This is a genomic window from Companilactobacillus halodurans (assembly GCF_009600985.1).
GTDB classification, from domain to species: domain Bacteria; phylum Bacillota; class Bacilli; order Lactobacillales; family Lactobacillaceae; genus Companilactobacillus; species Companilactobacillus halodurans.
Genome location: NZ_VDFP01000019.1, coordinates 1 through 50,257 on the forward strand (window position 1 = coordinate 1; position 50,257 = coordinate 50,257).

The following is a 50,257-nucleotide window of genomic DNA, read 5'->3' on the forward strand; positions in this document are numbered from 1 at the left end:
TAATAATCATATCGAAGTTACAAGACCAAGTCAATAACTTTTTTAAAATTATTTGAAGCGATAAAGCCAAGAGATAAACTCGCAAAGCCTTGTCGCCATTGCTCTGTCGCAACAACAAGATATATATTACCAATTAGATAAGAGGGACGCAACCCTTTTTTACAAAAAAGTTGAATTTTTTTGCTTTTTATCTGAAATTCGTGCCATAGCCTCGTCTACCCAGGCCTTTTTATGCTTGGCAATCGTCTTATATCCAATCTTATCGCGGTAATTAGTCCAAAAATGCTTATGCAAAATAGGACGACCAATCTTCTCTTCATGCAATGCTCTAATAGAAAGACTTATCTTTCCCGTATATTCATCAATACCCATAACGACTACTTTTACCTTATCGCCAACTTGATACTTATCCTTTAAGTCCGATACGAATCCATGCTTTAGTTCAGATATATGAATCAAGCCTTGATGAGTATCGTCAATCTTTACGAAAACGCCATATGACTGCACGCCAGAAATAGTTCCAGTTATTTTATCTCCAATTCGCATTTACTTTCCTCCCTATGTAAGATGTATTTATGTAACAATGTATCTATAGATTATATAACAGAAAATGGTGACTAAAAATATGAATGACAAAATTTATGACATTTCAATTATAGGCGGAGGCCCTGCTGGTATGTTTGCAGCTTACTTTGCCCGCTTGCGTAACTTAAAAGTAGCATTAATAGAAAGTTTGCCTAAATTAGGCGGTCAACCAGAAACTCTCTATGCGCAAAAACACATCTATGATATAGCAGCCCTTCCAAAAGTATCAGGTACCGATTTGACTAAGCAATTGACTGAACAATTAGAAATCAGAAACTGTGATCAATATCTCAGTACTTCCATTACATCTATAGTAAGAAAAGATGATTTATGGGAGCTTTCTACCAATAAAGGTGAAACTATTACTACTAAAGCCGTTATTATTGCTATCGGTAATGGAGCCTTTGAACCACGTAAGTTAACATTTGATTATGATTCTAGTCTCGATGACGAAAAAATCAACTATTTTGTCAACAACATCGATGATTTCAAAGATGTTGACGTGGCCGTTGCCGGAGGTGGCGATTCAGCCGTTGATTGGGCTATCGATATCAGCAAGATTGCCAAGAGCACATCCCTGATTCATCGTCGCAATAAATATCGTGCCATGGAATCAAGCGTCGACAAGCTCAATAAAAGCGATATTCAGCAATTAAATCCTTACATCATTAAAGGAGTAAATTATAATCCTGACAATAAGGACAAAATAGATATCACGCTTAAAAAAATCAAGACGAATGATTTAGATGTTGTAACAGTTGATAAATTATTAGTTAACTATGGCTTTGTTTCCGACTCGAAAATATTGCGTGATTGGAATGTTGAGCTAAATGGTCCTTTCATCAAGGTCACTCAAGAAATGGAAACTAATTTGCCAAACGTCTTTGCCATTGGCGATATCGTGACTTACCCTGGTAAATTACAATTGATTGCTACAGCATTTGCTGAAGGACCTATTGCCGTTACCAAGGCTTTACGTAATTTATATCCTGACAAAGATTATTTTGAACACAGTACTTCTATCTTTGAAAAATAATCCTATTTACGTTAATTTTAAAGTTGTTTTAAGGTATGCTAGTATAATAAAGTTTAAAAAATGAATTCTGGAGTTGATTGATTGAGTTACGTAATGAGTCTAATCGACTTTATTCTTCATATTGACAGTCACTTAGTTAATATAGTGAATAATTTCGGTATTTGGACATATTTAATACTTTTTCTAATCATCTTTATTGAAACCGGAGTGGTTATCCTACCATTTCTTCCAGGAGATTCTTTGATTTTTGCCGCCATGGCTCTTGCTGCTAATTCTAAATATGGATTATTAGCTTGGCTGATGTTTTTAATATTCTTGGCCGCAGCCGTCTTAGGAGATTCCTTGAACTATGAAATTGGTGAACACTTTGGCGAGTATGCGACGAGGAATAAATATCTCAGTAAACTCATTAATAAAGAACATTTAGATGAAGCACACACATTCTTTGAGAAACATGGTGGTAAAACCATCGCTATTGGAAGATTTATTCCATTAATTAGAACTTTCGTACCATTCGTTGCCGGTAGTGGAACAATGCATTATGGTTCCTTCCTTAAATTTAACTTTTTAGGAGCTTTCTTATGGGTAACCCTTTGTTCAGTTGCTGGTTTCCTTTTTGGAAATATCCCAGCCGTTCAAGATCACTTCTCAATGATAATTATCGGAATCGTCTTAGTATCATTGATTCCCGTACTTATTACAGCAATTAAAAATAGTAAGAAAAAAAGAGCTTAAGACATTTGTCTTAGGCTCTTTTTAGTCTAGCTTTCCAAAAATTCAATCCTTCAAATACGATAAAGAAAAGAATGAAACATTGAGTAAAGAATTCTTCCGGTAAAATATTAATCACCGGATCCTTACTGGGGTCAAATAACCAATCGCTATTCCTGAAGAGTAATTCGTGGAAAACAACGAAGAACTCATCAAAATTTAACAACATCAAAATAGCAATGATTATTCCACCAATGCCAATCCACAAGAAAGTTCGATTAAAACGTGCTCTAAACTTGTGGAATTTAGCTACCAATAGCCCTGAAACGATAAAAACTGAGAAATTCAAAAGGAACAATTTCTTACAATCTTGAAAATGTAGTCTTCCGGCTGATGATGAAGCGAAATCACTCAATTGAAAATGCCAATTAAATGGATTAATCAAATAATCCATCATCTGAGCGTAATTCTTCATGATAGTTGAATACTTCATCCCCACTGCTTGTTCCAAGTAGTACGGTTTAATATCAATAGCAAATAATAGGTAGCTGGCAAAAATAGTTACCGTGATGGCTGTCGTCAACAAAAAGAATGCTAAAACAATCGTGTATAAAACATCCTTTTGTGAATTAGACATCCCACTTGTCCAGACTTTCTACCTCATGCGTTGGTTTAACTGACACTTTTTTAATATCATCATGAGTACTTACGCCTGTGTACACCAAAAGCGTATCAACGCCAGCACTGATTCCACATTTGATATCAGTATTATAGTTGTCTCCTACCATTAAAGCGGAACTTTTATCGAACTTCTTTGCTTCAACGGCAAAGTCAATCATTTCAGGTTCAGGTTTACCGATATAGTGAGCTCTTTGTTGAGTAGATGTTTCTACTAATGAAATAACTGAACCAGCTCCAGGAACCAATCCACGTTCATTAGGTAAATTAGTATCGGCGTTCGTTCCGATAAATAAAGCTCCTCGTTTGATTGCCAAGGTAGCTAATTCAAATTTATGATACGTAACATCATAATCTAACCCTACGATAACAACATCAGGGTCATACTCATTAAGCTTAATGCCAGTTCCAAAAATAGCGCTCTTTAAACCATATTCACCGATGACATAAGCTGAGTGGTTGGAAATGTCTTCGCCAAACATATCCTTAATATAAGCAGCCGTAGCAAGCGATGGCGTAACGACCTGATCAGCTTTAGCAGTAATTTGATGATTGTTCGTCAAATTATCAGCTACTTGTTGCGGAGTCTTGGTCGTGTTGTTTGTTAAAAAGTAATAATCGATTTCCTTTTGATTCAAATTGTCGACAAAAACTCTTGCTTCAGGAATCTTTGCTTTTCCACGATACATAGTTCCGTCTAAGTCAATTAGATATGTTTGATACTTCATTTATTCTTTTCACCTATTTTTCTGATTTTGAATGTTTTCTTAGTCGATGCATTAGGCTTCTTTTTATTAGTCACCTTAGTCGCATGACGTCTCGAAACTTTATTCTTACGTTTTTGATTATTATGACTTTTATTAGTCTTAATACTATTAGTATGCGTATTGTTTGTATTGCGAGTCTTGAAACGATGATGACTAGCCTTACGATGACGCGTTGTCTTATGTGGTTTCAACGGTGCTTTCTTAACCTTCTCCAAGACAAAATAAGCGCAGCCAAAATTACAGTACTCAATTAAATAATCTTCTAAGTGAGAAATACGATTATCTAAGGTACTTTCATTTCGTTGATCTTCATAAAATCCTTTAAACCTTAACTGGTCATAGCCCCAGTCGCCAACAATGTAGTCATATTTATTCAAAACTGGATTGTAACGTTCTTCAATTCGTTCTTCATTAAAACCATTGTCATGATTTTCAACAATTTTATATTGTGTTTTATCAATTGTAATTAAACCATCAGCCAATGTAATAACATCAGCTAATTTTTTAACTTTGTTATCCTCGATTTCTTGCAAGTAATCACCTCAAATCGGATATTTTTTATTTAAGTAATCTCCAAAAACATTTCTCAAGAATTTAGGATACATAATTTCATTTTCACCAGCAATCTCAATCGAAGGAAAATATGGCACGAACATATAATGGTCCAATAAGGCCAAGGTGTATTTTTGATTCATATTCAATTCTTGACCATTAACGTAAACATTACGTTTGTGATCAACAGTAATCCCACGATAAACTAGTTCGCCAAATATCTTACCACGAAATCCCATCCCTTTTTGCATATGATTACGTAAATAGAGACGATTTTTTTCCATTTCCATAACTAGACGCCAAACGTTATTTCCCGTCATGGTTGTTTTCATTACATGAATTGCATGAGGCAAAACATCGTGCATATTTCTTTTTGTGATGATTCCCTTTGGCAAATCATCTAAAAATAGACCTGAACTCAAGATAGCCACGTCAGTTTGAGCAAAGTCTTGAACGGCAGTCAATGCTTCTTGGATGATAGAATTATCAGCTTGATAGTCGTTTGTTAGAGTCTTTGGTAAATTAGCAACCGGCTTTTCATCTAACAATTTCTCACCCTTATCATATTGATCCTTAATCCACTTATCATCTTCCGGCAAAGTTTTCAAAGACTCAGTCTTAGTTGTAAAAGCAGATTTAGCAATAACTTGATGTTTATCATCTAGCTTTAGATTGATTGTGCCAATATGTTGACCGTACTTCCCAGCAGCAGCTAATAAGACGCCATTATCAAGTTCTCCTTTGACAAATAAATGGTGTGAATGAGCTCCAATGACAACATCTATTTGTGGATATTTCTTAGCAATCAATCGGTCCATCGAAACTCCAAGGTGCGATAATAATATTATTACGTCGCAATCTTTAACTGCTTCTAAAGATTTAGGCAACATTTCTTGAACCAATTTGATGTCCCATTTTAATAATGGATACGTCAAAATATAAGGTGTCGTTAGACCCATCAATCCAATTTTAGTTTTATTCTTCGTGGTAATAATTTTATAAGGCTTAGCAAAATCAGCTAATTTGGAAGCTTTAGTTTCATAAAGATTATTGAGTATCACTGGAAAATTTGCTTTGTCATAAAGATGTTCTAGTTGTTCATGACTATTGCCTAAGCCTTCATTGTTACCAATCGTTGCTGCATCGTAGTGCAGTGGATTCATCCATTCAATATTGGCTTGACCATTAGTTGCTTCTGTTAATGGATGTGCTCGATCCATTTCATCCCCAATATCGAACAAATAAAAATCATCAGCGAAACTTTCATTGCGTGATTGCTCAATGAAGCGACTAACTCTGGGAAAGTTTTCGAAATGGGAATGTAAATCATTCGTATGAACTATTTGAATTTTTTCCATAATATCCTACTTTCTTTGTAACTTTGCCAAATCCTTTTTCTTCTTATCATACATCTCTAAAATTTCTTCACCGCGCAATGGTGAACCCCAAGGTAAATCTTCTGATAAATAATCACGTTCAGGAGCATCGACTCCAACATTGATATTTTCAGCTATGGGAACTGAATAATGGTGAATGTGGCCATGCAGATTAATAATTTTTTCAACTTTTCCAAGTAGCATTGGATAATGCGTACAGTAAAACTGGTGATGGTCAAATTTCAGAAGCGAACCGACATCTTCAAATTCAAAGCGTTGCTTGCCATCATCCATTGTTTGATTGTGCTTATTGATAAATTTAAAAAGCGAACGATAATCATGATTGCCCTTAATCAAGGTCATGTGACCATTCAGTTGTCGCAACATGTCATATGTTTCTTCATTAGTTGGCGTTTGTTGTGGTCGCATGGAAATATCGCCTAAGTGATAAACACGGTCGTTTTCATCGACTCGAGCATTCCAAGCATCAATCATAGCTTGATTCATTTCATCAACATTGCCAAAATGACGTGGGGCAAAATTATTAGGCTGTAACAATTGATAATGATAAAAATGCGTGTCTGCTATAAAATAATTCATTATTCTTTATCCTGATCTTTTGAAGTTATTCGGTTTGCTTTGAGGATTTCATTGAATGCATCCAAAACCTTGCCCTCAGGTTTCTTATATTCAACCCATTCTGTTAAATTCATTGGTGGAACGGTATAATTCTCATTAACGTAATCTTCGTAGATGCCGACAGCTGAAGAATGTGGAATGTTTAATTTTAAAATACGTACTTCTTTAATCATTCCTAATTCAGCAGCTTTTTCAGCTCTGCCGTTCATTACGATATTGGCAATCTCGTAATACTTAGTCCCATCATTACGAGTAATTTGCTCAATCATATCTAGTGTTTGTTTCTCATTATCCATATAAATACCTCACGTTTCACTACTTACTCTAGTATATAATATCTAAAAAGTTAGGGAGTTAATTATGATTTCTAAAAGTTTTACTTTTTTCAAGATTTCACTAGCTTTATTTATCTTTATTTTTGCCAGTGGTTTTACCGTCATTGGTCATCGTGGCGATCCTATCAATGCACCTGAAGAAACCTTCGAAAGTTTCAATAAAGCTTTTAAAGAAGGTGCTGACTATGTCGAATTAGATTTGCATGTTTCCAAAGATAACGTTCTAGTTGTTTCTCATGACCGTAATTTGGAGCGTGTGACAGGTACATCAGAAATTGTCTCCCAAAATAATTTCTCACAGATTGCGACCTTAAAGCAAAAGAATGGCGAATCAATGCACAGTTTGAATCAAGTGTTCGAACATTACAAGAACAATCCCAATGCCAAGTTCCTTATTGAAACTAAAAAGACTAAAAAGGGCAATCCTCAGAATATGGAATCCTTGCTCAAACAAGCTATCGACCAGTACAACATGAAAGACCGAATCATGTTTCATTCATTCTCGACTAAGAGTTTGCAAAATGAAGCTGAATTGATGCCCGACATCCCTAGAATCTTCATTGCCGGAACCATTAAACGAGTTAACTTCGATGTCTTACAATATGTCACTGGCGTTAATCTTTCGTCAAGTATCATAACACCACAAATTATCGATACTTTGCATTACATGGGTAAAAGCGTCTATGTTTGGGATGAAATGAATGAGAGTCCTAAAAAGTGGAATACTTTAATCAACATGCCGATTGATGGCGTTGTTACTAATTACCCTGCTACCGGAAACGACTATCGTGATTTAAAGGAACAATCTAAGAATGAAAAATTAAATCAAAATGTCTTTTACATGAGTACTAAGGAAGAACCCATTTATGAAAATCCTTACCGGCTGATTAAAACTAAAAAGGTTGTTAAACCGTTAGACGGCTATCACATTACTAATATCATCAAATTCAACGGTAAAAAATACGTTCAACTAGGTGAAAATGAATTTGCTAATGCTAGTGGTTTCAATTCCGAATACGTTCTTTCAGAATTACGCCCATATTTTGGTGCCAAGGCCATCTTTAGAAATCAACAAGCTAATAATTTCCTTTATAGTGACCCTACGGACCCATCTTCAATCATTAATCGTCTTGAGCCTAATAAAGCTGAACAGATTTTAACGATTCAAAAAATCGGTTCACAGACTTGGTTAAGATTAAAAGATGGCTGGATCAACGCCGAAAATGTTTTGATTCAACTAAATCCTAATAATTATTTAGGTAACAATTCAAAAGAAAGCTACTATAATCTACCTCGTGGGCAAAGAATCAAAAATATTGATTTAATGGAAGATATCGCGATTGCTCAACCTGATAACAATCAACAATCGCTTAAGAATACTGATTTAATCAAGAATTTTAATAATATTTTCGTTGATTATTCTTTCAGCAATGATAACGATTCCATAAATCATATCTAACTCGATTAGCCTTTAAAGCTAACCTTTGGTAAAATGAAAAAAACTTCATGTGGAGGTCAGAAATACATGTCTATAGATTGGGAAAAGGAAGTTTCGCATCGTTCGGACGAATTGATCAACGATCTTTCCGAATTAGTAAGTATCGATAGTTCTAGAGATATAGAACATAAAACTAGCGATTTTCCATTAGGTCCCGGACCAGCAAAAGCCTTACAAGCATTTCTACATTTTGCAGACCGTGATGGCTTTGCAACTAAAAATGTTGATAATTTAGCCGGACGAATTGAATTTGGTGAAAGTGATGACGCAATTGCTATCCTTTCTCACGTCGATGTTGTCCCTGAAGGTCCAGGTTGGGAAACCAATCCCTTCGAACCCGTAATTAAAGATGGTAATTTTTATGCTCGCGGTGCCAGTGACGATAAAGGTTTTGGCTTAGCAGCATACTATGCTATGAAAATTATCAAGGAATTAAATTTACCAGTATCTAAAAGCGTTCAATTGATTCTTGGAACTGACGAAGAGAGCGAATGGGTCGGAATCAATCATTATATGGAAAAGGAAACTTTACCAGAAACTGGTTTTTCACCTGATGCAGAATTTCCTGCTATTAATGGCGAAAAAGGAATTGTCTCCTTTAGAGTCAATTTCCCTAAACCTGAAATTGGTTTGGTAAAGCAATTTGAAGCTGGAATTAGACCAAATATGGTCCCTCAAAATGCTTCAACAAAACTTGACTTAAATGTAGCTAGTTTTGATGATATCAAAGCTAAACTAAATGAATTCTTAGAAAACAACAAAATGATCAAGGGCAATGTTGAATCAGATGATGAAAACAATATTGCTGAAATAACTATCATTGGAAAAGGCGCCCATGCAATGGAACCATTTAATGGGGTTAACGCAGCAACTTATTTAGCTAAGTTTTTAACTACCTTAGAGCTTAATGATAGTGAGAAGACTTATTTTGGCTTCATTGCCGATGATTTGCACTTAGACTTTGCTGGTCAACGTTTGAATATTGCTAACAAAGATGATGTCATGGGTGAATTAACACTTTCGCCCAATATTTATGAATATGACGAAACTAAAGCCAATATTCTATTAAATATTCGTTACCCCAAGGGTGACACTGGCGATACTTTGACTGAAAAAATCAATCAAGCTTTACCAACAAACGCCTCAGCAGAAATCGAGGGACACAATCAGTTACCTCATTTTGTAGCAGCTGATGATCCTTTGGTCCAAGCTTTAGTCGGCGCTTATCACGATCACACTGGCGATGATACTAAACCATTCACTGTTGGTGGCGGAACTTACGGTCGTATTTTAAAACACGGAATTGCTTATGGTGCGATGTTCCCTGGTGATGAAAACGTTATGCATCAACCTAATGAATATATTAATATCGATAAATTATTGAAGTCGACTGCCATTTACGCAGACGCCATTTACCGCTTGATTAAGTAACATTTATTTTAGTTCTGTAGAGACTCTTTTCTACAGAACTTTTTTTGTTTTTACACTTCTAATTCGATTTTATTATATAATTACGTTATGTAACTTTTTAAGGGAGCTTATTTGAAAGTGAAAAATTTATGGAATAGCATCGTCAACAGCTTTAAAAGTATCAAGAGCTGGTCTGATTTTGCTAATAGAGCTAATCTAACGATCGAAGTCATTCGTCGTATTATCGTCTATACCTTTGCTGGATTGATGATTTTACTAAGTTTGGCTATTGGTCTGGGAACCGGATACGTATCTGCTTTAACAAATCAAGTCTCCGTCCCCACTAAAAATGAAATGAAGACTGAACTACAAGACGTTAATAATTCAGCAACGTTGTATTTTGCTGATGGTAGTAAAATCGAAAATCTCCAAAAAGAAGTTCAAGGTAAAAAAATACCACTGTCGCAGATGTCGCCTTATTTGAAAAAAGCGATTGTTTCAACTGAAGATAGTGACTTCTACCGCCATAAGGGTGTCGTACCTAAATCAATTTTTAGAGCCATTATCTCTGATTTAACTGGTATCGGTGCTCAAACTGGTGGTTCAACTTTGACGCAGCAAACTGTCAAAATGCAGATGTTATCTTCCGAAACTACTTGGAAACGTAAAGCCGTAGAAATTTTCTTAGCTATGCGAGTTGATAAGTATTTCTCTAAAAAAGAGATTTTGCAAGATTACCTTAATGCCGCAACCTTTGGTCTCAATAATAAAGGTCAAAACATCCAAGGTGTTCAAGCCGCTGCAAAAGGATTATTCGGTAAGGATGCAAGTCAGTTAAACATAGCTGAATCAGCCTTTATCGCTGGTCTTCCTCAAAGTCCTTCGATTTATACACCTTATAGCACCACAGGTACTGGTGGAAAAATGAAGAGTAATCTCAATCTAGGTATGAAGCGTAAAAATATTGTTTTGTACCGGATGTATCGTGATAATCAAATTACTGAAGCCCAGTACAATCAGGCTAAGAAGTTTAATTTGAAAAAAGACTTTATCAAGCCAGCTAAAGCTAGTTCACAAGAAATCAAATATGGTTATCTTTATAACTTATTAACTGATGAAGCTAAAACTGAACTAATTAAAAAATTAGTTAAGAGCGATGGCCTCAAGTATAAAGAAGTTAAAAAAGATAAAACACTATATGATCGCTATTCAGAACAAGCAAATACTGAATTGCACAATAAAAATTACAAGATTCACAGTACTATCAATAAAAAGCTTTATATCGCTATGAACAAGCAAGCCCAAGACTTTAAGGGTAATCTTGGAACAACTCATACCGATACTGCTCAAGATCCTAATACAGGAAAAACGATTAAGGTTTCTGAACCTGTTCAAAATGGGTCTGTCCTCCTCGATAACAAGACTGGTCAAGTCCTAGGCTTTGTCGGTGGAGTCAACTTCAAGAAATCTCAATTGAATCACATCTTTACTAACAGATCTCCAGGGTCTTCAATTAAACCATTGATTACCTTTGCGCCAGCTATAGAAAATGGTTTAATTGGTTCACAATCAATGTTAGCCGATTTCAAGACTAGCTTTAAAAAGTATTCACCAACCGACTATGGTCAAACGATTCAAAATCGATTTGTCTCAGCTCGTGAAACTCTAGAAGAGTCTTACAATATTCCATCAGTTAACTTGTATAACTACATCAGACAGCAAGGTGTCAGTTCTAAGAAGTACATGTCCAAGATGGGTATTAACTTGAGTAACAAAGAATACAACCAGCTCGGAATTACATTGGGTGGTACATCTGAAGGTGTGACAGTTCTTCAACAAGCTAGTGCCTTCTCAACTTTTGCTAATAAAGGTGTCCATGTTGATCCTTATGTCTTATCTAGCGTCGTCGATCCTTCCGGAAAGACAGTCTATAAGCACAAGGGTTCAAAGACTCGTGTCTTTAGCAAACAAACTTCTTACATTATTAAAAACATGTTGCACGGAGTTGTCACTAAAGGTACTGCTTCTGCCCTTTCTTACGAAACTAACTTCAGTAACAAGAATCTCTTTGGTAAAACTGGTACATCAAATGACTATCGTGATAACTGGTTCATTGGTAGTACCGATGGTATGACGTTAGCTTCTTGGATTGGATACGATAATCTTTATGGCAATAACTACAACCTGGCAAGCAATTCGACTGATATTAATCAAGAATTGTGGGCTAAGATGGCCAATGCCTTATATCAAGAAGATAAGTCAGTCTTTAATATCAATAAGAAATTTAAGAAACCTAGCGGCGTTAAATCGTATACCGTTGATAAAGAAACCGGAACTTCACCCGGAACGATCGGCTACAATGGTATAACTACTAAAGTTAACCAACACACTACTAAGTCGCTTTATTACAAAGGCAGTCCTAAAGAAATGTCTTATGATAATTTTGCTATTGGTGGCAAGTCTAAAAATTATAAACTCTTCTGGGATAATTACTTCGGACGTGACAATGGTTACGCAACCGTAAAAACTCTTGGAAGCAGCAAAAAGAGCACTTCTGAATTAGCCTCTGAAAATGGCAGCGGTCGTACTTCTGGTTTCAGTAACAGTACTAACAGCAATGCTTCTTCTGAAGTCGTAACTGATAGTATTTCGACTTATTCCTCAAGTAACAATAATTCCACTACTTCAAACGGGAATACTGAAACAGGAACTGGGTCAGGAACAAGCGGCTCTAGTGGTTCAGGTTCTAGCTCCAGCTCTAATTCAACATCTGGATCAAATTCTAGTTCCAGTTCCAATGCAAGCTCGAATTCAAGTACTGGAAATGAAAGTTCAACCAATCAAGGTTTAGAAAATAATTCTAGTTCCAATTCGTCTCAAGCAGGCTCTGGTTCAAGCGTTGAAGAAACTCCAAGTCCAACTGCTGAATAGTTATTATTACTAATAAAACCCAATCGACTTTTTAAGTTGATTGGGTTTTTATAAACAACATAACTTTACTTATATATGATAGAATAAAAATGTTACTTTGATTTAAGGAGAAACACGTATGTATTTCAGTCCAAGTTTTCTACAAAATTCTTTGTACATCGTTGCAGCTATTTTAATCATTCTTATGTTAGGTGTAATAATTTACAAGGTCTCACATAAAATCAAGCTTTGGGATAAAACGATGACTTTAGCTTCAATTGTCTTACTCAATACGCTTTATTCCATCCTAGGCGGTTTTTTCAATCTTCCCTATGAATTAAGCTCCATTATTACAGGAGGCTTGTCATTAGTCGCTTTAGGCTATATCGTTGTTATAATTTGGGATTTTTACAAACAACGTAAATCTGTAAATAATAAATAAATTTCTTTTTGGGGGAAAAGCAAATGGTACCAGCTAATTTTGAATTGGCAAGAAATGCTATCACATCAATGGTAGCTGTCTTATTAATCGTGGTTTATATTATCTACATGATATCTAAATTCTCACATCGTGATCAGGAGAAAATCTGGACTCTTGATACAGTTCTTTTAACTTTGATTGCCATCTATTGCATTTACACGACTTTGATGAATTTCGTGAAATTACCAGCTAATTTAAGTTATATCAATACTGTGATTTCAGTCATCTTTATGATTGTGGTGGTACTCTTTATTATCAGTTCCATCATTAAACGATTTACTCAAAAAAAGAACTAACTAAAAAGCTATCAACTCTTCAATTTAATCGAAAAGTTGATAGCTTTTTTATTATCTATAATTATCTTGTTGATTCACGTTTAACAATGCTGTATGGCAATTTAATCGTATTATCATCAATTTGTTCTTGATTCATCATCTTAGTCAAAAGACGCATTGCAACCGCACCAATATCATATAATGGTTCTTCAATTGAACTCATCTTAGGACGTGTAACTTCACAGACAACTGTGTCATTGCTTGTTACTAATTCAAAGTCATCAGGAACCTTTATTCCTGATTTGACAGCTGAATTCAAAATTCCAGATGCAAGCAAGTCTTCAGTTACATAAGCAGCTGTAGCTCCACTTCCCTGAATAGCATCCCAAATTGCTTCTCCAGCTCTGACTGAGTATTCTGCTTCAAAGACCAAGTTGGAACTGAAATTGAGATGTGCTTTCTTTAAGGCCTTTTTATAGCCATCTAAGCGATATTTACCGTCGATTGGATTTTCAAGACTTCCGCCAACAAAGGCAATCTTCTTGTGTCCATTTTGTGTCAATTGGTTAACTACGCTGCAAACAGCATCGGCAAAGTCGATGTTTACACTTGCACTTTCATTGTTCTTATCAACTGAACCAGCCAAAACGATTGGTGTCTTTGAGTTTGCCAAGATGCGCTTTAACTTCTTGGACAATTGTTTACCCATGTAAATGAGTCCGTCAACTTGCTTTGATAACAAATTATTCAAGATTTGTTCTTCATCACCAACAGATTCTTGCAAACTAGTCAAAATGATATTGTACTTGTACATTGAAGCAACATCATCGATACCTTTAGCTAGCGAAGAATAGTAAAGATCAGTGATATCAGGTAAAATAACTCCGATCGTTGTACTCTTTTTACTTGCTAAGCCTCGTGCAACCGCATTAGGACGGTAATTTAAACGATCAATAACTTCGAGAACACGTTTTCTTGTTTTCTCTTTAACATTAGCGTTACCATTTACTACACGAGAAATAGTGGCCATGGAGACATTTGCTGCCTCAGCTACATCATAAATTGTTACTACTTTTTTCTCCATTAATATTCACTCTCTCAAACTTATTTTCATTAATTATCTCTAATTTATCAAAGTTTTTTACATTTTGCAAGCGGTTTCTACTTTATTGTGCTATGTTTTCATATTTTTTCAAAAAGAAAATTGTTTTCAATGATATACTACATATAAATATGACCAAAAAGGAGAATTTTCATGAAGAAACAATTATCAATGCTACAAGATTATTTAGCTAAAAACAAGCTTGATGCAGCTTATGTTTCAAATCCAACCGATATCAACTACTTCACCGGCTTTTACAGTGACCCTGTTGAACGAATCCTCGCACTTCTCGTTTTCCCAGATAAAGACCCATTCCTCTTTGCCCCTCAACTTGAAGTTGAAGCTGCTAAGGATGCTGGCTGGGACAAAGATGTCTTTGGCTACTTGGATCACGAAAATCCTTTCGATTTAATGGCCGGACACATTAAAGATGCTGTTGGTACTCCTAAAAATTGGGCCATCGAAAAAGATGACATGTCAGTTCAAAAATTAGAAGCTTTAAAGCAACAATTTCCTGAAGCAGAATTTCCTAATAACCTTTCTCGTTATATGGAAAATGCCAAATTAATTAAAACTGATGAAGAAATCAATGAATTAAAGGCTACTGGTTCAGAGGCTGATTATGCTTTCTCAGTTGCTTTTAATGCCATCAAAGAAGGTCGAACAGAACAAGAAGTCGTTGCTGAAATCGAATATGCGATGATGAAAAAAGGCGTTATGCACATGAGCTTTGACACGATCGTCCAAGCTGGCGCTAATGCTGCTAACCCACACGGTGGACCTGAGAAGACTCCATTGGAAAAAATGAATTGGTCTTATTCGATTTAGGTACAGTTCACAATGGCTATATCTCTGACGCCTCTAGAACTGTTGCTTTTGGTCAGCCAGATGAGAAATCACTCGATATTTATAAAGTTGACCTCGAAGCTCAATATGCAGCTATGGATGCAGCAAAGCCTGGAATCACTGCAGCACAACTTGATAAAGTTGCACGTGACATCATTGATAAAGCTGGTTATGGCAAATACTTCATTCACCGTCTAGGACATGGTATGGGTACTTCAGAGCACGAATTCCCTTCAATCATGGAAGGGAATGATATGGTTCTAAAACCCGGCATGTGCTTCTCGATTGAACCTGGTATCTATATTCCAAACGTTGCTGGAGTTAGAATTGAAGATTGCGTCTACATTACTGAAGATGGCTGCGAACCATTCACGCATACTTCAAAAGAACTTAAATATATCGACTAATAATTAGTCAAAAAAATCTGTTAATTCAAAATGAATTAACAGATTTTTTGCTTTATTCTTTATTGTTTTCTTCTTTTTCTTTATTGCTATTAACATCTTTTTTAGTGTTGTCAATTTCATCTTCATTAAAGATAATGTTGGAATCATCTTCATCATCTTTAATTTTATCAACTGTCGATGCCATTTGTTCTTTCAAGGCATCCGTCTTTTGATTGAACGAATCAACTAAATCGTTGTTAGAATGCAAACCAACGCCGCCATTGTTAAAATCGCTACGAATAGTTTTGACATTTTCTAACATTCTTTGACCCGCTTCACTAGTTAAATACTTCGAAGCAAAATATCCTGATGCACTGCCTAGTGCTAAACCTATTAAAAAGTGACTATTTTTCATACTTTTTATTCTTCTTTCTTGGCCAGACCTTTGTTGCTGTCTTCATAACTGTAGCCATATTTCCTAAGGTTAAAAGATTTTGAAGGCTAAAACCCTTATTCTGCTTCTCAGCAGTAGCATGAGCGGCTTTATTACCAAGATTTTCTACGGTATCGAACAATGGATTTAACTTACTAGATTTGTGATTTACATCGTCCATTAGCGTGTTCGTCTTATCGACCAACTTAGTACTTTGATCCATGATCTGTTCAGTATTCTTGGACAAGACCTCAACCATCTTTGTTGTTTCTTTCATTGTTTGTTGCAATTCTTGAAGCAATTTAGCAGTCTGAACTAAAGTTCTGGCTAAGTACACAACCAATACTACAAATGCGACTGCTGCAATTAAACCTGCAATTTGTCCACCAGTCATATTATTACCCTCCTGTATTCTAATAGCATATTTATACTAGCATTATATTAATCCATCGGCAATTAATACCAATTGATCCAATCACGCCACTGTTGTTCGAGCTTTTTAATCGCTTGTCCGCGGAGACTTATCTGATTTTTTTGGTCAATTGAAATCTCTGCCATTGTCTTCTTTAACTCTGGTAAATAAAACAATGGATCATAACCAAATCCATCATCCCCTTGAGGAAGCGTTCCAATCAATCCTTTGAATTCCCCACGAACAACTAAGTCCTTTTCATTGTTAGGATTAGCAAAAACTAAAGTGGAAACGAATTGAGCTGTTCTTTTTTCCATCGGTACGCCACCTAGTTCACTCAATAACTTGGCATTATTAGCTGCATCATTGTGATCGCCAGCATAGCGAGCTGACAAAATCCCTGGACGTCCATAAAGAGCATCGACTTCAAGTCCTGAGTCATCTGCAATAGTTGGTAAATTAAACCGTTGCATGACGGCATGAGCTTTTATAGTGGCGTTTTCCTCGAAAGTAGTCCCTGTTTCTCTAATTTCTGGAAAATCTGGAAAATCCAACAATGTCTTCAAAGTAAATTCTTGGTCATTGAAAACTCGTTTGAATTCTCTAGCCTTACCAGGATTTTTAGTTGCGATTATTATTTCTTTCATTGTTTCCTCCGATGTTTACCAAACTGATTTCAGCAATTTCTGTCATCAACCAACGTTTAGCTAATTTCGAGAAATCATCTAAGTCAGCGGTTGCATGTAACTTAATTGTACGATGTTTATCATCTGATAGTAAATTATTTGCGGTTAAATAATTTTGAGCGACCTTAACCGTATTAACAGCTGGATCAACCAACTTCGTGTCAGGTAAATAAGCATTAATCTGCTTTTTCAACATAGGAAAATGGGTACATCCTAAAATTAAAGTATCGTATTGACTATCCTTAAATGGTTTCAAAGTTTCAGCAACATTTTGCTTAGCTTCAGGTGTATCAGTTTTGTCAGCTTCCACAAGTGAAACAAATTTTTGTGCAGCAATTCCTAATACTTTAAATTTAGGACTGATTGAAGCAATCGTTTGACTATAACTTTTAGAATTGATTGTCGACTCAGTCCCAATGATTCCAATATGATTCGTTTTAGTAGTTTCACTAGCTTCTTTAGCACCGGGTTTTATAACCCCAATCATTGGAATAGTAAATTCTTTTTTCATTGCATCCAATGCTTGAGCAGTGGCTGTATTGCAACCAAAGATAATTAATTTAACATTTTGGTTAATTAAGTACTGTACCATTTCACGTGTATAAGATATGATTTGTTCATGGGTCTTGATTCCATAAGGCATCCGTGCCTCATCGCCGATAAAGATTACATCTTCATTTGGCATCTGATGGATTACTTCATTAACGACTGTCAAACCACCTAAGCCTGAATCTAGTACTCCAATTGGTCTATTATCACTCATAAATGTATCCCTGCCTTTATTTAAATAAGCGAATTATTTGTATTTACATGAAAAGATTTATGTTCTATCTTTTACATTGACTTAAAAAGCAATTATTCTAATGATATAATAAATTGTCTGAAAAAGCAATTATTCTAATGATATAATAAATTGTCTGAAAAAAGGAGTTAAAGCAATGGCCGCAAAATCAAAAGATCTTAACAAAAAAACGTTAACGGATTCTTCACAAGAAAATAAAGATGGTAATAATGTAGATGCGTTAACTGAAAATTACTTTGCCGTTTCGGTACTCCGCGATTTTATTCTTCCTGACCTTCTCGATAAAGATACCGTTGAATTACTATACTGGGCAGGCAAGAATCTTAGCCGACAATTAATTCTTGATATGGAAAGTCTACCTGAATTATTTTCCAAAGCTGGCTTTGGAACGTTAACAGTTACCAAACAAACACCAAGTAGTTACACATATAGTTTAAATGGTCCAGAAGTCGTTCAACGATTTGATACTAATAATGATGATCCAGAATTTTCATTAGAGACTGGAATAATTACTGAAACTGTTGAAAAAACGATTGCAGCATATTGTTTAGGAACTTATACTGTCAACAGTAAAGCCAAAAGCGTTTCAATTAAAATACAAATTGATCGAAACTAAAGTATACACCAAAAATCGATTGATGTGGATGGATCCATCTGTAAATGTAATTGATAACGATTAATTTAATTAAATTACTGAATAATATGTTTTAATTTTTTAAACATGATAATAGACCTAGTAATTACACATTACTGGGTCTATTTTTTTATTCTTCGGAATCTTCTTCTATCCTAACTTGAACTAAGGTCAAATGTGGCAAAGCAATTGGAATAATAACATTGTCATCTTTTTGACGTAAAACAACCTCTTTTTTGACCGATTGATTATCATGACGCAAAATAACAACAGCCTTTTTGCCAGCAACTTCAGATGCTGCATGCCAGGTGATTTGATTGTAATCATCTAAAGTAAAGTTAGCTATCCAAAGCGTTTGACTATCTTCTCCCCCAATTGCTAATTTGGTATTAGGCATCTTAGAAAGATAATCGACTGAAACGATCGAGTCCAGCATCTTTTGGTAAAGGACCTGCTTAAAACCAATATATTGCGACTCCCAACCATACTTTTCATCTTCATTCATGGGCATAACGATAATGTGATCATCAATCATGGTCATTACTTTACCAAGTTTTTTATCTTCTTGATTGTAAGCGTAAGTCCAGACGTCAACTTGAGCTTCATTGTCATAATCAAGCTGCAAATAATCGCCTGTATGTTGCAACATTGAGATTCTTGGATTCTTAATGCCCTCAATCGTTTGATTGTCAGCACTCTCAAAAGTTTGATAGCCGCTTCTGACTTGATGCCACTTGGCAGATTTAATATGCAACAATTTGCCCAAGTCTCGGTCCAATAATACTTGCACGGCTTTACCATCTAGCAAAACAATGTTGTTTTCAATTAAGTCGGTGACCTGCTCTGTTTTCATATTCCGAAACAATTGTCCACTAATGGCTATAATTTCATCCTCTAAGCGTAATCCGGACTGATAAGGAACAATTGATGTCGCAAAGCCAAACGTGCTTAACAAGGCCGCCCAATTAGTTTCATGAGGCAACAGTTCTTTAATATCTTTTCCTATCTTTGTATGCAGTGTATAACTTGAATCTTGGTCAACTAAAATTTTGATGCCTTGGCTTTGACCCATCTTTAAGGTTCTGGAAGTTATTTCATTTAAAAATGGTTTGCTTTCAGCCAACATCTCTGCGTAATGATATTCATCGTTGATACCATTGCCGCTCATATCAAACAGGTTCATTAGAATTCCTTTAGCTCCTACTAAAGCTGATGTCTCTATTTGAAATTGAGTAAATTTCAATGATTTGACGAATGGCGAATACATGTAATTTTCCAATTCTGGGAAAAGTTGTGCTTCGTCACCTAAATATGCAGCTGTAGTACGCGTATATTTTTCAAAAGTCCGTGAATATTTTAAAGGTGCAATTTCGTTATAGGCTGGCAAATGTGGTCGAGCAATTCTGGGATGTCCGGCACCACTTAAATTATCAAATAATTTATTCCAATCACGAGCTTCCAAAGCATGCCAATCTGGTAAAGATGTCATCAATGCTAAATTAGTTTGGGGCGAAATGACATGAACTCGACCTTCAATTTGATGGACAGTTTCAATCATTTCCTGACGAGCAACATCTAAATAGACTCGTCTTTCTTTGGTTGGTTCCCCAGTTTGCAAAATTTTTTTTACAAATTGTGCTCGAGATATTTTTTCATCTAATTTATCTTGATATATTTTCATATGGTGGTCGCAAAAACATCCCAATTCCAATGGACTGTGATTGAAATGACGAAAATCATCTTCTAACCAAAGTTCTTTAGGATGAATTGAAGCGTATTGGGCGTAACGATCTGTTAGGTAGTCTCGCCATTTTTCATCAGCTGGACAACCAATTGATTGCGCAACTCGCCCATTTTGGTCCACCATTGGCTCAAAACCTGCTGCAATCTTTTGTCCGCGGTCACTATGCATCAACGTTGAAAAAGGGTTCAAACTGAATGTTATTTCAGATTTTTTCAATTTCTTAGCGATTTTTTCAATTGCATCTAACCAAGTTTGAGTCTGCTCCGCATCCAAATGACCAGCATTTATTTCTTCTGAATTCATGAAAAACGTTACATTATCTATCAAAGCATTCTGACAAAAATCGAGTAGTTTGTCATCCTTAGCCTTAGTGTTAGTCCGATAATCAATTGAATAACGTAAAGAATACTGAAACATACAATTCACCTCAATCATTATTTTTAATAATAAAACGGTTTCATTTTATCACAAAAAAATAATAAAAAAAGTTCCATAATTACTAGATTCACTTCTAATAACTATGGAACTTATTTATTAATCAGAATAACTGTCCAAAACTTTTGCTAATTGAGCTTTGTTACGGAAACCAGTTAATTTATCAACTACTTCGCCATCTTTTTTAACGAGTAGCGTTGGAATTGCCATAATTCCAAATTTCTTTGGTGTATCAGGGTTAGCATCAACATCCATCTTCAAGAACTTAACTGAATCATCATCCTCAGATAGATCTTCAACTACAGGTGATTGCATGCGACATGGACCACACCAAGTTGCCCAAAAGTCGACTAAGACGACACCATCTTTTGTTTCTTCTTCAAAATTCTTATCTGTTACTTCATCAACCATTATAATCACTCCTTTAACAAAATAAATATTATCATTAATGCCTAATCTTTAAAAAGTTTTTGCTTAATCTACAAATCTACGATTGTAGCACCGGAACCACCAGAGCTGGCAGGAGCATATCCAAATGATTTAACACGCGGATTTCTGCGCAAATAGTTGGTAACTCCCTTTCTGATAACGCCAGTACCAAAGCCATGAACGATTGTTACTTGATTATAACCAGCCAATAAAGCTGAATCAATATATGAATCTAATTCCGACATAGCTTCTTCATAACGTTTGCCACGTAAATCTAACTTGCTAGAAAGTCCTGAACTCTTAGTTCTCTTAACCATGGTTGGTTTCTTTTCAGGTTCTGGTTCAACATTTTTGACCTTTTCTAGTTCGTCAGCCGCAAATTTCATTTTTAAGATACCTAATTGTACTTCAAATTGATCATTCTTGTCTTTTCTAACAATTGTCCCAATTTGGTCGTACTGCAAGGATTTAACATGGTCGCCAACTTTTAATTGTTGACGACGTTTATTCCGACGCAAAACTCGATTCTTTTTGACTGAATCATCTTGATGCAAGTTCTTAAGGCCAGTCTTAGCCGCAATGATTTGATCTTCCTTAACAGCTACGCCGTCACGTTGCATCTTGTGCAACTGGTCAATAATCTTATCTGATTCCTTTTTGGCTTTAGCAACGATTTGATTAGCTCGAACCTTAGAAGCTTGAATTTCAGAATTCTTCGATTTATCGAGATCATCACGTTTCTTTTCGTATTCTTTTTGAACGCCTTTATTTTTGTCCAATTGAATCTTCAACTGGTCATTTTTTTGTTCAAATTCTTTACGACGATCTTCCAAATCAGCAATCATATTATTCAAATCTTGACTCTCGCCATCCATCAAAGCCTGTCCACGGTCAACTACGCTTCGATCCATTCCTAAACGAGCCACAATATTAAAGGCATTACTTGCACCAGGAATCCCTATCAACAAGCGATATGTAGGTTTAAGCGATTCATCGTCAAATTCCATGCTGGCATTGATTGTATCAGGTGCATTATAAGCATAGATTTTCAATTCTGGATAATGAGTCGTTGCCATAATATAACATTTTGAAACTGATAATTTTTCCAAAATTGCAATCGCAATGGCAGCACCTTCTTGAGGATCAGTTCCGGCACCTAATTCATCAATCAAGACTAAGCTGTGTTCTGATACTTTGTGAATGATATTAATAATATTATCCATGTGAGATGAGAACGTACTTAAATTTTGTTCGATTGATTGCTCATCACCAATATCGACGAAAACCTCGTCAAAAACGGCAACTTCACTTTCTTCACGAGCAGGAATAAAGAGTCCTGCTTGAGCCATTAATTGAATCAATCCAAGAGTTTTCATGGTGATAGTCTTACCACCTGTATTAGGACCGGTAATGAGCATCGTCTTGTAGCCATTGCCCATTTTAATATCATTGGCGACGACTTTATCAGGGTCGATCAGTGGGTGTTTAGCATTATACAAGTCAACTGTATGGTCATCAGAAATAATTGGTTCAGTGGCTTTAATTTCTTTAGCATACTTAGCTTTAGCGTTAATTAAGTCAAACTGAGCTAAAACTTCATTATTTTTAACAATTTCATTGATTTCAGGACGAACTAAATTAGATAGATTATTTAAAATCCGATTCTCTTCAGAACGTTCTGAAACTTGAGCTTCGTGCAGTTGATTATTTAGACCGACGACTGCTTGTGGTTCAACGTAAAGAGTTTGCCCACTGGCACTTTGGTCATGGACAACTCCACCAAATCTCGTCTTGTATTCAGTTTTAACAGGGATAACAAAACGGTCATCACGTAAAGTCACGATAGGTTCAGTTAAATATTTGGTATTTTTACCACGCGTAAACTGATTCATCGTTTGTCTGATTTGGTCATTTAATTTGCCGATATGATTTCTGATATATTTCAAATCTTCAGAAGCTGTATCTAAAACTCGACCCGTTTCATCCAATGAACGAGCCAACAATTTAGTCAACTTAGGATTATCGATCAAATCATCATTCAAATGATACAACTGACGCAAATCAACTTGATCATCTTTTAAATCTTCAAAGAATTCTTTTAATTCACTAGTATTTTTCAGAACTTGTCCAATAGCAGCCAATTCTGTTCCGTTCAAATTTCCGTCTTTTTTTAAACGATTAGCTTCATCATGCAAATCAGCTAATTTTCGAACTGGGATTTCCCCCTTAATACGAATAATATCGGCTCCATCTTTGGTTTGATCAATCAGTCTTTGAACGATTGATTCAACCGACATTGGCATTAATTTTTTTAAGAGAGTTTTCCCACGTGTTGTAATCAGATATTTGGCAATTTCAGCTTTGATCTTGTCAAATTCCAATACTTTCAAAGCTTTATTATTCATCAATCTCTCCTATTACAAAATAAGACTGAAACAAATTGTCCCAGTCTAAAAGTTATGCGGCACCTATCCACAAATGACTAAGTAAACCTGTCAAAACAGGCGTACTCTTAATCATTGTTGAAGCCACAAAAGAATGTTGCAAAGCGTGTTGGATACCAACTACTGGAATCATCGCTAACAATAATAAGACCATAAAGATACTTACATAAGTTACGACGAAGGCAATAATTCCTCCACTCAAAACATTTATATCATTGTACATCGGAAAATACGTTAACTTTTTAAAATATAGCCCTAAAAAGCGCATGATAATCCAGCCAATGAAACAAACAAATATAAACGCAAAGGCACGGTAAAATGCATTGTCTAGTTCCATACCAACTTTTGTTGAGAAAAAGGCAAATTCACTGCCTAAATTAGCAGATGGATATGGTACGAGCATTTCAAATTTTGGGCCTAAAAACTTAAATGACACTAAGGCCAAAGCAAAAAATACTACGTAACCAACTGCATAAAATGTCTCCATGGCTAAACCACGGCGGGCACCAATATAAAAACCATAAATCAAAAGTAAAATAAGTAACAGACTAAGCATTATTTCCCCTTACTTCATTCATGCTAAAAAGCGTATTTAAAATCATATTATGAACTGACCATAAAACCAAACGATTGGCTTGCGCCAATCGTTATTGTTTTATCTTATTCCTCGTCACTTGTGAAGGTGTTCAATACCTCTTGAACCATATCCCATTCATCTGGATCTTCAATCGGATTCAATTCGCCAGCATCAACATCGCCATTTTCATCTGGTGAAAATGAAAATGCTTGAACTTCAATCTCATCTGAATCCTCAGATTCCTTAGGATACAAGAAGACATATGATTTACCATAATCATCGGAATCAAAAGTAAAAAGAATTTTGTAAACTTCTTTATTGCCTTCATCATCACTTAAAATAACTTCATCTAAATCTTTTGGTGGTTGTTTTTCATTCATATTTATCACCTTAATTTCGTGTTAGTTTACCTTTAGCATCAAGATAATTTTGTAGAATCATTTCCGCAGCAATCTTATCGATGACTTTTTTACGTTTCTTGCGTGAAACGTCAGCTTCATCAATCAGCATTCTTTCAGCTTGAACTGTTGTTAAGCGTTCGTCAATAAAATCGATTGGCAAATGGAATCTATCTTCTACCATTTTGCCATACTCGCGAGATTTTTCCACTCTTGGTCCCTCAGTATTATTCATATTTTTGGGCAAGCCCAAAACAACTCCGGTTGCTTTTTTTGCCTCAATTATTTCGCCAAGACGATCCAAGCCAAATTCTTCTTTATCTTCGTTAATACGAATAATTTCTACTCCCTGAGCTGTCCAGCCTAAAAGATCGCTACAGGCAACTCCGACAGTACGTGAACCAACATCTAAACCTAATAATCTCATTTATTTACCTTGGTTGAGATAACTCTTAACTAATTCTTCAATTATCTCGTCTCTTTCATGTTTCAAAATCAAATTACGGGCATCATTGTGTCGTGGAATGTATGCTGGGTCACCAGAAAGTAAGTAACCAACAATTTGATTAATTGGATTATAACCCTTTTCTTCTAGTGACTGATAAACACTTTGCAGTGTTTCTTTAACATCTTTGCCTTTATTCTCATTAAAGTCAAAACTCATAGTTTTATCAAGTGAACTCATGGCAAACCTCCATATAACTAAAATTTAAGTGACTGAATAGCTTCATTTCAATTATAGCCCACTTTAATAAGATTTAATAATATCTTTGGCTAATTGTAACGCATTTGTTAAACCAGCAGGATTTTTCCCACCAGCTTGCGCCATATCTGGACGGCCACCGCCGCCACCTTGAATTTCCTTAGATATTTTTTTAACTAAATCTCCAGCCTTAACGCCTTTTGCTTGTGTAGCTTGATTTACAGCCACGACTAAACTAGCTTTTTTATCGCCACTTGCGCCAAGTACCAAAATATCAGATTTAGCATCATTTTTCCAAGTATCGGCTAATTGTCTTAATGTTGCCATATCAGTAGGAATAATGTTTGAAATAACTTTATATCCATTGATTTCCTCAACATTATCGAAGACTTCATCAGCTTTTTGAGTTGTCAATTGAGTCTTAAGATTTTGATTGTCTCGCTTGAGTTCTTTAATCTCATCGACCATTTGGTTTGCTCTAGCTGGAACGTCTTTTAGTTGATTAACTTTCAAATTCTTAGCAGTTTCTTGTAACAATTGTAATTGTTCATTCAAATATTCAAAGGCTTCTTCACCTGTGACAGCTTCAATTCTTCTTGTACCAGAACCAATAGCTGATTCAGAAGTAATCTTGAAAAGTCCTAATTCAGAAGTATTGTGGGCATGTGTTCCTCCACAAAATTCAGTTGAATAATCATCGATTTCAACAACGCGGACCTTGTCGCCATACTTTTCACTGAATAAGGCAATTGCACCCTTTTTCTTCTTAGCCTCTTCAATTGGCAAAACTTCTGTTTTAACTGGAATAGCAGCCCAAATCTTTTCATTAACGATTTTTTCCAATTGACTGATTTGTTCATCTGTCAAAGCAGCATTGCTATTAAAATCAAATCGTAAGTAATCAGGCTCAACTAATGATCCTGCTTGGTGCGTTCTGGAACTGACAACATCACGTAAAGCTTGATCCAATAAGTGAGTTGCAGTGTGATTGTGACGAACCTTTTCACGAAAATCAACATCAATTTCCAATTTGTAGTCAGTATCAACTGAAATCTCTGACATAACATTTACCACGTGGATATTTTGACCATTAGGAGCATGTTGAACATCAACAACTTCAGCAACTTGATTGCCTTTTAAGTCATAAATATTACCGGCATCGGCAACTTGACCACCCATTTCAGCATAAAAAGGAGTCTTATCAAAGACTAATTGTGCTTGACCTTCAGCAATTGTTTTAACTTCCTTGTCATCAGCAATGATATTCTTCAAATTGCTTTGAGTTTCATTGTGATCATAACCGACAAACTCACTAGGGGTCTTGATTTCCATCAAAGTTTCATCTTGCATACCCATTGATTGTAAATTGCCACGAGCATCACGAGCACGTTGCTTTTGAGCTTCCATGTTTTCTTTGAAGCCTGCTTCATCGACGCTCAAGCCTTCATCTTCAGCATACTCACGAGTAAGTTCCATAGGGAAGCCATAAGTATCATAAAGTTTGAAAGCACTAGCTCCGTCAATAACAGTTTGTTTTTCTTTACGAAGATCACTAATCACACCATTCAATAGTGCTAGACCAGCATCGAGTGTTTCTGAAAAGCGTTTTTCTTCTTGTTGAATCGTTTTAGCAATAAATTCTTGTTGTTGGCTAACTTCTGGATAATAACTTTCCATAATTTTACCAACGATTGGAACTAATCTATACAAGAAAGGACCATTGACGCCTAACTTCTTACCATTCAAAACTGCACGTCTAATCAATCTTCTGATAACGTAGCCACGTCCTTCATTTGAAGGCAAAGCTCCATCGCCAACCGCAAAAGAAACCGTTCTAGCGTGATCGGCAATAATCTTAAATGAAATATCATCTTCAGCATTTTCGCCATACTTCTTATTGCACAATTGACCAACATCTTCAATCAAAGGCATGAACAAATCAGTTTCAAAGTTTGTTCTTGTTCCTTGAACAATTGATACTAGACGTTCTAGACCCATCCCCGTATCAATGTTTTTATGAGGCTGTTCAACGTATTGACCATTTGGCAAGTGATTTAATTCTGAAAAGACAATATTCCAAACTTCAAGGTAACGTTCATTTTCGCCACCAGGATAATTTTCAGGGTCATCTTCTGAAAGGTTATTAAATTCTTGACCACGGTCATAAAAGATTTCGGAATCAGGACCACAAGGACCTTCACCAATATCCCAGAAATTATCTTCATTCTTTAGAATATGGTCTTCAGGAATTCCCACTTCAGCCCATAGTTTTTGAGTTTCAGTATCTTTAGGATAAGTTGTCACATACATCTTATCTTTATCCATACCAATCCATTCAGGACTTGTTAAAAATTCAAATGCCCAAGGAATAACTTCTTTTTTAAAGTAATCACCAACTGAGAAATTACCAAGCATTTCAAAAAAGGTTTGGTGACGAGCTGTCTTACCAACATTTTCGATATCATTCGTTCTGATACATTTTTGAGCATTAGTAATCCGTGGATTCTTAGGTACAACGGTACCATCAAAATACTTCTTTAAAGTAGCAACACCAGAATTAATCCACAACAAAGTTGGATCATCGTGTGGTATCAATGATGCACTGGGTTCAATCATGTGACCTTTTGTCTGGAAAAAGTCTAAAAACATTTTTCTTATTTCAGCACTTGATAAATTTTTCATTTTATCTCCCCTAAAAAAACACAAAATCGCTGCAATTCCAAGGACGCCACTGCGCGGTACCACCTTGTTTGCAACGATTCTCGTTAGCCTCTCAAAAATATTATCTACAATTTAAATTGGCAGCATCTTTATCTTAAATATTTAGGCTTTCTCACCATCTAGCCTTCTCTTAAAATATCTAACACAAGATATATCCAAAGAAAATATTAACCATCAACTCAAAAATTGTCAATATTTATAATTTTTGACTAATCTTTATTCTTTTTACGTCTTGCATCACGTTCGCGACGACGATCTTGTCTGATACGAACTTTTCTTTGTTGACGACGTTCTTCATTGATTGCTTTTTTAATCTTATTCTTGTAGCCAGGCTTTTTCTTAGTTTTTTGTTTCTTAACGAAACCAACTAGCTTAGTATCAAGTTTCTCTTGGTCAGCCTTACGGTTTACTCGACGGTCACGTTCCTTAACATCGACTACTTCACCATTCTTGATATCTTTATCAACGAATTTGATGCCCATGTGTTCAATATCGGCAATTTTATTTTCCTCACCTGGATCATATAAAGTAATGGCAATTCCTGACATTTTGTTACGGCCAGTTCTACCAACACGGTGAATGAAAAAGTCCAAGTCATCAGGGATTTCCGCATTGATAACATGGGAAACACCATTGATATCAATTCCACGAGCAGCTAAATCTGTTGCAACGACGAATTGATAATCCATATTTTCAACTTGTTTCATAGTTCTTTTACGTTCTCTAGGAGTCAAGCCACCATGAATCCGAGCGACTTTCAAGCCTTTATTGCGTAAATAATTGTAAATCGTATCAACAGTTTTTTTAGTATTAGCGAAAACTAAAACTAAGTATGGTTCACCCATTGTCATTAAGCGATAAATGATTTCATTCTTATCGCGTCCATGAGTGAACATCAACCAATTGTCAACATTTTTCGGAATAATCGTTCCTGATGTGATTTCAACACGTTTAGGACCATGCATATACTTCTTCAAAAATGGTTCAAGTTTTTGAGGAATAGTAGCTGAAAAGACCATCATTTCACGGTCTTCTGGCAACTTCTCAGTGATATTGTCAACTTCTTGTAAAAAGCCCATATCCAAAGTCATATCAGCTTCATCAATTACATATCTTTGAACATTTTCAACGTGTAAATCATTTTCACGAATCAAATCCCATAAACGTCCGGGAGTTCCAATTGCGATTTGTGGTTGGTGAGCTGCCAACTTTCTCTTTTGACGGTCACGGTCTGCCCCACCAACAAAGATAAAGGCATTATATTCTTCAGGATAATTCTTTAAAATAGCTTGCGTATCTTCATAGATCTGATAAGCCAATTCTCGACTGGGAGTAGCGATAAGGAGCTGAACTTCTTGATCCTTAGTCAATGCATTCATTGAAGGTAGCAGGAATGCGTGAGTTTTACCTGAACCGGTTTCGGATTGAACGATAATATCTTTTTTCTTATTAACTAAAGATATTACAGCCTCCTGAACCTTAGTTGGTTCCTCAAAATTAATTTCTTTTAATGATTTATTGATTGCATCATTAAAATTGTATTGTGAAAATTTAGTCATCTATTCACCCTTCTGGTTATATTTAGCTACGATTTCTTTCAATTCTTCAAACATTTGTTTAACTTCTGCCAAGTCTTTTGCGGTTGCGCCACTTGCTAGTGGGTGTCCGCCACCATCATGCTCTTTAGCTAATTCATTGATGATTGGTCCTTGAGAACGCAAGTGCATTCTAAATGTGCCATCATCTTTTTGAACAGCTTCCATCCATGAGCGAACTTCTTTAAGACGTCCTGGAGTTGAAACTACTGAGTTAGCTTGTTCTTGATTGATGCCTAACTTCTTCATTAAGTCGAGGTCAATCACTGCATAAGCTGCTCCTGAGTCATCGATTTGTAGAATATCGAAGAGGACTCCTTGCAATTTAGCCTGTTTCAAAGTAATTTCATTCATTTTATTGTTGATAGCCGCCGTATCGACACCTAAGGCGATGAATTTGCCACCGACTTCCATCGTGTGTTGAGTTGTGGCAGGATACAAGAAACGGCCTGTATCGCCAACAATCCCTGCATATAGATAGTAAGCAACTTCCTTAGTTAATTCTAAGTCGGAACTGCTTGCAATCAAATCAGCAATAATTTCTGAACTAGAACTGGCATCTGTGTTAACGAATAATTGATCTCCATAAGCATCATCGTTAGGATGATGATCGATTTTGATTAAGAAAGCTCCATCATCAAAACGTTGATCATCGATTCTTGGTCGATTAGCTGTATCAGTGACGATAACCAAAGCATCTTGATAGTCTGCATCAGTTACTTCATCAACTGTACTAAGCCATTTGAGACCTTCTGTATTATTTCCCCCAATTAAAACTTTTTTCTCGGGAAAAGCTTGATGAATCGTTGTTGCTAAACCTGCTTGTGATCCCAATGCATCAGGATCAGGGTTTTGATGACGTAGGATGATAATTCTATCATATTTTTTAATTGTTGCAATTATTTCGGCAAAGCTATTCATAAAAGTTGTCCTCCTTATAAGACAAATCCAAAGAAACTTCTTCGTAAGATAAAGGATCCAAATTAGTAACGGTAATCCCCAATAAGCGAATTTTTTGATCAGTCACCTTTAATTTATCATAAATATCCTTGGCAACACGATAAATATCGCTTTTTGTTTGCACATAATCTTGGAAACTCATTCGTCTAGTAATCGTTTCAAATTCGGAATTTCTCAATTTCAGGACGACCGTCTTGCCATGTTGTCGTTTATTCTTTAAATCTTGACTGACCATTTCAGCCAGAAAATCTAATTCGTAGTCAATCTGTTCTTCCGTGACTAAATTTCGATTATAAGTGCGTTCTCGACCAATTGATTTGCGCAACCGGTGCCCTTGTACTGGAGAGTCGTCAATTCCGTGGACTCGTTTGTAAATTACATACCCCATTTTACCAAACTTCTTCAAAAAGGCATCTTGGTCCATATTTTGCAAGTCTTCACCAGTATAGATTCCTAAGTCATGGAGCTTTTCCTGCATAGCTTTTCCGATACCATTGAATTTTTCAATCGGAATTGGTTTGAGAAATTCTTTGGCATATTTTCCCAAAATAATCGTCCGACCAAACGGCTTGCGATAATCTGAAGCCATCTTCGCTAAAAATTTATTGTAGGAAATCCCAACTGAACAAGTTAAGCGAGTTTCTTTAACGATTCTTTGTTGGATATAACTGGCAATTTTAATGGTATTTGTTTCATGTAATTTATTTTCGGTTACATCAAGATAGGCTTCATCTAAGGCTACCGTTTGATAATTATCAGTTACATCTGAAAAGATAGCATGAATTTGGTCGGATACTTGTCGATACAATTCAAAATTAGGTGGAGAAATCACCAATTTGCTCTTAGGTATTAATTCAACCGCTTGTTGAGCTGGCATAGCTGAATGAGCACCGTATTTTCGAGCATTATAATTTGCAGTTGTCACAACCCCGTGATGGTTGTGCTTTCTAGGGTCTTGGGCAACAATTAAACATTTCTTTTTGTATTCGGGATGTTCTCTTTCTTCCACAGACGCGAAAAAAGCATCCATGTCAACATGGATGATTTTTCGATTTTCTTCAATTTTAATTGGTATTTTTAAAAAGATGACTCACACCACCCTTAGTCCCAGATCCAAGTATTACCATCACGTTCTAATAGCATTTCGGCAGCATCAGGACCCATTGTTCCACTAATGTAATTAGGAAATTCGGGAGTTTGACTGTCCCAACGTTCTCTAATAGTGTCGATATATTTCCAAGTACTTCTCAATTCATCCCAAAGCGTAAAGTGAACACGATTTCCTGAAAGAATATCAATAATTAAGCTTTCATAAGCTTCACGGGCATGATTGAATTCAGCTTCTTCAGGGAATTTGATGAAATCTTGACCAGAATCTTTATAATTGATGCCGTTAATCAAAATACTTTGACCATCAATTTGTTCAATCAACAAAGTAACGACGGTATTAGCTCTAATTCCTAAATCAGCTACCTTATCGTTAAAGACAATATCAACACGGGATTGCTTATCAGGCAATCTCTTACCTGAACGAACATAGAATGGCACGCCACTCCAACGCTTTGATTCAAATTCAATTTTACCAGCTGTAAATGTTTCAATTTCAGAATCTGATGCTACTTTATCTTCTTCACGATAAGATTTTTTCTCGCCTAATTTGTCAGTGTCATATTGACCACGAACAAAACTCTTATCAACTTGTTCTGGTGTAAGTTCTTTCAAACTACCAAAGAGATCGCATTTGTGTTGGTGAATAACTTTAGCATCAGTTGCATCAGGTTCATCGCTAGCAACAGCACCAATAATTTGCATAATATGATTTTGAACCATATCTCTTAAAACTCCAGCCGTTTCGTAATAACCGCCACGATCTTCAACACCAAGCGATTCAGCTAAAGTAACTTGAATATTTGAAACATATTTATTATTCATAGCTTTTTCAAAAGTAGGGTTATTGGCACGGATATGTGGAATATCTTGTACCATTTCCTTACCTAAATAGTGATCGATTCGATAAATATCATCTTCAGGAAAGGCCTTTGAAATATTTCCGTTCAGCTCGCAAGCTGAATCTAAATCACGTCCAAAGGGTTTTTCGATAACTAGACGATTGTAGCCACTAGTTTTCAAACCTTCAGAATTAATATGTTCAGCTACGGTACCAAAGAATCTTGGGGCAATAGCCATGTAATAAACACGGTTATGACCGCAATCAAACTGGTCATCCAATTTAGCAGCCAAATTCTTCAAAGCAATATAATGTTCTGAATCGTTCACATCGTGTGATTGATAGTAAAAATGTTTGGCGAATTCTTTCATAACATCTTCATCATCATCAAAATAATCCTTCAAAGAAGTGATAACAGTCTCGCGGAAATAATCATCACTCCATGGACGACGTGCTGTTCCAATAACAGCAAAGTGATCCTTTAGAAAACCTGATTTGTATAATCGGAATAAAGAAGGATAAAGTTTCCGATGTGCTAGGTCTCCGGAACCCCCAAAAATAATAAATATTGCTGATTTCTCTTTAACCATTTTTTTAACTCCTTTGAAAGCATCATGTACTTATATTTTACAACATGTCTACTTAAACATCTGTTTAATTGACTTATTAATCATCAATAATTTGAATACTTTATATCTATGAAACTTTTTAATATCAACACTTTAAATAATACCCCTTAAAGTGAGGTTTAGGGCAAGTATAAAGACCTTTTAAACTAAAAAAACATCATCAATTTGTAAGCAAATCAATGATGTCAAAAATTTTACTTTTGTTGACAGAAACCTCTCAAATATTCAATTGTTTCTTCTTTAGTTTTAAAACCTTGTTGCTCTTTTACTTCTTCTAGTTTTTGTTGAGATTTCTTACTCAATGATTCTGGAACAACTTTTTTATGTTCGTTTTCAGTCATTTCATTTCACCTCACAAATAACAGGGTAACCTATTTTGACCCAAATAAAAAAGATTGGAACTCAAGGTTTCAATCTTTTTTATTAATTTACTTTGTTTCGTCTTTAGTATCATCATTAACAGCATCGTCAGTCTTTGGTGCTTCTTTAGATTCTGGCTCTGATTTTACTTCAGGTTTAGCTGCAACGGCATCATCTTTAGGAGCATCTGTTGTTTCAGCTTTTGGTGCATCTTCTGTTGTTTCAGCTTCAGCATCTTTATTATCAGTATTTTCAGGTTGTTTAGCAGCACTGTCTTTTGTAGCTCCACTAACTTTGTTAGCAGGTTCTGCACGACGAATGAAATTCAAATCAAATGTTAGATAAATTCCATCGCAATCAACAACAACTTCTTTACTTGCACGATCGATTGATGCAACAACACCCTTAATACCACCAAGTGTAACGACTTTGTCACCCTTGTTCATAGCACTAAGCATTTCTTGACGTTTTTGTTGTTGCTTCTTTTGTGGACGAATTGATAAAAAGTACATACCAACAAACATCACAACAATAAGAATAATAAATCCCATTGATCCACCACCGGCTGCAGCGCCTAATGTAAGCATATTCAAATTTTCCACCTCTTAATAATTTGCATAACTATAGGATAACAGAGATTTTCATCTGTTTCCATAATACAAGATTTTTCTTATAAAAATCTTCTAAAATTTCTTTGCATTTTCTTTATTGAAACCATAATCTTCAAAGACATGTTCTCTAAATTCTAATAAGTTATCATCTCGAATTGCTTGACGAACACCCTTCATCAAGTTCAACAAGAAGTACAAATTATGATAGCTAGTCAAATGCGTTCCAAATAATTCATTGGCATTAATCAAATGACGAATGTAAGCACGTGAATAATTACGACAAACGTAACAATCGCAATCTTCATCGATTGGTCGAAAATCACGAGCATATTTGGCATTTTTAACAACCAAACGACCGTGAGTTGTCATACAAGTACCATTTCTGGCAATTCTCGTTGGCAAGACGCAATCGAACATATCGATTCCTCTAATAACGCCGTCAATCAAGGAATCCGCAGTACCAACTCCCATCAAATAACGAGGTTTATTTTCAGGTAGCATTGGTGTAGTGAAATCAAGCACACGATTCATTTCTGTCTTCGATTCACCAACAGATAAACCACCAATCGAATAACCAGGGAAATCCATGCTTACTAAATCTCTGGCACTTTGCTTTCTGAGGTCTTCAAAGCCGGCACCTTGAACGATACCAAAGAGCGCTTGCCAATCAGGATTACGGTGAGCTCTTAAGCCACGTTCGGCCCAACGACTAGTTCTAGCCACTGATTTTTTGATGTAATCGTAGCTTTCAAAAAATGGTGGACATTCGTCTAAACTCATCATGATATCTGGACCTAAATAGTTTTCAATCTTGATAGCTTTTTCAGGCGATAAGAATTCACGACGACCGTTCAAATGATTTTTGAAGTGAACACCGGCCTCAGTGATATCACGCCTGTTAGCTAGTGAAAAGACTTGAAATCCACCAGAATCAGTCAAAATACCCTTATCCCAATTCATGAATTTATGCAAGCCACCGGCTTCTTTAACGATATCTTCACCAGGACGTAACCATAAGTGATAGGTATTCGACAAGATTATTGAAGCTCCAATTTTTTCCAAATCTTCTGGGGCCATATTCTTAACTGAAGCCTCAGTTCCAACAGGCATAAACATTGGCGTTTCAAAAGTTCCATGGGGTGTTTCCAATTGACCCAAGCGCGCTCCAGTATGTTTTTCCTTTTTGATTAATGTATATTTTACAGCTAGTTCCATAACTTTCCTCTACTTAATGAACATCGCATCACCAAAACTGAAGAAACGATACTTCTCCTCAACAGCGTGTTGGTAAGCGTTCAAAATATTTTCTCGACCAGTAAATGCGGCCACTAGCATAACTAAAGTTGATTTTGGCAAATGGAAATTCGTAATGAATTCATCAACCACTTTCCATTGATAGCCCGGTTTAATGAAGATGTCTGTCCAACCACTATCGGCCTTGATTTCGCCATTGAACTTAGTTCCAATCGTCTCCAAGGTTCTGATTGAAGTAGTTCCAGTCGCTACTATTTTGCCGCCGTTTTTCTTGACGTCATTTAAAGTCTTGGCTGAATCTTCATCCAAACGATAAAATTCTGAATGCATCACATGTTTATCAACATCAGTTTCAGTCACTGGTCTAAAGGTACCAAGTCCAACGTGCAATGTCACGTAAACTAGTTTGACACCCTTATCTTCAACCTTTTTCAATAAGTCCTTAGTCCAGTGCAAACCAGCAGTTGGTGCAGCAGCAGAACCATTTTCCTTGGCGTAAACTGTTTGATATCGATCAGGGTCATCAAGTTTTTCTTTGATGTAAGGAGGCAAAGGCATTTCACCCAATTGCTCCAAAATCTCCATGAAGATACCTTGATAATGAAATTCAATGATTTTGCCACCATGTTCCAAATTTTCGAGAACTTCAGCTTCCAATTGATCATCATCGCCAAATTTCACCTTAGTTCCAACTTTGGCACGCTTAGCAGGCTTCATCAAAACTTCCCACTTATCGCCCTCAATATTATTGAGCAGCAAAACTTCTTCGTGTCCATCAGTGTCTTCTTTGGTTCCATAAAGACGAGCTGGCAAGACACGTGAATTGTTCATAACTAAAGCATCCCCTGGATTCAAGTAATCCAAGATGTCATAGAAATGCTTATCTTGATACTTTCCTGTTTCATGATCCAAGACTAAAAGTCTCGATTGGTCACGATTCTTAATTGGTGTTTGAGCAATTAGTTCTTCCGGCAAGTCGTAATCGAAATCTTCTGTTGATAGTGACATATTCAAAATCTCCTTTAATAACTGGTTTTAAAACTTTCTTCAGATACGCCAAAACGAGCAAATCGCTTTACTCGTTTTTTTCAGGGTATGGCATCCCCATATGTTCATAGCCTTTTCTCGTTACAACGCGACCCTTGGCAGTTCTCTTCAAGAATCCCATTTGCATCAAGTAAGGTTCATAAACTTCTTCAATTGTTTCTTGATCTTCACCGATATTAGCGGCGATGACCTTCAAGCCAACAGGACCACCATTATACAATTCAATAATCATCATCAAAATACGACGATCCAAGTGGTCGAGTCCGGCATCGTCAACTTGTAATTGATTCAAAGCTGACTTTGCCATTTTATAATCAATTGTGTCTTTATTGGCGACTTGAGCAAAATCACGAACTCGCTTCAACAAGCGGTTGGCAATTCTTGGCGTCCCTCTTGAACGACGAGCAATTTCATGAGCACCCTCTTCGTCAACATTGATATTTAAAACGCTGGCTGAACGAAAGACGATTTTTGCTAATTCATCTATCGTATAGTACTCCATTCGTTCAACGATTCCAAACCGATCGCGCAATGGTGCTGAAAGTTTTCCAGCTGCTGTCGTTGCACCAATCAAAGTATAAGGAACTAATTGGTGATGCAAGGAACGTGATTCGCTGCCTTGACCAACAATGATATCGATATAGAAATCTTCCATAGCTGAATAAAGCACTTCTTCGACTGCACGAGGCATTCGGTGAATCTCATCAATAAACAAGACATCGCCTGGTTCAAGTTCATCTAAAACGGCTACTAAGTCACCTGATTTTTCAATTGAAGGACCAGTCGTCGTATGGATATTAACGCCCATTTCATTAGCAATAATCATTGCCAAAGTTGTTTTACCTAACCCGGGAGGTCCATATAACAAGACGTGATCCAAAGTTTGTTGCCGTTGTTTAGCAGCCTTGATATAAACGGCTAATTCTTTTTTAGCCTTTTCTTGACCTAAGTATTGGTCAAAACTTTGGGGACGTAATGTTTGTTCGACAACATCTTCAATGTCATCTAATGAATCTGCATCAGTCAAACGTTCATTATCGTTTTCGCTATTTTCGATTTTTGACACTCCCTTCTATTTTTAACTATCAATTTTACTTACTCAATAATTTTAAACCGGCACGCAAGTATTCATCGGCGGTCTTAAGATTTGTCTTTTCAAGTTGCGATTTGACCTTGCTGATTTCTTTTGGTGAATAGCCTAAGGAATCTAGAGCAGCTAAGCCATCTTCTAATTCTTGATTGGCAGTAGTTAAGGCCACTGGAGCTTGTCCTAAGGTCATTTGACCTTCAGATGTAAATTTGCCTGACAAATCCAAAATAATTTGTTGAGCTGTCTTCTTACCAATTTTAGGAAACTTAGTTAAGAATTTAACATCGTTATTTTCAATCGCGTGAATCAAGCCTTGCAAGTCTTGCCCAGCCAAAATTGCTAAAGCACTCTTAGGTCCAATTCCAGAAACGCTGATTAGGTGCAAAAAGATATTCTTCTCGTTCAAGTCATAAAATCCATACAATGCTTGCTCGTTATCACGAACGATCTGTTCGACGAACACACGAGTCTTTTGATTCTCTTCATAGCGATAAGGGTTGGCAACTTGGACTTTGTAGCCGACTCCGCCAACATCTACCACAATATATGAAGGGGTAACGATTGAAATCAAACCATTTAAATATTCAAACATTTTTTATTCACTCTCTCTAGTATCATGTGGATCTTGAATTCTCTTAAACATTTTTTCCAAATCTTTATTGCTAAATTGTACCAAGACTGGACGGCCATGGGGACAATTATAGGGATTTTCTGCTTTAGTCAAATTCTTCAACAATTGGATTGCTTCATTATCAGTCAGATGATGATTAGCTTTGATAGCACGTTTACAGCTCATCATGATAGCATTTTTTTCACGGAAACTGGCCACGCTGATTTTAGAATCATTCAATACATAATCGACCATTTCTTTGATAGTCGACTCTTCTTGACCCGGTACGAACCATGTTGGATGAGTATTGACGACAAAACTGTTTTGACCAAAGTCATCTAAATACAAGCCGATACTTTCTAACACTGGTTTCTTTTCCTTGATTAAAATACTTTCAGAATTAGGATAATCCAAAACTATCGGTACGAGTAATTTTTGTTGATCAGTTGAAACTTTACCAATTTCTTTTCGATAGTATTCGTAATTTACCCGTTCTTGAGCTGCATGTTGATCAATCAAGTAAAAGCCATCTTGGCTTTCGGCAACTAAATAAGTTCCGTGAATCTGACCAATGTAGCGCAAATCTGGAAAACTAGATTCAGCTTTAGTCTCCACTTGCTGAGAACTTTCGACAGTTGAAGTTTGCTTAGAATCTAAGACTTTAACTTTGCTTTCGACTTCATCTTTTAAACGTTGATCCCAGGCTTTTAAGTGTTTAGGATCTTTAAAGATTGGCATTCCGTCCATTGGCGTTTCCACTCGTTTTGGAGTTTCGACATTTTTTTGAGCAGTTGTAGTCAATGGTTCATTAATTTTATCGATAGCTGAGACATCTTGAAAACTGATTTGTTCCGGACGATACGTATCAACTGGCTTAGTTGGTTCTTTTTTACCAAGGTTTTTAACGGCATCAGGAATCAAATTTTGATTCGACAGCCGTTTCTTGATGCCCTCACTGATTAAATCAGCAATATGTCCTTCATTTGACAATCTGACTTCTTGTTTAGTCGGGTGAACGTTGATATCCATTAAACTAGGATCAAGTTTGATATCAATGACAGCTATCGGAAAACGAGCCACCATCAATTTGGAACCGTAGCCTCTGATAACAGCGTTAGTTAGTTGGAAATTTTTGATGTAACGTCCATTGAGCATAAATGAGATGTAAGAGCGATTGGACCGCGTCGTATCGGGTTTTGAAAAGTAGCCTTTGATTTGATAATCGGGGTCAGAATTTTCAAAATCCAACATGTGACTGGCAATCGTGCGTCCATAAATCCCGGCAATGGTTTGTTGCAAATTATTATTGCCAGAAGTCCAAACTAAATCTTTTCCTTCATGAATCAAACGAAAGGAAATTTCGGGATGTCCCATTGCCAAACGGTCAACGATATCAACGATTCGATTCAGTTCGGTATGAAGCGATTTAACGTATTTCAAACGAGCTGGCGTATTGAAGAACATGTCTTCCACTGTCATCGTCGTACCTTTTGAACGAGCAAAAGTTTCCTTTTTTATTAATTCATTACCAGAAAATTTTGCTCTGACAGCCGACTTGCCATCAGTGCTGGTGACGACGGTCAACTTAGAAATAGACGCGATACTTGCTAAGGCTTCACCACGAAACCCGAGCGTTCTAACATTGAACAAATCACGTTCAGTGGAAATCTTACTAGTCGTATGCGGCAAAAAGGCGACTTCAACGTCATCACTTTCGATTCCTTTACCGTTGTCATTGACTTCGATAAATTTTAAACCAGCTTGTTTGACGGTGATTAAAATCTGTGTTGCTTTAGCATCGATGGAATTTTCGACCAGCTCTTTGACGACTGATGCGGGGCGTTCAATAACCTCACCAGCAGCAATCTGGTTACTAAGTTCAACTGGCAATTCATGAATTAAACCCAAAATTTTCCACCTTCTCTACTTTAATTTTTTCTGCCACTTGTAAATCAAGTTAATGGCTTCAATTGGCGTGACACCCATTAAATCTTCATTGGTTAATTCTTTAATAATTTGACTCTCCTTAGATGAGAGTTTTTTAGGAGCTTTCGGTTCTGGGAAAAGCGATAATTGCGTATCGTCAGCTGTTGGTGCTGGCTCTTCCACTTTTAACGTCTCCTCTTTTTCCGGCTTCTTTTCTGGTACTTCAATTGGCTCTGCTTCTTCTTCTGAAAGAGTCGTATGAACAGAGGTTTTCTCAAGGTTATTTAAAATCTTGCTAGCCCGAGTCAAAACATCATCTGGTAAACCGGCTAGTTTAGCTACGTGAATACCGTAAGATTTATCAGCTGGTCCAGGTAAGACTTTGTGCAAGAAGACTAAATCGCCATTTTCTTCTGAAGCGTCAACGTGAACATTACGTAATCCTGGCAACTGACTTTCTAATTCCGTCAATTCATGATAGTGGGTTGAAAACATCGTCATTGCTTTAACATTCTTGTCGATATATTCAATGATAGCTTGAGCTAACGCCATGCCATCATAAGTGGCTGTTCCTCGACCAATTTCATCGAAGATAATCAAACTATTAGCTGTGGCATTCTTTAAAGCATCATTAGCTTCACGCATCTCGACCATGAAAGTACTGTCACCGGAAATTAAATCATCAGCGGCACCGATTCTCGTAAAGATGTGATCAAAAATTGGCATCTTGGCTGACTCTGCTGGTACAAAACAACCGATTTGAGCCATGATAACAGTCAAGGCTAATTGACGCATATAAGTACTTTTACCAGACATATTAGGTCCAGTTATCAACAGGATGTCGGTTGAATCATCAAAATTAACATCGTTTGGAATATAGCTATTGTTGCTCAAGACTTTTTCCACAACGGGGTGACGACCATTTTTAATGTCTAATTGATGACCTTCGATAAAAGTAGGTGCGACATAGTGGTAGTCTTCACTGACCACCGCAAAACTTTGGAGAACATCTAATTGAGATAAAATATTAGCTAAAGCTTGGATGCGGCGAATTTGGTCTTTGATTTGTTTTCTGATTTTATCGAACAAATGATATTCCAAACTCTTGGACTTTTCTTCAGCTTCAAGAATCAAGCTTTCCTTTTCCTTTAATTCAGGCGTGATATAACGCTCAGCATTGACCAGTGTCTGCTTTCTTTGATAACGATCTTCGGGGACTTTGTCGATATTAGCCCGACTAACTTCGATGTAATAGCCAAAAACTTTATTGTAGCCAATTTTGAGATTATTAATACCAGTCTCTTCTTGTTCCTTAGCTTTTAAAGTTGCCAGCCATTGCTTGCCATTTTTGGAAGCATCGAGATATTTATCAAGTTGTTCATCAAAGCCCTCTTTAATCAAGCCACCGCCAGTTACAGAAATTGGAGCTGCTTCAACGATTGCCTTGTCGATAAGTTCTCTAATGTCAGCTACTTCGTCGATTTTTTCCACAAATGCTGTCAATTCATCGTCACCGATATCTAAGAGAATCGATTTAATCTCTGGGACTTGTTCTAATGATGTCTTTAATTGAATCAAATCACGTCCATTGACGGTCCCATAAGCTACTCGACCGGCTAAACGTTCCAAATCATAGACTTTAGTTAAGTAGTCTTGGAAAGATGAACGTTGGAAATAATTGTCCAAAAAGACTTGCACGAAATGTTGACGACGTTTTAACTTATCCACGCTCACTAAAGGACGAGCTACCCATTGTTTTAACAAACGGCTTCCCATAGCAGTTTTAGTTTCATCTAACAGCCACAAAAGCGTTCCTGATTTTTTATTAGTGCGCATGTTCTTGAACAGTTCCAAGTTGCTTTGAGCCGAGTGATCCATGGCTAAATATGCCGAAATCTCATAAGGTTGAGCGGCTTTTAAATGGTCTAGTGAACGCATTTGTGTCTTAATCAGATAACTTATCAACAACTTAACGGTTGAAACTTCTTGGTCAGAAGTGACTTGTGAAAAGTCGAAACTGTAGTTTTCTTCCAATTCATCTAGCTTAGAAATTAAAATGCCTAGTTTGCGTAATTTATCGAGATACTTTTGAGGGAAAGTGCCATAAACCACTGTTTCTTTGGTATCAAGGTTTTGCAATTCATTGGTCAAATCTAATTGTGTGGAAACAGAAGTTACTTTGACTTCACCTGTTGATAAGTCGGCGTAAGCTAAACCAAATTTTCCATTGTTAGCTGTAATTGCGGTGATGTAATTATTTTCCTTAGCTTGGTCAGTCTTGTCCATGATGGTACCTGGTGTGACAACACGAGTAACGCCACGTTTGACCATTTTGCCTTGAGCATCAGCAGGATTTTCTAACTGGTCGCAAACGGCAACTTTGTAGCCTTTATCCACAAGCGTGTCAATATAGCCTTCGATTGCATGGTGCGGCACTCCACACATTGGGATGCCTTCGTCAGCTTTTTTATTGCGAGATGTCAGCGTCAATTCCAAGATTTGAGAACCCTTGACGGCATCGTCATAGAACATTTCATAAAAATCACCAACTCGATATAACAAAAAAGCATCTGGGTATTGTTTCTTATACTCCAGATATTGCTCCATCATTGGCGTTTCTTTAGTTTTTTGTGGCATGAATTCCCTCCACTTATTTTTTAGTTAATTTAGAAAATTTTGATTATTTGGTGTGATGACGTAATTCTTAATACTACGAGCGTAGTTGGTTTTATCATTTATTTCAACGACGCAGAAATTGATTTGCATGCGACCATCTTCATCGACGTCAAATTTGTTTGGTCTTTGAGTGAGGAAACGGTTGATAATAGGTTCCTTTTTGTCACCAAGAATCCCATCATATGAACCAGTCATTCCGACATCTGTTAACAAAGCTGTTTGTTTGTTGATAACCTGTGCATCATTTGTTTGGACGTGTGTATGCGTTCCAACAACCGCTGAAACTCGTCCAACCATGTAGTTGGCAAAAGCAATTTTTTCACTTGTTGTTTCAGCATGGAAGTCTACAAATTTTATGGCATCCTTGTCCAATTTGTCAATTAACTTGTCAGCAGCAATAAATGGATTATCGAGCGGCTGCATCAAAGCAGTTCCTTGCATATTGATGACATCAACTTTTTTACCATTAACGTTAATTTCAATGTAGCCTCTTCCAGGAACGTGGTCCCCAGAAAAGTTGTACGGACGCAAAATATTTTTCTTGGGATCATCAATGAAATCCAAGACTTCGCGTTTATCCCAGCTATGATTTCCACCGGACACGATATCAGCACCAGCACGAGTAATCTTTTGATAGTCTGGTTCTTTGATACCTTTGCCACCAGCGGCATTTTCACCATTAACAATCGTTAATTGTGGCTTTACCCTCTTTTTAATCTCAGGTAAATATGTTTCTATAGCTTTAATGCCGACAGAGCCGACGACATCTCCTACGAAGAGTATTTTCATTACGTTTTTATCCCCAATCTTTACCTATGATATTGTATCAATTTTAGCAGAAATTAAAAAGACCAGACGAACGTCTGGTCGGTTTATTTTGAATTTTAATTTAGCTGCCGATTCCTCATCAAATTTACTTTTACTCGATCAAAGAAAACAGGTATTATGATCTTAAAATCAAATAAGGGAATCTAAACAATGGATAAAGATATTTCGTCACCAATCATTGAAGAAATTAATTATGATAATGACTCTTTGACTGAGCTTGAAAAGAAAATAAATTCAACTGATAAATCAAAGCTCTTATTCAGGTATCCAACTATTTATATCGTCAACGAGAAAACTAATTCTAAGAAAAATCAAAAATCATTTGACAATTATTCTGTTTACGTCGGTGAAACTAATGATATAAAACGTAGAACCAATGAACATCTTCAAATCGATTCAAAGGAAAGTAAATTTTGGAAAGATATTGAACAATCTAATAGTGCTGAAATGTTTTTGATAGGACACAGCCACTTCAATAAATCATTAACTTTAGACATTGAAAACCGTTTGATGCACTATATGTCAGGAATAGATTCTGTCAAAAGTATTTCCAATAAAAGGTCGAATCAGCAAGATGAGTATTATACATCTAATGAACTAGATAGTATTTTTCAAAAAATCTGGACTGGTTTGAGAAATAAAAAAGAACACCTTTTTCCACCACTAAACGTTATAAAAGATTCCGCCATTTTCAAAGCATCGCCCTTTCATAAATTAACAATTGAACAGTTTAAAGCTAAGGACCAAATTCTTGCCAAAATTGAAGAAGCACTGAATCGCAATAAAAGCGGTCAATTAATTTTAGTAACTGGTGAAGCTGGTGCTGGAAAAACCGTTTTGTTAAGTAACCTATTCTACGAATTATTTCAATTATCGGCTAAGGACAGCGATAATGTTATTTTGAGAAATAAAACCGAAACCTTGCTAGTCAATCATGAACAACAATTGAAAGTTTATCAACAGATTGCAGAGAAATTAGGATTATCAAAAGGAAAAAACAAATCAATAGTTAATAAACCTACTAATTTTATTACCCATCACTCTGTAGATAAAAAAGTAGATATTTTATTAGTAGACGAAGCTCATTTACTTTGGACGCAGGGCAAGCAATCATATCAAGGTAAAAATCAATTAGCTGATTTATTGCAAAGAGCCAAAGTAGTCGTTGCTGTGTTCGATCCAAATCAGATTCTCACAACTGAAGAATATTGGGATGAAAATCAACTTACTAAATTAAAGCTTGATGCTCATGCCAAAAATAATTTGATTGAATTAAAAAATCAGATGCGTATCAATGGGAATGCTGACACTGTGAGTTGGATTAGAAATTTGATTGACAAACAATCTATTTCTAACATTCCTTTTGATGACCAGTATGATTTAAAAATTTTATCATCTCCTGAAAAACTTTATCAAGCCATAAAAACAAAATCTGAAAATCAAGATTCCGGTATTTCTCGGCTTCTCGCAACTTTTGATTGGAAATATATCAACGGGAAAAAAGATGAGAATGGAGATTTATGGCAAGTTAAAATCAATGATTTCTCAATGCCTTGGAATTTACAATTGCCAAAAGTAAAGAAGACAAAAAATTTAGCTTGGGCTGAACAGGAACAAACGATTGATGAAATTGGTTCAACTTTTACTATCCAAGGATTCGATTTGAATTATGCAGGTGTCATTATCGGACCCTCAGTGAAATATCAAAATGGGAAAATTGTTTTTGATAAAACTGCTAGTAAAAATCGTAAAGCGACCCAGAGAAGAAGTTTCCAAGGACAAAAGATTGATAATTCCAATGAATTCTTGAAAAACGAATTAAATGTTCTTTTAACGCGTGGAGTCAATGGCCTTTATATCTTCGCCGTTGACGATGCTTTGCAACAAAAACTCTTAGAAGCACAGAAAGGATCGATTTAATATGTCAAATACTATGGATAAAGTCAATAAATTTCGTGACGACCGCAATTGGAGAAAATTTCATAACGAAAAGGATTTAGCCATTTCCATTTCTTTAGAGACTTCCGAGTTATTGGAATTATTCCAATGGAAAAAATCTCAAGAGGTCGTCGATAAAAAGCCTGATAAAATTAAAGAAGAACTAGCTGATGTTTTGATTTATTCGTATATGATGGCTGATAATATGAACTTTGATATTGACGAAATAATGGCTGAGAAGCTCAAAAAGGATAGTGAAAAATATCCTGTGGATAAAAGTTTCGGTAATAATAAAAAATACACTGAACTCAAAAACAATTAATTACCAAATTTAAAATGGAGTTACAAATTGATGAAATCTCAATTTGTAACTCCATTTTTTACCTAAAACAACTGCATAATCTCAATCACAACAATTGGAACTGCCAAAGATGGCAATAAATTCAACACTTTAATTTTTTTGATATTCAACAAACCTAATCCAGAGGCAAAAATCAAAACGCCTCCAACAATCGTTAATTCGGTAATCATATTGGTATTAATCGAATTCTGCAATAAAATCGCTATCAGATAAATACTCCCTTGCCAAACAAAAACAGCTATTGCCGCTAGAGCCATCCCTATTCCAAAGGTGGATGCCAAAACGATTGAAGTGATTCCATCGAGCATTCCATTGGTAAATAAGAAGGTCGAGTCATGATTCAATGCTTCTTGAATGGGACCTAAAATCGACAGCGAGCCGATACAGTAGAGTAACACTCCGGTTGCCAAACCCTCTGCTAAATTTTTCCCTCCGTCAGTACTCTTCTTGGAAAATTTACCGACCAGATTATCAAAATGTTTCTCCAAATTGATCCACTGGCCCAACAGTCCCCCAATTGCCAGGCTGACGATGAACAAAACGGGATAATGACTTTTTGGCATCCGTTCGACGACGGCATTGATACCAATCATCATGGCAGCTAATCCCAAAGCTTGCGTCAGAATTTCGTTATACTCAGCTTTAATGCCCTTTTTGAAATAACTGCCCGCAAAACTTCCGGCGATAATCATTATCACATTAAAAATCGTTCCTATCATAGTAATCCCCCAGATACTGTTATTTTAATTCATAAGTATAAACTCTCCAGTAACTAGAGGGTCAATGAAAAATTGTTAAACTATTGGTATTTTAATTTCTGTCACATATTTTGATAGATCATCGGTGATGCCGTAATCGATCAAAGTCGTCTCAACAGCATCGCCGTTGATTTGATAATTATGTTGAGAACAATAATCTATCAGCTTTTGATACTCAGGTCCTGCTGTATTGTGGGTCCCATGAAATCGCAAACGTAAATAAGTTCCCGCTGGTAAAGTTGCGGTTGCTTGATTGTCGGCGCCTGGTTCTAAAATCATGATTAATTCAGTATATTCATCAAACTTTTGGTGCAACAATTGCTCTTTTGAAATTGCCAAAGCAATCTTGCCTAAAAAAATATTCTTCTCCAAATTATACTTTTTGCGTAGCACTGAAATCGGAAATTCAATGTCCTCATTAGGTCGATATGATTCTTTCAAAATAACTACTGGAATAGCTTCTAACTTCACTACTTCTATTTCACCCAACGTACTATTTAAAGCATCCTCAACTTGCAGCAAACGGTCATCGATTCTTTGTTCAACTTTGCGCAGAGTTGTGATTTGCTTTTGTACCTGCACTTTTTGTTCTCTTAGCATTGCTTCCAATTTCGAAGTATCGCGGGCTTCAAAAAAATCTTTGATGGCATCCAATGACAAATCCAAAGTTCGTAAATAAGTTATTACATTTAAGCGTTCAAATTGTTCAGTCGTGTAATAACGGTAATGGTTCTTTGAATCCACTTTAGCTGGTTTCAAAATTCCTACTTCATCGTAGTACCGCAAAGTAGGAATTTTAGTTTTAAATATTTTAGCCAACTGACCAATTGTAAATAATTGATTCATAATTTTTCCTCTTAAATTAATTATTTAATTCATATTATGAAATTTTTTTAGTTAATAGATGGGCCATTAAGTTAATTAATTCACGATATAATGCAAATTGTAGATAGTACAAATTTGTATTAAACGATCAAGTTTTTTGGGGGAATAGACATGAAGTGCCAGAGAACATTTCTAAAAATACTATTCAGTTTCTTTATGACAATAATAATGGTCCTCACTTTTTCAAATAATACAATAACGGTCAAAGCTCTTTCAGAAGCAGACCTTGTTAGTGCTGCCACAAAAATGAGCGAATACGATGGTATTACTAATTGGAAAAGGCAACTGAATTCACCTTCAAATGATATTGGAAATATCACCATTGGCGGAAACGTCTCACTAGGATACACCTTTGGTACTGCAAGAGATGCCAATAATAACGTTAAAGCTGGCGATAAAACCATCACTTCTTCCAGTACCACAGCTACTCAAGGCAGCAGTCCAATTATTACTAATTCAAAAATCAACGTCTTTTTAAATAATAATGGTAAGTATTACGGAATTTTACACCAAGGAACTGATTCATATAACGGTACTGGTGGCAGTCCACAAATGGCCTCTGATACTTCAATCGACTTCGCACTCTTGACCGCCACTAGTTCAGACACGACTTTCAATAAAACGAGCAACGTTCTAGCTAATTTAAGCGATTACGATAGCACTAACCACATTGCTAAACTTTATTACACTGGAACTGACGCCAACAACAAACCAGTCTTTAAAATCGTTGGTTACTATTCTAAATTACAAGTTTACGTTGAAATCGTTCTAAGACCATCGATCAGTGGTTCACCGGTCGTCCAACGTGAATTGTATGTCTATAATCCTAGCAATGCCAAAAAGCAATTTCAAACTTTCTTCGGAGAAGATACAGCTTTGAGTCCCAACATGGATACCACAGTTGATAATGTCCCCATGTTTGCTATCGGTGACGGTGAAGGACTCTATTTGTTAAGTGGTTCAACCTATGATCCAGCTTCAAAACTATTCGTAACTAATGATGATAAAAATGGCAATGGCTTCAAAGACTTCATGGGACGTGTTTTCTCCAATCCTACTAACTGGGGTGTCAAAGGAAAGCAAGGTTTAGGCAGCAGTGCCAATATGGTTTCGCCTACTCTTCCTTGGGCCAGTAATCCAACCGCCACTCAAAACGGTGATACAGCGGCTGCAAAAGATGCTAATTTGTTAAAAGGTAAAGATAATTCTGGGAAAGAATATGATGTTGTTGATACCAACAACAAACAAGATACAGCTTATACTCTCAGATGGCCGGAAACAAATTTGGCAGCTGGTGGCGTATCTCGTTACGTTTCAAATATTGGTGCTACTATTGCTGGTTATGCAATTCCTATTGTTAGTAAAACTTATGAGAATTTAACATCAAAAGATGGAAAAAACCATGTTGGCGATACTTTACGATTTACTTTGACCACGAAAAATGATGGTTACAACGCAACTTGGATTTTAACGAAACTCATAGATGACTTACCTGCGGGGTTAACAGTTAACAAAAATTCTCTTGTCGGTGATTTTAGTGTTAACAATAACACCATTACTTTCAACCCTTACCTTAGTATTGAAGATGGTACTTCAGCTAAAGTTACTTTTGAAGCTACAATCAACAATGAAGCCCCAGACAACTTAACAGATGGTCACTTAACCAATACCGCTAGTTTCACTGGATCTAATCTTGGTCTCAGCGATTCACAAACCTATACTGACAGCGTCGATATTCCTGTCGAAATACCGGATTTTAAATACCGCTTCACTAAGGAACTCAGAAATGACACAACTGACCCAACTGGCGATTTTACCAACAAAGTCACTGCTAAAAAAGATGATATTATCGAGTATCAAATAAAATTTATCAGTAACGGTAAAGATAGTTTGGACAGCTCAACTTTCAGCGATACCTTGCCCGACAGTCTTGAATTAGTTCCTAACAGTGTTACTTTAAATGGCTCCAGTCGTGACAGTCTCAATTTCCCAGTTAATATGCTGGTCAATGGCATGACCAATACCATTAGTTTCAAAGCTAAAGTTACTGGCACAATGGCATCAACTGCTTCCAATACAGCTTATCTGCAAAATGTGAAGACGAGTGGCGACGAAACCTTCAGCAGTCTGCCGACCGAACAGAGTGCCGATGTCGAGATTCAAGAAGCTTTACCAACGACTGCTTTTACAGAGGTTCCTAGTAAGATCGACTTTGGTAGCATCAATAACCCTACCGCTGACAAGTTACTACCTAATATCAGTACAACTGGAAAACTGGTGATCGACCATACCGATGACACGGCCTTTCAAGTGCTGGTCAGTTATGACAATGATGGCTCCGACCCTATCGCTAACACTAATACGAGCGAAAAACTCAACCAATCTAATGACGATTGTCTGTTCTTCAATCAAGCAGATTCTGAGAATTCAGATAACTTCTTGCCGATTACCAAAGATGGTGTAGCCATTAATAGCGCTGGTTTCAAAGGCTCGTATACTGGTTTCGACCTCAGTAAATATATTGGGTTAAAGAAATGGAAGTTGCGCGTTCCCGGAAATACTGATGCAGGAAACTACAACGGCAAAATCACTTGGTCGATTCAAGACGTGCCACAATAATAATTTTTATAAAAATAAAGCTAGTAACCGTTTGAAGTGAACCCTCCTAGTTGGAGTAATCCAACGGGAGGGTTTTCTTTGTTTTCAAAAGATATTAAATTGGCTTGTATAACAGATGTTAATAATGGGTTGCCTATTGTACAAGCTATGAAAAAAT

Annotated in this window: 45 protein-coding genes and 2 pseudogenes; 12 read left to right on the plus strand and 35 right to left on the minus strand. The window is 36.3% G+C overall.

Going from position 1 to position 50,257, the window contains the following annotated elements; translation table 11 throughout:
• Positions 1-159: 159 nt before the first annotated feature.
• Positions 160-546: a CvfD/Ygs/GSP13 family RNA-binding post-transcriptional regulator gene (locus FHL06_RS09105; protein WP_153385909.1), complete on the minus strand. Its 387-nt coding sequence runs from the start codon at positions 544-546 to the stop codon at positions 160-162.
• A gap of 79 nt (positions 547-625) precedes the next feature.
• Between FHL06_RS09105 and FHL06_RS09110 the strand changes: the two genes are divergently transcribed.
• Both FHL06_RS09110 and FHL06_RS09115 read left to right on the plus strand, forming a co-directional pair.
• A complete protein-coding gene (locus FHL06_RS09110) occupies positions 626-1,621 on the plus strand; it encodes an NAD(P)/FAD-dependent oxidoreductase (protein WP_153385910.1) in 996 nt (331 codons plus the stop codon).
• Positions 1,622-1,714: 93 nt separating this feature from the next.
• The gene (locus FHL06_RS09115) at positions 1,715-2,356 is read left to right on the plus strand and encodes a DedA family protein (protein WP_153385994.1); all 642 of its coding nucleotides are present in this window, start codon (positions 1,715-1,717) and stop codon (positions 2,354-2,356) included.
• 10 nt (positions 2,357-2,366) lie between these two features.
• Here FHL06_RS09115 and FHL06_RS09120 read toward each other — a convergent pair whose 3' ends face one another.
• The 6 genes from FHL06_RS09120 to FHL06_RS09145 are packed head-to-tail and all read right to left on the minus strand — an operon-like array spanning position 2,367 to position 6,640.
• A complete protein-coding gene (locus FHL06_RS09120; RefSeq protein ID WP_153385911.1) occupies positions 2,367-2,969 on the minus strand; it encodes a TIGR01906 family membrane protein in 603 nt (200 codons plus the stop codon).
• Positions 2,962-3,738 carry a TIGR01457 family HAD-type hydrolase gene (locus FHL06_RS09125; protein ID WP_153385912.1) on the minus strand — a complete coding sequence of 259 codons (777 nt, stop codon included), beginning with the start codon at positions 3,736-3,738 and terminating at the stop codon, positions 2,962-2,964. Before FHL06_RS09125 ends, FHL06_RS09120 begins: the two co-directional genes overlap by 8 nt.
• Entirely contained in the window at positions 3,735-4,310 is a 576-nt protein-coding gene (locus FHL06_RS09130) for a YutD family protein (RefSeq protein WP_153385913.1), read from the minus strand. The genes FHL06_RS09125 and FHL06_RS09130 overlap by 4 nt, the downstream gene beginning before the upstream one ends.
• 9 nt (positions 4,311-4,319) lie before the next feature.
• Positions 4,320-5,687, minus strand: coding sequence for a bifunctional metallophosphatase/5'-nucleotidase (locus tag FHL06_RS09135; RefSeq protein WP_153385914.1), 1,368 nt, complete (start codon positions 5,685-5,687; stop codon positions 4,320-4,322).
• 6 nt (positions 5,688-5,693) lie between these two features.
• Positions 5,694-6,305 carry a metallophosphoesterase gene (locus FHL06_RS09140; RefSeq protein ID WP_153385915.1) on the minus strand — a complete coding sequence of 204 codons (612 nt, stop codon included), beginning with the start codon at positions 6,303-6,305 and terminating at the stop codon, positions 5,694-5,696.
• Positions 6,305-6,640: a hypothetical protein gene (locus tag FHL06_RS09145; protein ID WP_153385916.1), complete on the minus strand. Its 336-nt coding sequence runs from the start codon at positions 6,638-6,640 to the stop codon at positions 6,305-6,307. The genes FHL06_RS09140 and FHL06_RS09145 overlap by 1 nt, the downstream gene beginning before the upstream one ends.
• 64 nt (positions 6,641-6,704) lie before the next feature.
• On the opposite strand from FHL06_RS09145, the gene FHL06_RS09150 reads away from it, so the two are divergent.
• The 5 genes and pseudogenes from FHL06_RS09150 to FHL06_RS09170 all read left to right on the plus strand — a co-directional run bounded on the left by FHL06_RS09150 (position 6,705) and on the right by FHL06_RS09170 (position 13,274).
• Positions 6,705-8,138: a glycerophosphodiester phosphodiesterase gene (locus FHL06_RS09150; RefSeq protein WP_153385917.1), complete on the plus strand. Its 1,434-nt coding sequence runs from the start codon at positions 6,705-6,707 to the stop codon at positions 8,136-8,138.
• Positions 8,139-8,204: 66 nt separating this feature from the next.
• A complete protein-coding gene (gene pepV, locus FHL06_RS09155) occupies positions 8,205-9,608 on the plus strand; it encodes a dipeptidase PepV (RefSeq protein ID WP_153385931.1) in 1,404 nt (467 codons plus the stop codon).
• Between the two features lie 333 nt (positions 9,609-9,941).
• Positions 9,942-11,768, plus strand: a pseudogene (locus tag FHL06_RS09160) (transglycosylase domain-containing protein); the annotation flags it as partial.
• Between the two features lie 868 nt (positions 11,769-12,636).
• Positions 12,637-12,939, plus strand: coding sequence for a hypothetical protein (locus FHL06_RS09165; RefSeq protein WP_153385935.1), 303 nt, complete (start codon positions 12,637-12,639; stop codon positions 12,937-12,939).
• 23 nt (positions 12,940-12,962) lie between these two features.
• Entirely contained in the window at positions 12,963-13,274 is a 312-nt protein-coding gene (locus tag FHL06_RS09170) for a hypothetical protein (protein WP_153385937.1), read from the plus strand.
• A gap of 61 nt (positions 13,275-13,335) precedes the next feature.
• Here the strand turns inward: FHL06_RS09170 and ccpA are convergent, their stop codons facing one another.
• Positions 13,336-14,337 carry a catabolite control protein A gene (gene ccpA, locus FHL06_RS09175; RefSeq protein WP_153385939.1) on the minus strand — a complete coding sequence of 334 codons (1,002 nt, stop codon included), beginning with the start codon at positions 14,335-14,337 and terminating at the stop codon, positions 13,336-13,338.
• A gap of 171 nt (positions 14,338-14,508) precedes the next feature.
• On the opposite strand from ccpA, the pseudogene FHL06_RS09180 reads away from it, so the two are divergent.
• Positions 14,509-15,608 (plus strand): annotated as a pseudogene (locus tag FHL06_RS09180) (M24 family metallopeptidase).
• Positions 15,609-15,660: 52 nt separating this feature from the next.
• Here FHL06_RS09180 and FHL06_RS09185 read toward each other — a convergent pair.
• The 4 genes from FHL06_RS09185 to murI form a co-directional block, all read right to left on the minus strand.
• Positions 15,661-16,002, minus strand: a complete 342-nt coding sequence (locus FHL06_RS09185; protein ID WP_153385941.1) for a hypothetical protein — start codon at positions 16,000-16,002, stop codon at positions 15,661-15,663.
• Entirely contained in the window at positions 15,992-16,414 is a 423-nt protein-coding gene (locus FHL06_RS09190; protein WP_153385943.1) for a DUF948 domain-containing protein, read from the minus strand. The genes FHL06_RS09185 and FHL06_RS09190 overlap by 11 nt, the downstream gene beginning before the upstream one ends.
• Before the next feature lie 62 nt (positions 16,415-16,476).
• Positions 16,477-17,079, minus strand: a complete 603-nt coding sequence (locus tag FHL06_RS09195) for an XTP/dITP diphosphatase (RefSeq protein ID WP_153385945.1) — start codon at positions 17,077-17,079, stop codon at positions 16,477-16,479.
• Positions 17,054-17,881 (minus strand): glutamate racemase, encoded by an 828-nt coding sequence (gene murI, locus FHL06_RS09200; protein ID WP_153385947.1) that lies wholly within the window; start codon positions 17,879-17,881, stop codon positions 17,054-17,056. Before murI ends, FHL06_RS09195 begins: the two co-directional genes overlap by 26 nt.
• A gap of 175 nt (positions 17,882-18,056) precedes the next feature.
• Between murI and FHL06_RS09205 the strand changes: the two genes are divergently transcribed.
• Complete coding sequence (locus FHL06_RS09205; protein WP_238333998.1) at positions 18,057-18,536, plus strand: DUF2507 domain-containing protein; 480 nt, start codon at positions 18,057-18,059, stop codon at positions 18,534-18,536.
• Positions 18,537-18,684: 148 nt separating this feature from the next.
• On the opposite strand, the gene FHL06_RS09210 is transcribed toward FHL06_RS09205, so the two are convergent.
• The 21 genes from FHL06_RS09210 to FHL06_RS09310 all read right to left on the minus strand — a co-directional run bounded on the left by FHL06_RS09210 (position 18,685) and on the right by FHL06_RS09310 (position 43,500).
• Positions 18,685-20,715, minus strand: a complete 2,031-nt coding sequence (locus tag FHL06_RS09210) for a hypothetical protein (protein ID WP_153385949.1) — start codon at positions 20,713-20,715, stop codon at positions 18,685-18,687.
• Positions 20,716-20,832: 117 nt separating this feature from the next.
• Complete coding sequence (gene trxA / locus FHL06_RS09215; protein ID WP_153385951.1) at positions 20,833-21,144, minus strand: thioredoxin; 312 nt, start codon at positions 21,142-21,144, stop codon at positions 20,833-20,835.
• Between the two features lie 68 nt (positions 21,145-21,212).
• Positions 21,213-23,567 (minus strand): endonuclease MutS2, encoded by a 2,355-nt coding sequence (locus FHL06_RS09220; protein WP_153385953.1) that lies wholly within the window; start codon positions 23,565-23,567, stop codon positions 21,213-21,215.
• Between the two features lie 52 nt (positions 23,568-23,619).
• A complete protein-coding gene (locus tag FHL06_RS09225) occupies positions 23,620-24,162 on the minus strand; it encodes a CvpA family protein (protein ID WP_153385955.1) in 543 nt (180 codons plus the stop codon).
• A 104-nt stretch (positions 24,163-24,266) separates the two neighbouring features.
• Positions 24,267-24,563: a DUF1292 domain-containing protein gene (locus FHL06_RS09230; protein ID WP_153385957.1), complete on the minus strand. Its 297-nt coding sequence runs from the start codon at positions 24,561-24,563 to the stop codon at positions 24,267-24,269.
• A 10-nt stretch (positions 24,564-24,573) separates the two neighbouring features.
• On the minus strand, positions 24,574-25,008 hold the full coding sequence (gene ruvX / locus FHL06_RS09235; protein ID WP_153385959.1) for a Holliday junction resolvase RuvX: 435 nt from the start codon (positions 25,006-25,008) through the stop codon (positions 24,574-24,576).
• Complete coding sequence (locus FHL06_RS09240) at positions 25,009-25,266, minus strand: IreB family regulatory phosphoprotein (protein WP_010018752.1); 258 nt, start codon at positions 25,264-25,266, stop codon at positions 25,009-25,011.
• A 63-nt stretch (positions 25,267-25,329) separates the two neighbouring features.
• The gene (gene alaS, locus FHL06_RS09245) at positions 25,330-27,966 is read right to left on the minus strand and encodes an alanine--tRNA ligase (protein ID WP_153385961.1); all 2,637 of its coding nucleotides are present in this window, start codon (positions 27,964-27,966) and stop codon (positions 25,330-25,332) included.
• Positions 27,967-28,214: 248 nt separating this feature from the next.
• Complete coding sequence (locus tag FHL06_RS09250; protein WP_153385963.1) at positions 28,215-29,564, minus strand: DEAD/DEAH box helicase; 1,350 nt, start codon at positions 29,562-29,564, stop codon at positions 28,215-28,217.
• Positions 29,565-30,521 (minus strand): DHH family phosphoesterase, encoded by a 957-nt coding sequence (locus FHL06_RS09255; RefSeq protein WP_153385965.1) that lies wholly within the window; start codon positions 30,519-30,521, stop codon positions 29,565-29,567.
• On the minus strand, positions 30,514-31,647 hold the full coding sequence (dinB, locus tag FHL06_RS09260; RefSeq protein WP_337692550.1) for a DNA polymerase IV: 1,134 nt from the start codon (positions 31,645-31,647) through the stop codon (positions 30,514-30,516). The genes FHL06_RS09255 and dinB overlap by 8 nt, the downstream gene beginning before the upstream one ends.
• Positions 31,648-31,661: 14 nt before the next feature.
• Complete coding sequence (gene zwf / locus FHL06_RS09265; protein WP_153385969.1) at positions 31,662-33,098, minus strand: glucose-6-phosphate dehydrogenase; 1,437 nt, start codon at positions 33,096-33,098, stop codon at positions 31,662-31,664.
• 233 nt (positions 33,099-33,331) lie between these two features.
• Positions 33,332-33,478 carry a hypothetical protein gene (locus FHL06_RS09270; protein WP_153385970.1) on the minus strand — a complete coding sequence of 49 codons (147 nt, stop codon included), beginning with the start codon at positions 33,476-33,478 and terminating at the stop codon, positions 33,332-33,334.
• An 87-nt stretch (positions 33,479-33,565) separates the two neighbouring features.
• Positions 33,566-34,084: a preprotein translocase subunit YajC gene (gene yajC, locus FHL06_RS09275; protein WP_153385996.1), complete on the minus strand. Its 519-nt coding sequence runs from the start codon at positions 34,082-34,084 to the stop codon at positions 33,566-33,568.
• Between the two features lie 96 nt (positions 34,085-34,180).
• Entirely contained in the window at positions 34,181-35,323 is a 1,143-nt protein-coding gene (gene tgt, locus FHL06_RS09280; protein WP_153385972.1) for a tRNA guanosine(34) transglycosylase Tgt, read from the minus strand.
• A gap of 9 nt (positions 35,324-35,332) precedes the next feature.
• Complete coding sequence (gene queA, locus FHL06_RS09285; RefSeq protein ID WP_153385974.1) at positions 35,333-36,370, minus strand: tRNA preQ1(34) S-adenosylmethionine ribosyltransferase-isomerase QueA; 1,038 nt, start codon at positions 36,368-36,370, stop codon at positions 35,333-35,335.
• 67 nt (positions 36,371-36,437) lie between these two features.
• On the minus strand, positions 36,438-37,475 hold the full coding sequence (ruvB, locus tag FHL06_RS09290; protein WP_420360965.1) for a Holliday junction branch migration DNA helicase RuvB: 1,038 nt from the start codon (positions 37,473-37,475) through the stop codon (positions 36,438-36,440).
• A gap of 25 nt (positions 37,476-37,500) precedes the next feature.
• Entirely contained in the window at positions 37,501-38,091 is a 591-nt protein-coding gene (gene ruvA / locus FHL06_RS09295; RefSeq protein WP_153385976.1) for a Holliday junction branch migration protein RuvA, read from the minus strand.
• Positions 38,092-38,094: 3 nt separating this feature from the next.
• Positions 38,095-40,017 carry a DNA mismatch repair endonuclease MutL gene (gene mutL / locus FHL06_RS09300; RefSeq protein ID WP_153385978.1) on the minus strand — a complete coding sequence of 641 codons (1,923 nt, stop codon included), beginning with the start codon at positions 40,015-40,017 and terminating at the stop codon, positions 38,095-38,097.
• A 15-nt stretch (positions 40,018-40,032) separates the two neighbouring features.
• Complete coding sequence (gene mutS / locus FHL06_RS09305; protein ID WP_153385980.1) at positions 40,033-42,672, minus strand: DNA mismatch repair protein MutS; 2,640 nt, start codon at positions 42,670-42,672, stop codon at positions 40,033-40,035.
• Positions 42,673-42,696: 24 nt separating this feature from the next.
• Entirely contained in the window at positions 42,697-43,500 is an 804-nt protein-coding gene (locus FHL06_RS09310) for a TIGR00282 family metallophosphoesterase (protein ID WP_153385982.1), read from the minus strand.
• A gap of 189 nt (positions 43,501-43,689) precedes the next feature.
• Between FHL06_RS09310 and FHL06_RS09315 the strand changes: the two genes are divergently transcribed.
• The gene (locus tag FHL06_RS09315; RefSeq protein ID WP_153385984.1) at positions 43,690-45,459 is read left to right on the plus strand and encodes a DUF2075 domain-containing protein; all 1,770 of its coding nucleotides are present in this window, start codon (positions 43,690-43,692) and stop codon (positions 45,457-45,459) included.
• A gap of 1 nt (position 45,460) precedes the next feature.
• A complete protein-coding gene (locus tag FHL06_RS09320) occupies positions 45,461-45,799 on the plus strand; it encodes a nucleotide pyrophosphohydrolase (protein WP_153385986.1) in 339 nt (112 codons plus the stop codon).
• Positions 45,800-45,861: 62 nt separating this feature from the next.
• Here FHL06_RS09320 and FHL06_RS09325 read toward each other — a convergent pair whose 3' ends face one another.
• Both FHL06_RS09325 and FHL06_RS09330 read right to left on the minus strand, forming a co-directional pair.
• Complete coding sequence (locus tag FHL06_RS09325) at positions 45,862-46,557, minus strand: DUF554 domain-containing protein (protein ID WP_153385988.1); 696 nt, start codon at positions 46,555-46,557, stop codon at positions 45,862-45,864.
• 75 nt (positions 46,558-46,632) lie between these two features.
• Entirely contained in the window at positions 46,633-47,442 is an 810-nt protein-coding gene (locus FHL06_RS09330; RefSeq protein ID WP_153385990.1) for a MerR family transcriptional regulator, read from the minus strand.
• Positions 47,443-47,637: 195 nt separating this feature from the next.
• Between FHL06_RS09330 and FHL06_RS09335 the strand changes: the two genes are divergently transcribed.
• On the plus strand, positions 47,638-50,100 hold the full coding sequence (locus FHL06_RS09335; protein WP_238333999.1) for an isopeptide-forming domain-containing fimbrial protein: 2,463 nt from the start codon (positions 47,638-47,640) through the stop codon (positions 50,098-50,100).
• The last annotated feature ends 157 nt before the right edge of the window (positions 50,101-50,257 follow it).

What these genes read in the sequence shown, in the direction of transcription:
- FHL06_RS09170 (WP_153385937.1), top strand. Translation starts at nt 12,963, where the DNA reads ATGGTACCAGCTAATTTTGAATTGGCAAGAAATGCTATCACATCAATG.
- mutS (WP_153385980.1), bottom strand. Translation starts at nt 42,672, where the DNA reads ATGCCACAAAAAACTAAAGAAACGCCAATGATGGAGCAATATCTGGAG.
- murI (WP_153385947.1), bottom strand. Translation starts at nt 17,881, where the DNA reads ATGAGTGATAATAGACCAATTGGAGTACTAGATTCAGGCTTAGGTGGT.
- FHL06_RS09220 (WP_153385953.1), bottom strand. Translation starts at nt 23,567, where the DNA reads ATGAATAATAAAGCTTTGAAAGTATTGGAATTTGACAAGATCAAAGCT.
- FHL06_RS09105 (WP_153385909.1), bottom strand. Translation starts at nt 546, where the DNA reads ATGCGAATTGGAGATAAAATAACTGGAACTATTTCTGGCGTGCAGTCA.
- FHL06_RS09230 (WP_153385957.1), bottom strand. Translation starts at nt 24,563, where the DNA reads ATGAATGAAAAACAACCACCAAAAGATTTAGATGAAGTTATTTTAAGT.
- FHL06_RS09185 (WP_153385941.1), bottom strand. Translation starts at nt 16,002, where the DNA reads ATGAAAAATAGTCACTTTTTAATAGGTTTAGCACTAGGCAGTGCATCA.
- FHL06_RS09270 (WP_153385970.1), bottom strand. Translation starts at nt 33,478, where the DNA reads ATGACTGAAAACGAACATAAAAAAGTTGTTCCAGAATCATTGAGTAAG.
- FHL06_RS09190 (WP_153385943.1), bottom strand. Translation starts at nt 16,414, where the DNA reads ATGACTGGTGGACAAATTGCAGGTTTAATTGCAGCAGTCGCATTTGTA.
- FHL06_RS09165 (WP_153385935.1), top strand. Translation starts at nt 12,637, where the DNA reads ATGTATTTCAGTCCAAGTTTTCTACAAAATTCTTTGTACATCGTTGCA.
- trxA (WP_153385951.1), bottom strand. Translation starts at nt 21,144, where the DNA reads ATGGTTGATGAAGTAACAGATAAGAATTTTGAAGAAGAAACAAAAGAT.
- FHL06_RS09250 (WP_153385963.1), bottom strand. Translation starts at nt 29,564, where the DNA reads ATGACTAAATTTTCACAATACAATTTTAATGATGCAATCAATAAATCA.
- FHL06_RS09135 (WP_153385914.1), bottom strand. Translation starts at nt 5,687, where the DNA reads ATGGAAAAAATTCAAATAGTTCATACGAATGATTTACATTCCCATTTC.
- FHL06_RS09120 (WP_153385911.1), bottom strand. Translation starts at nt 2,969, where the DNA reads ATGTCTAATTCACAAAAGGATGTTTTATACACGATTGTTTTAGCATTC.
- ruvX (WP_153385959.1), bottom strand. Translation starts at nt 25,008, where the DNA reads ATGAGATTATTAGGTTTAGATGTTGGTTCACGTACTGTCGGAGTTGCC.
- FHL06_RS09255 (WP_153385965.1), bottom strand. Translation starts at nt 30,521, where the DNA reads ATGAATAGCTTTGCCGAAATAATTGCAACAATTAAAAAATATGATAGA.
- FHL06_RS09115 (WP_153385994.1), top strand. Translation starts at nt 1,715, where the DNA reads ATGAGTCTAATCGACTTTATTCTTCATATTGACAGTCACTTAGTTAAT.
- FHL06_RS09195 (WP_153385945.1), bottom strand. Translation starts at nt 17,079, where the DNA reads ATGAAAGAAATAATAATCGCAACTAAAAATCCTGGTAAGGCTAGAGAA.
- FHL06_RS09145 (WP_153385916.1), bottom strand. Translation starts at nt 6,640, where the DNA reads ATGGATAATGAGAAACAAACACTAGATATGATTGAGCAAATTACTCGT.
- FHL06_RS09330 (WP_153385990.1), bottom strand. Translation starts at nt 47,442, where the DNA reads ATGAATCAATTATTTACAATTGGTCAGTTGGCTAAAATATTTAAAACT.
- zwf (WP_153385969.1), bottom strand. Translation starts at nt 33,098, where the DNA reads ATGGTTAAAGAGAAATCAGCAATATTTATTATTTTTGGGGGTTCCGGA.
- pepV (WP_153385931.1), top strand. Translation starts at nt 8,205, where the DNA reads ATGTCTATAGATTGGGAAAAGGAAGTTTCGCATCGTTCGGACGAATTG.
- yajC (WP_153385996.1), bottom strand. Translation starts at nt 34,084, where the DNA reads ATGCTTACATTAGGCGCTGCAGCCGGTGGTGGATCAATGGGATTTATT.
- FHL06_RS09315 (WP_153385984.1), top strand. Translation starts at nt 43,690, where the DNA reads ATGGATAAAGATATTTCGTCACCAATCATTGAAGAAATTAATTATGAT.
- FHL06_RS09210 (WP_153385949.1), bottom strand. Translation starts at nt 20,715, where the DNA reads ATGTTTCAGTATTCTTTACGTTATTCAATTGATTATCGGACTAACACT.
- FHL06_RS09140 (WP_153385915.1), bottom strand. Translation starts at nt 6,305, where the DNA reads ATGAATTATTTTATAGCAGACACGCATTTTTATCATTATCAATTGTTA.
- FHL06_RS09125 (WP_153385912.1), bottom strand. Translation starts at nt 3,738, where the DNA reads ATGAAGTATCAAACATATCTAATTGACTTAGACGGAACTATGTATCGT.
- FHL06_RS09150 (WP_153385917.1), top strand. Translation starts at nt 6,705, where the DNA reads ATGATTTCTAAAAGTTTTACTTTTTTCAAGATTTCACTAGCTTTATTT.
- tgt (WP_153385972.1), bottom strand. Translation starts at nt 35,323, where the DNA reads ATGGAACTAGCTGTAAAATATACATTAATCAAAAAGGAAAAACATACT.
- FHL06_RS09310 (WP_153385982.1), bottom strand. Translation starts at nt 43,500, where the DNA reads ATGAAAATACTCTTCGTAGGAGATGTCGTCGGCTCTGTCGGCATTAAA.
- ccpA (WP_153385939.1), bottom strand. Translation starts at nt 14,337, where the DNA reads ATGGAGAAAAAAGTAGTAACAATTTATGATGTAGCTGAGGCAGCAAAT.
- ruvA (WP_153385976.1), bottom strand. Translation starts at nt 38,091, where the DNA reads ATGTTTGAATATTTAAATGGTTTGATTTCAATCGTTACCCCTTCATAT.
- alaS (WP_153385961.1), bottom strand. Translation starts at nt 27,966, where the DNA reads ATGAAAAATTTATCAAGTGCTGAAATAAGAAAAATGTTTTTAGACTTT.
- FHL06_RS09225 (WP_153385955.1), bottom strand. Translation starts at nt 24,162, where the DNA reads ATGCTTAGTCTGTTACTTATTTTACTTTTGATTTATGGTTTTTATATT.
- FHL06_RS09320 (WP_153385986.1), top strand. Translation starts at nt 45,461, where the DNA reads ATGTCAAATACTATGGATAAAGTCAATAAATTTCGTGACGACCGCAAT.
- FHL06_RS09110 (WP_153385910.1), top strand. Translation starts at nt 626, where the DNA reads ATGAATGACAAAATTTATGACATTTCAATTATAGGCGGAGGCCCTGCT.
- queA (WP_153385974.1), bottom strand. Translation starts at nt 36,370, where the DNA reads ATGTCACTATCAACAGAAGATTTCGATTACGACTTGCCGGAAGAACTA.
- FHL06_RS09205 (WP_238333998.1), top strand. Translation starts at nt 18,057, where the DNA reads ATGGCCGCAAAATCAAAAGATCTTAACAAAAAAACGTTAACGGATTCT.
- FHL06_RS09240 (WP_010018752.1), bottom strand. Translation starts at nt 25,266, where the DNA reads ATGAGTTCACTTGATAAAACTATGAGTTTTGACTTTAATGAGAATAAA.
- FHL06_RS09325 (WP_153385988.1), bottom strand. Translation starts at nt 46,557, where the DNA reads ATGATAGGAACGATTTTTAATGTGATAATGATTATCGCCGGAAGTTTT.
- FHL06_RS09335 (WP_238333999.1), top strand. Translation starts at nt 47,638, where the DNA reads ATGACAATAATAATGGTCCTCACTTTTTCAAATAATACAATAACGGTC.